This window comes from Streptomyces daliensis, assembly GCF_054782395.1.
The window spans coordinates 1-53091 of the sequence record NZ_BAAGSO010000001.1; the positions used below are offsets into that span (position 1 = coordinate 1).

The following is a 53091-nucleotide window of genomic DNA, read 5'->3' on the forward strand; positions in this document are numbered from 1 at the left end:
GAGGAGACACCCCGGCGCGGCACCGACCCCCACCACACAGCAACCCCACAACCACCGGCACAAGCCAAGAACCACGCGGCGCCAGCCGCATCGCACCGTCACCATACGCCGCGCCGTAGCCACCGGCCCGCACCCGAAAACGGCGCCCCGCCACACGCGCACCGCCCCCGTGACGCGGCACAAAAATCAGCGCGGGACCCTACGGTGCCCACTTGAGAGGCCGACCGTCCCGCGCAACACCCCCCGACAGGGGCCGGCGTCCACGGCCGCCTCCTCCTGGGAGGATAGGGGTGTGACTGGGACGCTCGTACTCGCAGGGACCCCCATCGGCGACGCCGAAGACGCACCGCCCCGCCTCGCAAGGGAACTCGCCGAGGCGGACATCGTCGCCGCCGAGGACACCCGCCGCCTGCGCAGGCTGACGCAGGCACTCGGCGTGCGCCCCGAGGGCAGGATCGTGTCGTACTTCGAGGGGAACGAGTCGGCCCGTACCCCCGAACTCGCCGAAGCGCTCGCCGGAGGCGCCCGCGTGCTGCTGGTCACCGACGCCGGGATGCCGTCGGTCTCGGACCCCGGCTACCGGCTGGTCGCCGCCGCCGTGGAGCGCGGCGTGCGGGTCACGGCCGTCCCGGGCCCCTCCGCCGTGCTGACGGCGCTGGCACTGTCCGGGCTGCCGGTCGACCGGTTCTGCTTCGAGGGGTTCCTGCCCCGCAAGCAGGGCGAGCGCCTGGCGCGGCTGCGCGAGGCCGCGGACGAGCGGCGCACCCTCGTCTATTTCGAGTCCCCGCACCGGCTGGAGGCCGCGCTCGCGGCGATGGCGGAGGTGCTGGGCGGGGAGCGGCGTGCCGCGGTGTGCCGTGAGATGACGAAGACGTACGAGGAGGTCAGGCGCGGCCCCCTCAAGGAGCTGGCCGCCTGGGCGGCGGAGGGGGTGCGGGGCGAGATCACCGTCGTCGTCGAGGGCGCCCCGGAGCCGGATCCGGGGGAGCTGGACGCGGCCGAGCTGGCGCGCAGGGTCGCCGTGCGCGAGGAGGCGGGGGAACGCCGTAAGGAGGCCATCGCGGCCGTCGCGCGGAATGCGGGGGTACCCAAGCGTGACGTATTCGATGCGGTGGTAGCGGTAAAGAACGCGCACGATTCCACGGGCGGAAAGCCGACCGGCGAGTAAAGGGCTACGGTTAAAGGCAAAGCCGGACCCGTGCCGTGGCCGCCTTCGCTATGTGAAGGCCAAATCTGCCCCAATAACGCGAAAGGCTGCTGCGCTTCCTCGGAAAGGGGAGTCCACTGGTAAGTGGGCCACCCGCTCGGAGAGAGGAGCTGCCATGAATCACACGGGCAACAGTGGCGGGGGCGAGGCGAGTGACGCGGTCCACGAGTCCTACTCGTTCGCCTGCATGCGCTGCGGGCACGGCTGGGAGCAGGATTACGAGATAGTGCATCTCGAATATGCCGACGGCCGCCCGCACATCGTCTACTACGCGGATGGCGCACGCGTCCCGTCCCCGCTCACTCACCCCACGTGCCTCAATTGCGAGGGACACCTGGTGAGGATCATGCGTTCGGGCCGGGTTTCCACGGCGGAGGCCGCATTGCCGCACCACAGGTCTCCCGTACAGCCGGTGATCCCGCGCACCGCGTGAAACCTCGCACCGCGTGAAAACCTCACGCCACAGGAAACTCTCGCACCACGTGAAACCCCCCACAGCATGATCCGGTGAATTGGCCGTGGCGGGCACGAATTATGATCGCGGGCATGCCGAAGACCGCACAGCCCGCACCGCCGCTGCCCGAACCGCTCCGTGTGCCGGTCGCCGACTCGCACACCCATCTCGACATGCAGGACTCCGGAGTCGAGGAGGCCCTCGCGGCGGCGGCCTCGGTCGGGGTCACCACGGTCGTCCAGGTCGGCTGCGATCTGGAGCGTTCGCGGTGGGCCGCCGAGACCGCCGCCGCTCACGCGTCGGTGCACGCGGCCGTCGCGCTGCACCCCAACGAGGCGCCCCGGGTGCCGGACCTCGACGCGGCGCTGGCGGGGATCGAGGAGCTGGCGGCGCTCCCTCAGGTGCTGGCCGTGGGCGAGACGGGGCTGGACTACTTCCGTACGGGCGAGGACGGCGTCGCCGCGCAGCAGCGCTCGTTCCGCGCGCACGTCGAGATCGCGAAGCGCCTGGACAAGGCCCTGGTCATCCACGACCGCGACGCGCACGAGGACGTGCTGCGCCTCCTCGACGAGGAGGGCGCGCCGGAGCGGACCGTCTTCCACTGCTACTCGGGCGACGCGGCCATGGCGGAGGTCTGCGCGGCCAAGGGCTACTTCATGTCCTTCGCGGGGAACGTCACCTTCAAGAACGCCCAGCCGCTGCGTGACGCGCTCGCCGTCGCGCCGCCCGAGCTGGTGCTGGTGGAGACGGACGCGCCGTTCCTGACCCCGGCACCGTACCGCGGACGGCCCAACGCGCCGTATCTCGTTCCGGTCACCCTGCGCGCGATGGCGGAGACGAAGGGGATGTCCGAGGACGTGCTGGCGGAGCACATCGCCAAGAACACGGCGCGCGCCTTCGGCTACTGAAGCCGCCTCCGGCCGCCGAAGCCGTCGGCACCCCCATATGGGCGACGCTGTGTAGTCGCGCCGCTTTGGAGAGTGACGCGCACTCCGCTACAGTCCCGGCCCGCCACACTGCCGGACGACCTTGGAGTGCCGTGAGTCAGCCGCACGCACCGTATGGCCCGCTGTACGAGACGCCGCAAGGCCCCTGGCACGCGTACGGGCAGGTCGGGAGGCACGGGGAGTACGGGGAGCCGGTTCGCGGGCAGGCGTACGCGCAGCCTTACGGGGCGCACTACGACTCCCCCGAGCCCTCCGACCCGTACGGGGAGTACGCGGGGTACGAGGGGTACGCGGCGGCCCAGGAGCCCGGACCCGAGCCCGAACCCGACGGCCCCGTACCCCCCGCCGCCCCACCCGTCGCCCCCAGCGGCGGACGCGCAGCGGCCCGCAAGGCGGCGGCAGGGTCACGGGGGCGCGGGAGACCGGGGCGCCTGGGGAGACCGGGGCGACCGGTCCCGCGCCCTGACGCGCTGCGGCGGCTGCTCCCGCAGGCGCTGGTCGTCGCGTTCCTCGCGGGCGGCACCTCCGCGTTCGTCGCGCACGACAAGGCGGTGCGGCTCAGCGTCGACGGCACCCCGCGCACCCTGCACACCTTCGCCGACGACGTCGGCGAACTGCTGGAGGACGAGGGCCTGAAGGTCGGCGCGCACGACATCGTCGCGCCGTCCCCGCACGAGCAGCTCGCCAACGGGGACGAGATCGCCGTGCGCTACGGCCGCCCCCTCTCCCTCGAACTCGACGGCAGCCAACGCCGGGTGTGGACCACGGCGCGGACCGTGGACGGCGCGCTCGACCAGTTGGGTGTGCGCGCCGAGGGCGCCTATCTGTCGGTGTCGCGCGGCGCGCGGATCGCGCGGCGGGGCCTGGACCTGTCCGTACGGACGGAGCGCGGCGTCACCTTCGTCGCCGACGGCCGCGAGCACACCGTGCGCACGAACGCGGCCACGGTCGAGGAGGCCCTGCACGAGGCGGGCATCGAGCTGACGGGCGACGACACCACGTCCGTAGCGCTCGACGGCTTCCCGCGCGACGGGCAGGTCATCAAGGTCATGCGCATCACGGGCGGCCAGAAGGTGGAGGAGGAGCGCATCCCGTACGACACCGTGCGCCGCGAGGACGCCTCGCTGAACAAGGGCACCGAGGTCGTGGAGCGGCAGGGGCGCCCTGGGCTGAGGCGGACCACGTACCGGCTGCGCACCGTGAACGGCGTCGAGGAGAAGCCGAAGCGCATCGGTACCGAGGTGGTGCGCCGCCCGCAGACCCGGATCGTCAAGGTGGGGACCAAGCCGATGCCGCGGTCCGTCGCGGGCGCCGACCATCTCAACTGGGGCGGTCTCGCGCAGTGCGAGTCGGGCGGCAGGCCGGACGCGGTGGACCCGTCGGGGACGTACGGCGGGCTGTACCAGTTCGACACCCAGACCTGGCGGCGCCTCGGCGGCAGCGGGAGGCCGCAGGACGCGTCGGGTGCCGAGCAGACGTTCCGCGCGAAGAAGCTCTACGTGGACAGGGGCGCGAGCCCGTGGCCGCACTGCGGGCGGCGACTCACGCGGTGAGCGCGCCCGTAAACTGACGCGGTGAGCGCAGCCCCCGACGACCCAGCCCCCGGCCCCTCCGACGGCCCGGCCCCCGGCCCCGACGCCGGGCACGCCGACCCCCTCCTCGGCGCCGCCGACATCCGCGAACTCGCCGACGCGCTGGGGGTGCGCCCCACCAAGCAGCGCGGCCAGAACTTCGTCATCGACGCCAACACCGTCCGCCGGATCGTGCGCACGGCCGGTGTACGCGCCGACGACGTGGTGGCCGAGATCGGCCCGGGGCTCGGCTCGCTGACGCTCGGGCTGCTGGAGACGGCGGAGCGGGTGACGGCCATCGAGATCGACGACGCGCTCGCCGCGGGGCTGCCAGCGACGGTAAGCGCGCGGCTGCCCGAGCGCGCCGGCCGCTTCGCGCTGGTGCACGCCGACGCGATGCGGGTGGGGCCCGCTGACCTGCCGGGCCCGCCGCCGACCGCGCTCGTCGCCAACCTGCCCTACAACGTCGCGGTGCCCGTGCTGCTGCACATGCTCGCGGTCTTCCCGACGATCGAGCGCACGCTCGTCATGGTCCAGTCCGAGGTCGCCGACCGGCTGGCCGCCGCGCCGGGTTCGAAGGTGTACGGGGTGCCGTCGGTCAAGGCCGCCTGGTACTGCGAGGTGAAGCGGGCCGGGGCGATCGGCCGCAACGTCTTCTGGCCCGCGCCCAACGTCGACTCGGGCCTGGTCTCGCTCGTACGCCGCGAGCCGCCGCGCACGAGCGCGGCCAGGGACGAGGTCTTCACGGTGGTCGACGCGGCGTTCGCGCAGCGCCGCAAGACGCTGCGCGCGGCGCTCGCGGGCTGGGCGGGCTCGGCGGCGGCTGCGGAGGAGGCGCTGCGCGCCGCCGGGGTGTCGCCCCAGGCGCGGGGCGAGGGGCTGACGGTCGAGGAGTTCGCCGCCATCGCCGAGCACGGGCCGCGCGGCGGCACGGGTTCCGGTTCCGGCGAAGGGGGACGGCGTACGTACGCACGCGAGGACGGCAGCGGGGACGGCGGCGGCACGGACGCCGCGCACGGCACAGGGCACGAGAACCACCACGAGAACAGCCACGAGGAGAACGGCCGCAGCGGCCGGAACGGAAAGCACAGGGGGAGCGCCGCGTGACCAGCACCGTCACCGTCCGGGTACCGGCCAAGGTCAACGTCCAGTTGGCGGTCGGCGGACGCCGCGCCGACGGCTTCCACGACCTGGCCAACGTCTTCCTGGCCGTCAGCCTCTTCGACTCGGTGAGCGCCACCCCAGCCGACGCGCTGCGGCTGACCGCCTCCGGGCCCGACGCGGGCGAGATCCCGCTCGACGGCACCAACCTCGCGGCCCGCGCGGCGAACGCGCTGGCCGCACGGCACGGCCTGGAGCCGCGCGTGCACCTGCACATCGCGAAGGACATCCCCGTCGCGGGCGGCATGGCGGGCGGCAGCGCCGACGCGGCGGGCGCGCTGCTCGCCTGCGACACGCTGTGGGGTACGAACACCTCGCGGGACGAGCTGCTCGCGCTCTGCGCCGAACTGGGCTCCGACGTGCCGTTCAGCCTGGTGGGCGGGGCCGCGCTGGGGCGGGGCAGGGGCGAGCTGCTGACGCCGCTGGAGACCGGCGGGTCGTTCCACTGGGTGTTCGCCGTCGCCGAGGGCGGGCTGTCCACACCGGCCGTCTACGGCGAGTGCGACCGGCTGCGCGAGAGCGCCGGTACGGGTGCGGGCGTCGCCGACGTCCCCGCGCCCGAGCCGTCGGACAGGCTGCTGGAGGCGCTGCGCACGGGCGACGCGGCGACGCTGGCCGGGGCGCTCTCCAACGACCTCCAGGCCGCTGCCGTCTCGCTGCGGCCCTCGCTCGCCGAGACGCTGGAGGCGGGCACGGCGGCCGGTGCGCTGGCCGCGCTGGTCTCGGGTTCCGGGCCGACGTGCGCGTTCCTCGCGAAGGACGCCGAGTCGGCGGCCTCCGTCGCCGAGTCCCTCCTCGCTTCCCGCACCTGCCGCACCGCCCGCCCCGCAACGGGCCCCGCCCCCGGAGCGCGGGTCCTCGCCTGATTCGTAAATAGATCGCGTCCAAGGTCGAGAAGCCCGATCCGCCTTCGATTTACAGGCCAACAGGGTGGGGCTCAGCCTCCGGACTACTGACCCTGGACGATGCAACGGCCGCCGCGCGGCCCTGCCCGTCCGGGCCCCGGGGCCGGCCGGTCGGCCCGACCGGCCGGTGAGCGGCTGGCCTCGGCGCCCCGCCCAGCATGCGTCTGCCGCAACCCGTGCGCCTGGGAGCCCAGCGCGCCGTGCGGCCCGCTCAGCCATGTCCAGCGCATCCGATGCCTCCGGTGTCGACGGCGTGGCCGACGCCCGGTCGGCCCGACCGACCGGTGAGCACCCGGGGGTCCCGGCACCCCGGCCCAGCACGCCGCCTGCCGCGGCCCCCGCTCCCGAGGACCCAGCACACCGCGCGGCCCGCTCACCTGCTCAACCCACCGGTCGGCCATGACCGGTGCATCCGGTGTCGGCGCGGACCGACGCCCGCTCGGCCGGTGAACAACCGGACCCCGGCACCCCGGCCCAGCACGCCGCCTGCCGCGGCCCCGCGCCCGGGGACCCAGCACACCGCGCGGCCCGCTCACCTGCTCAACCCACCGGTCGGCCATGACCGGTGCATCCGGTGTCGGCGCGGACCGACGCCCGCTCGGCCGGTGAACAACCGGACCCCGGCACCCCGGCCCAGCACGCCGCCTGCCGCGGCCCCGCGCCCGGGGCCCAGCGCCCATGTCCGGTGCACCCGACGCATCCGATGCCGACACGGACCGGTGCCCGATCGGCCGATGAGCGGCCGGGTCCCGCATGCCGTCTACTGCGGCCCCCTCCCCCGGGGAATCAGCGCACCGTGCCGCCCGCTGACCCGCTCAGCTCACCGCTCGGCCGTGACCAGTGCATCCCGTGCCAGCACGGACCGACGCCCGGCTGGCCCAGCGCAGCGGCTTGGCTCGTGAACAGCCCAGCGCAGCGCCCCCGCTCAGGCGCGGTCCTGGCCGCGCAGGGCGCGGCGGAGGCCGAGGTTGCTGAAGGTGAGGCCGCCGTCCACGGGGAGGGTGACGCCGGTGATCCAGGCGGCGTCGGACGAGGCGAGGAAGGCGGCGGCCGACGCGATGTCGCCGGGGTGCCCGACGCGGCCGAGCGGATACTCCGCGGCGGCGCGCTCCAGCGCCTCGCCCCTCCCCGCCCAGTTGGGCGTGTCGACCGTGCCGGGCGCGATGAGGTTGACGCGCACGCCGCGCGGGGCGCTCTGGCCCGCGAGCGTGCGGGTCAGGCTGGCCAGGCCCGCCTTCGCGGCGCTGTAGGCGTGGTTGCCGAAGTCCTGGCTGCCGTTGACGGAGCCGATGTTGACGATGGCACCCCGGCCCCCGGACGCCGCCAGATAGGGCATGGCGGCGCGGGAGCAGCGGAAGGCGCCGTTCAGGGTGATGTCCATGTCGCGCAGCCAACTGTCGTCCGACGCGTCCTCGAAGGAGTCGGCGTCGGGATGGCAGGAGTAGGCGTTGTTCACGAGGACGTCGAATCCGCCGAAGCGTTTCGCCACGAGCGCTGCCGTCTCCTCGACGGCGATCCTGTCCCCCACGTCGCAAGCGCGGCTCTCGGCCTCGCCGCCCGCCTCACGGATCCGTTCGGCGGCCTTCGCGGCCCGCGTCCCGTCGAGATCCGTCACCAGCACCTTCGCGCCCTCGTCCGCGAGCCGCCTGGCGATCGCCTCTCCGATCCCCCGCCCCGCGCCCGTCACCAGCGCCGCGTACCCCTCGAATCGCCGCATCGGGCGAGGCTAGCGCAGAACGCGCGCGCCGATCACCCGTACGAGACCCCTGAATCACGGCCCTGGCAGGGGCCGGGAATGCGCGGGGGCCCGGCGGGCGCTGATCATGGGAGGGCGCGGTCACCGGCCGGGACAGGCGAACCGAGCAAGCAGAGCAAGCAGAGCGAGACGGACGAGAAGTGGACAGCATCTGGCACGGCGAACAGCTCGACCTGGACGCCTACCTGGCCCGTATCGGCTACGGCGGGGAGCGCGCACCCACCTTCGACGCGCTGCGCGAGCTGCACCGCGCGCACGTGCTGGCGCTCCCGTTCGAGAACCTGGAGATCATCCTCGGCCGCGGCATCCCGCTGGACCTGGCCGCGCTCCAGGACAAGCTGGTGCACCGTCGGCACGGCACACGCGGCGCCTACTGCTTCGAGCACGTCACGCTCTTCGCCGCGGCCCTGGAGCGCTTCGGCTTCGGGCTGACGGGGCTGATGGGCCGGGTGCGGATGGGCTCGGACAAGGTCAAGCCGGAGACCCACGCGATGCTGCGCGTGGAGACGGCGGAGACGGCAGAGGGCCCGGAGACGGGGCGCGTGTGGCTGTGCGACGTCGGCTTCGGGTCCAGCCCGCTCACCCCGGTCGAGCTGGCCGACGGTGCGGAGGCGAGCGCCGACGACTGGCGCTACCGCCTGGAGTGGCGCACGGTGACGCCCGGCGCGCGGGGCTGGATGCTGTACGCGTGGGACGCGGCGGAAGGCCGCTGGTTCGACCGCCACGGCACGACGCCGGACCCGCGCTACCCCGTCGACTACGAGGTCGCGAACCACTTCGTCGCCACCCACCCTCGCTCCCCCTTCGTCACGCGTCCCTTCATCCAGCGGGTGCTGCCCGACCGGCTGCATGTGCTGGACGGGCTGACGCTGACGACCACCCGGCCGCTCGACGGCTCCCGCGAGGCGCGCGAGCTGGCGCCGGGCGAGGTACCCGAGGCGCTGGACGGTCTCTTCGGCATCCGGCTGGAGGCCGAGGACGCGCGGCGGCTGGTCGCCGGGCTGAACCCGTAGCGCTCCCTTCGTCGCCCGGCAGGCGCCGTCAGCCGCAGGCGCGCAGTGCCCGTACGAGGGCCTCGGCGCGCGGGTCCGAGGTGACCGAGCGCTGCATCGCGCGGGTGACGTAGGCGAATCCTGTCCCCGTCTCGGGGTCGGCGAAGGCCAGCGAGCCGCCGCGCCCCGGGTGCCCGAACGAGCCGGGGCCCAGCATCGGCGAGGCCGGGCCGTGCAGCATGAAGCCGAGGCCGAAGCGGGTGGAGACGACGAGCACCTGGTCGGGGCCCGAGGACTCCTCGGATCTGGCCTGGGTGAGCGTCGCCGGGGTGAACAGCCGCCGCCCGGCGCACGCGGCCTCCGGTTCCGGCTCCGCGCCCGGCGTCTCCGTCTCCGTCCCCGTCCCCGTCCCCGTCCCCGGCTCCGCGTGTACGGGGCCGATGAGCGCCGCGTAGAAGCGGGAGAGGGAGCGGGCCGTCGCGATGCCCGCTGAGCCGGGGAGTCCGGCGGCGCGGTAGGGGACGTCGTTCTCGTCGGGGTGCGGGTCGATGGAGCCGAAGGCGCGGCTGGTCAGCGAGGCCGGGTCCTCGTAGGCGTCGGTGACGGAGCGCTTGGGCCGCACGCGCAGCCCCTTGGCCGCCGGCGGGGGCGGCGTCTCGACGCGCTCACTGTGCGCGACCCGCCACTGCCCTGACGCGGGCAGCCCGAACCAGAGCGCGAGGTCGAGCGGGCGGGCGATCTCCTCGGCGAACCAGCGGCCGAGTGAGCGCCCCGTCGCCCTCCGCACGAGTTCGCCGAGCAGCCAGCTAAAAGTGTGCGGGTGGTAGCCGTGCGCGGTGCCGGGCTGCCAGGCAGGCGTCTGCGCGACGAGGGCGCGACGGCCGCTGACGCCGTCGATGGCCTCCTGCGGGGTGAGCGGCACATCGAGCGCGGGCACTCCGGCGCGATGCGAGAGCAGGTGCCGTACCAGCACGCGTTCCTTGCCGTTCGCCTTGAACTCGGGCCAGTAGGTGCCGACGGGCGCGTCCAGGTCGAGCTGTCCGCGCTGGTGCAGGATGTGCGGCACGGAGGCCGCTGGCCCCTTGCCCGCCGAGCGGACGACGACCGCCGTCCCCCGGGTCCACGGCTCCCCGTCGGGCCCCTTGGTGCCGCCCCACAGATCCACGACCTTGCGCCCGTGCCTGTGCACCGTCACGGCCGCGCCGGTGTCGCCGCGCTCGGCGAAGTTGCGTACGAAGGCGTCCCGGACCGGTTCAAAACCGTCCGCCACCGTGCCCTGGACGTCGACCACGTTTTCTTCGCTCCCGCCGCTTTCCGTCTGCTGTGCGACATCCATGGTGCAACGGGCCGCTGATGCGGTTACGCACCGGGACCGGCTTCGGGCCCCGGCCGGGCGGGCTCACGGCCCGCTCGCGCGGCCCCACGCGATCCACTCGCGCGGGTCGCCGAGGCCCACTCGTACGGGGCCCCGCGCGGGCTCGCGCTACCGGCCGCCCGGCACCGTGACCGACCTCGGGTCGAAGCCGAACGGCAGCTCCAGCCGGTGCGCGGCCATCAACTCGCCGTCGCACAACAGCTCCTGCGTGCCGCCGTCCGCCGCGATGACCCCGTCGCTGAGGACGACGGAGCGCGGGCACAGCTCCAGCGCGTACGGGAGGTCGTGCGTGACCATCAGCACGGTGACGTCCAGGGCGCGCAGGATGTCGGCGAGTTCGCGGCGCGAGGCCGGGTCGAGGTTGGAGGAGGGCTCGTCGAGGACGAGGATCTCGGGGCGCATCGCGAGCACGGTGGCCACGGCGACGCGGCGGCGCTGCCCGAACGAGAGGTGGTGCGGCGGGCGGTCCGCGTACGCCGCCATGCCGACCTGGGCCAGCGCGTCGTGCACCCGCGACTCCAGCTCGGCGCCGCACAGCCCGGCCGAGGCGGGCCCGAAGGCCACGTCCTCGCGGACGGTCGGCATGAAGAGCTGGTCGTCGGGGTCCTGGAAGACGATGCCGACGCGGCGGCGGATCTCGGCCAGGTCCCGCTTGCCGACGGGCAGCCCGGCGACGGTGACGGAGCCCGCGCCCGCCGTGAGGATGCCGTTGAGGTGGAGGACGAGGGTGGTCTTGCCCGCACCGTTGGGGCCGAGCAGCGCGACGCGCTCGCCCCGCTGGACGGTGAGGTCGACGCCGAACAGTGCCTGGTGGCCGTCGGGGTACGCGTAGGCCAGCCCGGAGACCTGGAGGGAGGGGGTCGGGGGCGACATGGGGTGCGAGTGGTGGTTCGGGCGGGGGTTCGGGCGGGGGTTCGGGTCGGTCACAGCAGCCATCCCAGCAGGCAGATCGCGAGGGCGGAGAGCGGGAGCGCGGCGGCGCGGCGCCACTGCGCGCCGGACGCGGTCACCTCGTCGATGACGGGCATCGAGCCGGTGTAGCCACGGCTGACCATGGCGAGGTGGACGCGTTCGCCGCGCTCGTAGGAGCGGATGAACAGGGCACCGGCGGACTTGGCGAGCACGCCCCACTGCCGTACGCCACGGGCCTCGAAGCCCCGGGAGAGGCGGGCGATGCGCATGCGGCGCATCTCGTCGGTGACGACGTCCCCGTAGCGGACCATGAACGAGGCGATCTGGACGAGCAGCGGGGGCAGCCGCAGCCGCTGGAGTCCGAGGAGGAGTTCCCGCAGTTCGGTCGTCGAGGCCAGCAGGACGGAGGCGGCGACGCCGAGGGTGCCCTTGGCGAGGACGTTCCACGCGCCCCACAGCCCCGGCACGGACAGCGACAGCGCCCCCAGCACAGGCACGTCCACCTCGGTGCGCTGCCCCTCGGCCACGAACGGCATCAGCACGGCGAAGGCGACGAACGGCACCTCGATCAGCATCCGCTTCAGCACCCGCGCGGGCGCCACGCGGGCCACGGCGGCGACGGCCGCGAGCAGCACCGCGTACAGCCCGAAGGCCCACATCGCCTCGCGCGGCGTGGAGACGACCACGACGACGAAGCAGAGGACGGCGGCGAGCTTGCAGTGCGGCGGCAGGGCGTGCACGGGCGAGTGCCCGTGCTGGTAGAGCAGATGCGCGTGTCCGGCGCCCATGTCAGACCTGACCGCCCTGGCCGGGTTCGCTTCCGGACCGGGAAGTTGAGGTGGCCGAGGGTGACGTTGATGCGGCGGCGGCCGTGCGGCGGCGTACGACGAGGAAGACGCCCGAGCCGACGGCGAGCGTCACCCCGACACCGATGACGCCCGCGAGGCCGCCCGAGAGGCGGGAGTCCGCGATGTCCTTGACGCCGTAGTCGGCCAGCGGGGAGTCCTCGGCGGCGTGGTCCTCCGCCTTCTTGTCGATGCCGTTGTCGGCGGCGACCTTCTCCAGCCCGTCGGGGCTGGCAGACGCGTAGAAGCTGACGACACCCGCGCAGACGAGGGCCGCGACGAGCCCGGCGAGCCAGATCCGCCACGTGGAGCGGCGGCCCGTGGCCGTCGCGCCGGGCTCCTCCGCGTCCGGGCCGGAAGCGGAAGTGGAAGCGGAAGCCGGAACGGAAGCCGGAACGGAAGCGGCAGGGGGCGTGCCCTGAGCGCCCGAGCCGGGGGCCGCGGGTGCCGCCGGGCTCACCACGCGCAGCGCGAGCGGCGAGGCCATCACGTCCCGCGCGCCGTGCACGAGGTCGGGGCGCACGGCGACGACGGCGCCGACGGTCAGCGCCGTGATCGCGGCCTCCCCGATGCCGATCAGCACATGGACCCCGACCATCGCGGCGAAGACCTTGCCGAGCGCGACGTCGGCCGTGCCGCCGAGCGCGTAGATGAGGGTGAAGGCGACGGCGGCGGCGGGCACGGATATCAGCGCGGCGACGAACGAGGCGGCCGTGACCGCGCCCTTGCGCGCAGGACCCGTGCCCTTGCCGCGCGTCAGGACGCGCAGCAGGCCGCGGAAGATCCCGTACGCGACGAGGACGGTGACCACGCCCATGTCCGTGATGTTGACGCCCAGCGCGGTGAGCCCGCCGTCGGCGAAGAGGATGCCCTGCATCAGCAGGACGACGGCCACGCAGAGCACACCCGTGTACGGGCCGACGAGTATCGCGGCCAGCGCACCGCCCAGCAGATGGCCGCTCGTACCGGCCGCGACGGGGAAGTTGAGCATCTGCACGGCGAAGATGAACGCCGCGACCAGCCCGGCCAGCGGTGCGGTCCGCTCGTCCAGCTCGCGGCGCGCACCGCGCAGCGAGACGGCGACGGCACCGGCGGCGACCACGCCCGTCGCGACGGATACGGGTGCGTTGATGAATCCGTCGGGGACATGCATGCGGCGCTCCGGTTCTCGACACTCCCAGCTCTGACGGCTGGCTGCGCAACCGTTTGATGATAGTCGCTACCTGCAAACCCTTTGCAAGAGTGCCTTGTGCGCGACTACGGAGCGGGGTGGGACGGGCCGGGACCGGACGGGGCGGGGCGGGACCGTCAGCGGTACTGGCACACGTAGACGGGGTGTGCGCCGACGCACGTCCCGTGCGGCGCGACGGCGGAGCCCGTCGTGGAAGCCGTCGCCGAGCCCGTCGTGGAGCCCGTGGGCGCGGTCGGCGTGGGGCTCTGCTCCGGTATGTGGCTCGGGCTGGGCGAGGGCGCGGGCGACGAGGGCTCTTCCGAGGGGGAACCGGAAGGAGATCCGGAAGGCGAGTCCGACGGGTCCCGCGAGGGATCAGGCGTCGGGCTGTCCGAGGGCCCGTCCGTCGCGGGGCTGTCCGAGGGGGAGTTCGACGGGGACTTCGACGGAGGGTCCGAAGGGGAGTCGGAGGGCTCGCGCGAGGCGGGCCCGCCGGAGGGTGCCGTCGAGTCCTCGGGCTCCGTGGACTCCGGGCGCTGCGCGGTCTCCTTGGACTCCTTGGACTCCTTGGACTCCGGGCGGGGGTAGCGCGTGTCCGGGTGGCCGTTCGTCTCCGTCGGGCCGGCGCTTCCGGGGCCGGGGGTGCGCTCCCCGGACCCGTCCTTACCCCCGTAAGAGGAGGACGGGGGCGCCGTCGACTCGCCGGAGCCCTGGGCACGCTCACCCGCAGGCTGCTCGTGCCCCGTGACGGCCAGCCCGGCCACGGCCACCGCGCCGACGGCCGCGAGGCCCACGACCCCCACCGTGGCCTGCGTCGGCAGCTTCCCGACCGTCTCCCTGGCGAACCGCAGGGGCCCGAGCACGACGCCCGAGACCCCGGACCCGCCGGAACCGGAAGCCGAACCGGACCCGGACCCGGAGGACCCGGAACCCGAGGCCGCGCCCGCCCCGGCCAGCGCCGCCCAGACCTTCGCGCCGCCACCCGCCAGGACCACCAACAGCGCCGGCCCGACCAGCGCGGGCAGCCTGTCGTTCGCGCGCATCAGCAGCGCCATCCGCTCCCGGCAGTCGGCGCACTCCCCCAGGTGCCGCTCCAGGTCACGGGTGGCACGGTCGGAGCCCATGCCCCGCACATGCGCGGGCAGCCGCTCCCAGTGCGCGGCGCAGGCGGCGTCCCTCGGGGTGCCGGGCTGCTGGCGCAGGAACCCCTGGCGCAGCCCTTCGCGGGCCCGGTGCAGCAGGACGGCCGTCGCGTTGCGGCTGGAGCCGAGCGTGCGGCCCACCGCCTCCAGCGGCTGGTCCTCCGCCTCGGCCAGCCACAGCGCCTTCACCTGCCGCTCGGGAAGCTGCTCCAGCACCCTGGCCAGCAGGTCCACGTAAGCGACCCGCTGCCCCGGGTCACCGCCGGGCCCGGCGCCCGGCCCGGACCCCGGGCCCAGCCCGCGCGGGGTCTCGCGGGCCTGCGCCGCACCGACCGTCAGGGCGAGGTTGCGCACGACGGTACGGAGGTAGGCGGGGACGTTCTCGACCTCGTACCCCGAGGAGATCCGCCGCCAGACCCGGAAGTGGGCCTCGGCGACCAGGTCCTCGGCCAGCCAGGGGTTGGCCGTCAGGGTGCGCGCGTAGGAGACGAGCCCGGGGTGCTCCTCCTCGTAGACGCGCGCGTACGCCTGCGCGTCGGAGACAGCACCGGTGCCGGTATCGGCGGCGGCCTCGGCTTCGGCCCCCTCGGCGCGGTGTCGGGGGTCGTTCATGGCAGGAAACTCCCTTGGCTGGTGCGACTTAAACCGTAAGTGCCATTTGACCCATTTAGAGGTGGCATAGGTCACATTCCGCCAGCCCTGTGGCACAGCTCACCCCGTTTTCCGGGTGACCCCCGTAATGCACCACGCGTCTCACAGGTCGAAGGGGCAACACGGAGCTGTGCGGCTCCGGCGCCCCCGACCCCCAGAGGAGCAGACGATGTCCGCAGTCATCGACCACATCGCACAGGCACGCCTGATCGCTCAGCCGCCCGCCGGGCGGACGCTGAGCGCTGCCCTCCGGTACGACGGTGGCGACCCGCTCGCCGTCCGGCTCGTCTTCCCCGCCGACGCGTCCCTCGACGGGGCCGAGGTGACCTGGGCCTTCGCCCGCGATCTGCTGATCGAGGGGCTGCGCGCCCCCTCGGGCGACGGCGACGTGCACGTCTGGCCCTGTGGACCCGACCGTACGGTGATCGAGCTGCGCTCGCCGGAGGGCGTCGCCCTGCTGGAGTTCCGCAGCGCGGATCTGCGGCACTTCCTGCTGCGCTCGTACGACGTCGTGGCCCCCGGCAAGGAACCCCTGCGGCTCGGGCTCGAACGCGGGCTCGCCGCACTGCTCAGGGGTGTGTAGCCATGGCCACCGGACACCTGACCCACGGCCGCCCCGGCGCCCCGCCGACGCCCCCGACACCGCCGACGCCGCCCCTGGCGACGGCACCCGCACCGGCGAACGCCCCCGGCACCCCTGGCGCCCCCGGCGTCGCCGCGGGCCGTGACGGCGGCGACCTGCACGCGACGGCCGACACCCCGTACGGGCTGCGGCTGCTGATCGGCGACGTACGCGGCAAGGGCCCGGAGGCGGCCGGGGGCGCGAACGCGCTGCTCGGCGCGTTCCGCACGGCCGCGCACCGCGCGCCCACGCTGCACACCCTCGTCGACATGCTGGAACAGGCCATGCTCCGGCACACCTCGCGCCGCGAGGGGCCGCTGGCCGACGAGCACTTCGCCTCCGTCGTGGCGGCCGAGCTGAGCCCCGTGACCGGCGTGCTGCGCCTGCTCAACCGGGGCCACCCCGCGCCCCTGCTGCTGCGCCCCGGGCTCCCTGGACACCCGTCCGGGCACGGCACCGTACGGGCGCTGAAGCCGGTGCGGCCCGGTCTGCCCCTCGGGCTGCGGGCGCTGGCCCCGGCGCGGGGTGCGGCCGGTACCGTCGCGCTGGCCTTCCCCGAGGATGCCACGCTCCTGCTGATGACGGACGGCACGACCGAGGCCCGCGACGCGCGGGGCGCCTTCTACGACCCCGTGCGGCGGCTGGCCCCGTACGCCGCGAGCACCCCCGCAGAGCTGGTCCGGCACCTGCGCCGCGACGTGCACGCGCACACGGACGGCCACGTCAGGGACGACATGGCCGTGCTGGCGATGCGCCCTTCGCGGGCGCGGGCCGCCGCCTCCCGCTGGGAGACGGCCACCACGCCGTAGCCGCCTGAGCCGGGCGGACGTACCGGCCGGGCGGCGCGAGGGACCCGGCGCATCGCACCGGGCCCCCCTCGGCCCCCGTCGGACAGGGGCCCGTCGGACCGGGGCCCGTCAGACCCCGCTCGACTCGTGGTCGCGCTGCCTCGGGATCCACGGCTTCGGTGCGGGCCCGCGGGACTCGCCGGACCCGTCACCGTCGGCCCCCTTGGGCGCTTCTGCCTCCAGCCGCCGGCGCAGCTTCTCGCCCTCCACGTCGACGTTCGGGAGGATGCGGTCGAGCCGGCCCGGCAGCCACCACGCCTTCTTGCCCAGCAGCGCGAGCACGGCCGGGACGATGGCCATCCGCACCACGAACGCGTCGAAGAGGATCGCGACGGCGAGGCCGAAGCCCATCATCTTGATCATCGCTTCCGAGGCCCCGATGAAGCCCGCGAAGACGCTGATCATGATCACCGCGGCCGCCGTGACGACGCGGGCACCCAGCTCGAACCCGGTGATGACGGCCTGCCCCGGCCCCTCCCCGTGCACATACGCCTCGCGCATGCGCGTCACCAGGAAGACCTCGTAGTCCATCGCCAGGCCGAAGATGACCCCGACCATGAAGATCGGCATCATGCTCATGATCGGCCCGGTCTGCTCGACGCCGATCAGCCCCGCCAGCCAGCCCCACTGGAAGACGGCCACCACGGCACCCAGCGCCGCCAGGACCGACAGCAGGAAGCCGAGCGCGGCCTTCAGCGGGACGAGCACGGAGCGGAAGACGAGCATCAGCAGCAGGAAGGCCAGCCCGACGACGAGCGCCAGGTAGGGCACGAGCGCGTCGTTCATCACCTGGGAGAAGTCGATGGTGACGGCCGTCGCGCCCGAGACCAGCACCTTCGCGCCCGTCGCGGACTCGATCTGACCCGCCTGGTCGCGGATGGCGTGGACGATGTCCTCGGTCTCCGTGCTGCTCGGCCCCGACTCCGGGATGGCGGTGAGGGTCGCGGTGTCGCCGGTCTTGTTGAAAACGGGCGGCGCGGCGGCCACGACGCCGTCGGTCTTCGCGACCCGCTCGCCGACCTCACGCGCCGCCGCCTTCGGATCGTCGCTCTGCCGGGTGTCGACGACCACCATCAGCGGCCCGTTGAAGCCGGGCCCGAAGCCGTCGGACAGCAGGTCGTACGCCTTGCGCTGCGTGGTGTCCGCGGGCTGGTTGCCCTCGTCGGGCAGGCCGAGCTGCATGCTCGCGGCCGGTACGGCGATGGCGCCGAGGCCCAGTACGGCCACGGCGAGCACCATCAGCGGACGGCGCAGCACGAAACCCGCCCAGCGCGCGCCCGCCGGGGGCCTGGCGCCCTCGGCGCGCCGGGCCGGTACCCCGGTCCCGGGGTTGGCCTTGCGCACCTTGCGCCCGTAGATGCGCTTGCCGACGAGGCCGAGCGCGGCGGGCACCAGCGTGATCGCCACGAGGACGGCGATGACGACGGTTCCCGCTGCGGCGAGGCCCATCTTGGTGAGGACCGGGATGTTGACGACGGCGAGTCCCGCGAGCGCGATGACCACCGTCAGCCCGGCGAACACGACGGCGGAGCCCGCCGTGCCCACGGCCCGGCCAGCGGCCTCCTCACGCTCCCGGCCCCCGACCAGTTCGGCGCGGTAGCGGGAGGCGATGAACAGGGCGTAGTCGATGCCGACCGCGAGGCCGATCATCATCGCCAGGGTGGTGGTGTTGGCCGACAGGCCGAGCGGCGAGCCCAGCACGGCGATGCCCGAGATGCCGATCATGACGCCGATCAGCGCCGTGATCAGCGGCAGCCCGGCCGCCACCAGCGAGCCGAAGGTGAGGACGAGGACGACGGCGGCGACGGCGATGCCGAAGATCTCGCCGTTGCCCATGTCGGGCTCGGTCAGCAGCGCGTCGCCGCCCGTCTCGACGGTCAGCCCCGCGTCGCGCCCGTGCTGGGCCGCGTCCTCGATGCCCTCGCGGGTGGCGTCGGTGAGGTCGGTGGTGGCGACCTTGTAGGTCACCGAGGCGTAGGCGGTGGTGCCGTCCTTGCTGACGGCGCCGCTCTTCGGCGCGAACGGGTCGGAGACGGCGGCGGCCTGCCCGCCGTCGCCCAGCTCCTTCACCGTCTCCTGGACGGCGGCCCTGTTGTCGGTGGCCGTGATCTTCTCGCCGTTCGGTGCGCGGAAGACCATGCGGGCCGTGGCGCCGTCGGCGTTGGCGTCGGGGAAGCGGTCCTCCAGGAGGTCGAAGGCTTTCTGGGCCTCCGTGCCGGGGAGCGCGAAGTCGTCGTCCGGTGGACTGGAAGCGGTGGAGGCGCCCACTCCGGCGGCGACGAGCAGCGCCACCCATATGAGGGCGACGAAGCGGCGCCGCCGGAAGGCGAGTCTGCCGAGCTTGTACAGGAACGTGGCCACGAGCGTGTCTCTCCGGTCTCGGATCGGTATGGACGGAAGACGAAAACGGAGGCTGACGTCCCGGGTGGGGGGCCACGGTCGTGCCACGGGTGTCAGCTCATGCCAAAAGACGCCGCCTCGCACGAGGAGGGTGAGCGCGGGCGCGTAATGAGGGGTACGTCACAGGGTGAGGGTGAACCGTACGAGTTGCCGGAGGGCGGTTCGCCGCGAAACATACCTTTCATGGCGCATCCAGCACGATGTCCGGCTTCTTCCTCGACGGGATACGCGATGGCATGTGGCCGTGGGGGAACCCGTGGCTGAGGGAACGCAGGGGGACGTCTATCTCCGGTACCCGCATCTGCACGGCGACCTCATCTGCTTCGTCGCCGAGGACGACCTCTGGGTCGCGCCCCTCGTCCCGGACCCCGACATGTCCAACACCGCGCCCCCGTCCTCCCCGTCGGCCACCGACCGCAAGGCGCGCCCCTGGCGGCTGACCGTGGACAGGACGCGCATCGGCACCCCGCGCTTCTCGCCCGACGGCACGCACATCGCGTACACCAACTGGCGCAGCCTCGACCCCGAGGTCTATCTCGCGCCCGTGGACGGCGGCCCCGCGCGGCGGCTCACCTACTGGGGAGCCCGCGACACCCGCGTGTGCGGGTGGACGCCCGAGGGGGACATCCTCGCCGTCGCGTCGCACGGGATGCCCTTCTCGTACTACACGTGGTCCTACCGCTTGCCCACCGACGGCAGCCCCGGCAGCCGCCTGCCGTGGGGGCCCGTCGCGGACATCGCCGTCGCCGAGCTGGACGGGGAGCGCAGGACGCTGCTGCTCACCGGCAAGCCCCCGCACGAACCGGCCGCCTGGAAGCGGTACCGGGGCGGGGCCATGGGGAAGCTGTGGCTGCACGGGGACGAGGTGCTGCCGGGGATCGGGGGGCATCTGGACTCGGTGATGTTCGTGGGGTCGCGGATCGCGTTCCTCTCGGACCACGAGGGCGTCGGCAACCTGTACTCCTGCCGCCCCGACGGCTCCGACCTGCGACGGCACACCGACCACGCGGACTTCTACGCCCGCCACGCGTCCACCGACGGACGCCGCGTCGTCTACCAGTGCGCGGGCGACCTCTGGCTCGTCGACGACTTCTCGCGCACCGGCACCCCGCGCCGCCTCGACGTCCGGCTGGGCGGACCGCGCGCGGGCCGCCGTACGTACCAGGTGCCTGCCGCCGCCAACGTCGACTCCCTCGCCGTGGACCCGACGGGGCGGGCCAGCGCCGTCTGCGTACGCGGCAGCCTCTACTGGCTCACCCACCGCGACGGCCCCGCGCGCACCATCGCCGACACTCCGGGCGTGCGGGTGCGGATGCCGGAGATGCTGGGGGACACGGGGCGGATCGCTTACGTGACGGACGCGGACGGCGAGGACGCCGTCGAGATCGCGGACCTGCCGCGCGCGATGCGTCCGCGCCCGCCGCGGAGGCTGGCCGCCGGGCTGCTCGGGAGGGTACGCGAGCTGGTCGCCTCGCCCGACGGCGAGACGCTCGCCGTCGCGTCGCACGACGGGCGGCTCCTGCTGGTGGATCTGCGCGAGCTGAGCGCGGAGGACGGCGCGGCGGGATCGACGGGCGGGGCGGGCGGGGCGGGCGCGGCGGGCGCGGCGGGCGCGGGCAAGGGCCCCGTGCTGCGCAGGGCGGACGTCGCGCCCGCGCCGGAACCCGAGCAGCCGGAGCGGCCGGAGCAGGCTGCGCAGCCGGAGCAGCCGGAGAAGGCCGCGCAGCCCGAGCAGCCCGAGCCGGATGATGCGACGGTGCCCCGCTTCACCGTCACCGAGCTGATCCGCTCCCTCAACGGCCCCGTGCACGACCTCGCCTTCTCCCCCGACTCGCGCTGGCTGGCCTGGGCGCATCCGGGCGTCGGGCGCTCGCTCAGCCAGATCAAGATCGCGAAGCTGGACGGGAAGGGCCCCGTCGGCGGCGCGGGCCCCGTCCTGGACGTGACGGACGGCCGGTTCGAGGACGAGCAGCCGGTGTTCACGCGCGACGGCCGCTACCTGGCGTTCCTCTCCTGGCGCGGCTTCGACCCCGTCTACGACGTGCACACCGGCGACCTCTCCTTCCCGCTCGGCTGCCGCCCGTACCTCGTCCCCCTGTCCTCCGCGACGCCCTCGCCCTTCGCGCTGTCCCCGGAGGGCCGCCCGGCGGCTGGCGGCCTGGACCCCATGGACAGCGGCGGCGGGTACGGGTCCGTGCTGGTGGAGGCGGAGGGGCTGGCGAGCAGGGTCACGCCGTTCCCGGTGACGGCGTCGAAGTACTCGGCGCTGCGCCCCGTCTCGGGCGGCGGCCTCATCTGGCTGCGGTTCCCGATCTCGGGCGCGCTGGGCGAGACGTTCGCCAACCCGGCGGACATGTCGGGGCGGCCCACCCTCGAACACTTCGACCTCGTCAAGGCCAAGCGCACCGAACTCACGGCGGACGTGGACTGGTTCGCGCTGAGCGGCGACGGTTCACGGCTGGTGCTCAACGCGGAGGGCGAGCTGCGCGCGGTGCCCTCGTTCGAGACGCCCGACGCCGACTCGACGACGTTCATCGACCTGCGCCGCATCCTCCACGACGTGGACCCGGCGGCCGAGTGGCGGCAGGCGTACGCGGAGGCGGGGCGGCTGATCCGCGCCTACTTCTGGGAGCCGGAGATGTGCGGCATCGACTGGGACGCGGTGCTGGAGCAGTACCGTCCGCTGGTCGAACGGGTCGCCTCCCCTGACGAGTTCGCCGATCTGCTGCGGGAGGTGATGGGCGAGCTGGGCACGTCGCACGCGTACGTGGCACCCGCGCGGCGCAACGAGGGCCCGCCCCACTACCAGCGCCCCATCGGGCTCCTGGGCGCCGACTTCGCGCGCACGCCCAGCGGCGAGTGGCGCGTGGCACGCATCCTGCCCGGCAACTCCTCGGACTCCAAGGCGCGCTCGCCCCTGGCGGGTTCGGGCATCAGGGAGGGCGCCGTCCTCACGCACATCGACGGTCGGCCCGTCGATCCGGTGACCGGTCCCGCGCCGCTGCTGGCTGCGGCAGGGGGGACGACGGTGGAGCTGTCCTTCGTCCCCGTGGACCCGGGCGCTCCGGCGCTCCCGGACGGGGCGGACGGGGCGGAAGAGGCCGAGGAGCCCCTGGCGAGGGTGCTGCCGCCGCGCCGTATCGCCGTCGTCCCCCTCGTCGACGAGCGCCCGCTGCGCTACCAGGACTGGGTGGCCAGGCGGCGCGAGGTCGTCCGCGAGCTGAGCGGCGGCAAGTGCGGCTACCTCCACATCCCCGACATGGGCGGCTCTGGCTGGGCCCAGTTCAACCGGGACCTGCGGATGGAGGTGGCCAGGCCCGCGCTGATCGTGGACGTACGCGGCAACGCGGGCGGGCACATCAGCGAGCTGGTGGTCGAGAAGCTGACCCGCACCATCCTCGGCTGGGACCTCGCCCGCGACGCACAGCCCGTCAGCTACGCCAGCAACGCGCCCCGGGGCCCGCTCGTCGCCCTCGCCGACGAGGGCACCTCCTCCGACGGCGACATGATCACCGCCGCCTTCCGCCTGCTGGGCCTGGGCCCGGTCGTCGGGGCACGCACCTGGGGCGGGGTCGTCGGCATGACGGGGCGGCACCGGCTGGTGGACGGCACGGTGATCACGGTGCCGATGAACGCGGCCTGGTTCGACGCGTACGGGTGGTCCGTCGAGAACCACGGGGTGGCCCCGGACATCGAGACGGTGCGCACGCCCCTGGACTGGGCCGAGGGCCGCTACACGATCCTGGACGAGGCCGTCCGCACAGCCCTCGACCTCCTCGCCGAACACCCCGCCGCCGAACCCCCCGACTACAGCGACACCCCCGACCGCCGCCGCCCGCCCCTGCCGCCACGCGGGATGGACGGGGACGGGGGCGGGGGCGGGGGTTCGTAGCAGCGGGTGACGTCGATGGTCCTGGTCCGGGCGACGACGTAGGCGTTCCCGTCCTCGAACTCCACGCGCTTACGGGCGGGGTACACCTCCCGCACGTCCCGGACGCGGTGCGGGATGCCGCCCACGGCGATCACGTCACCGGGCCGGAGGTCGCTGGCGAGGATGGTCAGGGTCCGTACGAGGGGAGAGAGCACGGGGATCTCCAAGGGGATTCAGGGGAGTTCACGGGCCAGGTGAGGGCCCTCGCCCAGGGTGAAGATGAGGCTCTTGCCGTGCGCGGTCGGCTCGGTGCGCCAGCCCGCGGCGAGCAGGTCCAACAGCTCCAGGCCCCGCCCATGCTCGTCCAGCCCGGCGGCACACCGGCGCACGGGCGCTCCGCGACCGCCGTCGTGCACCTCGATCTGCACGGTGCCGGAGGCGGGCGCGTGGCACAGGACATAGAAGTCGCCACCGGACGCCGCGTGCACCACGGCGTTCGTCGCGGCCTCCGACACCAGCAGCCCGACGGCGAACGCGTCCACCAATGGATACGCGGCATACGCCTCGGCCGCCCTCCGTCTGGCCCGCGCGACGGACCCGGGCACACAGGGAAAACACTCGACCGCCAACACGAACCCGCACATCATCAGGTCCTTCCATCGCACGGACTGCGACCGCGCAGGGCGCGACCGCCCGCACAGGGGGCAGGGGTACGCACCGCGACAGAGAGGTTGCAGTGCGTGCGCGAATGAGTCTGATGCATACGGAGATTAATATGCAAGCGGCTTCGGAAAGCCGATCATTACGGGCCTCCGGCCCCTGCTCGCGCGCTACGCTGACCGAGCAGGCGTGCCCAACTCCGAGGGGGAACTGACGTGTCGACAAGCGTCAACACCAACGCCCTCACGCTCCTGCGGAAGCTCGGTGAGGAACTGCGGCGCATCCGCCTGGAGGCCGGTTACCGGAAGCAGGTCGACGTCGCGGAGATCCTCGGCTGCTCACAGGGCAAGATCAGCTACGTGGAACGGGGCAAACGCTGGCCCGACACCGCGCTACTGAGAGGCATGTTCGAGGCGTACAAGGTCGACGAGGTGAAACGCGCGGAGATCGAAGCCACGGTCAGCGCGGGCAGGAGCATCCGTAACTGGTGGGATGAGCCGGAGTTCCGTGAACTGTTCTCCGGCGACGCCCGCAAGCTCTTCCCGCTGGAGGACTCGGCGGAGAAGATCTGGGTTCACAGCGGCACTTACGTCCCCGGACTGCTCCAGACGCGCGCCTACATCGAGGCTCTTGCCGAGTTCGGCCAGAAGGACGAGAGCGCGCTGCACCGAGAGCGCTTCGTGAAGGCCCGCGTGAAGCGGCAGGAGGTGCTCACGAGGCAGCGTCCGGTACTCCTGAACGCCCTCGTCCTTGAAGCAGCCCTTCGCACCGTCGTCGGCGGCCCAGAGGTAATGAAGCAGCAGCTTCAATACCTGCGGCAGATGACAGGGCACACACACGTCACCCTACGGGCCATCCCGTACTCGGCGGGTGCCGCAGCGGCAATCGGAACACCCTTCATGGTGTTCGACTTTCCAGGGTCGGAAGATCTCAGCGTCGCCAGCCGCGAGACAACCAACAACGATGATGTGACGGACGATCCATTCGTAGTCCGCCAGACACGGCGGAAGTTCGCCGACCTGGCTGGCCACGCGCTGAGTCCGACCGAGACCACCTCCCTCCTCGAAGAAATCGAAAAGGCACTGTGAATACCGAGAAGAGTGACCTCTACGCCGCCCCCTTGGACAACCAGTGGGTGAAGTCCAGCTACAGCGTCGGCAACGGCGCCGACTGCGTACGTCTCATGCCCATCGACGGCGGCATAGCCCTGGACGACTCCAAGCGCCCCGACCTCCCCCCGCTCCGCTACACCCCCACCGAAATGGCCGCCTTCATCAACGCAGCCAAAAACGGCGAGTTCGACCACCTCATCGAACCGTAACCGCAGCTCCTCGCTCGCTCACGGAGCGTCGCCCGCGTGACGTTCTGTCGGGCCGTCCCGGAGGGGAGAGCGGGGCGGCCCGACAGGAGTTCCCCTGCCTCACAGTCCTGAGCTGGCAGATCGTCGGCGCGGGGTCGCCGTCAACGGCTGGGGCTTTGGGAGCGGTGGGGTCGGTGGGAGCGGTGGGAGCTGTGGTGGCCGTGGCCGGTCGTCGGCTGGTGTGAGCTGCCTTGCGACTGCCCCGGCAGGGTCGCCATGGCCATCTGGGCCGTGGAACCCGGCCGGGGAACACCGCGGGAGTCCAGAAACCCCGACATCCTCTGCTCGTAGCTCAGCGCCTTGTTCAGGTACGACACCGTACCCGCGGCGTGGCTGCTGCGAGCCACCTCGAACCTGCGCTGGGCCCGGTCGAAGTCGGATGTGCGTACCCGGTGCCCCGCCGCTCGCTGCCGCTCCAGCTCGCCGAATGCTATGTCGTTCTCGTCGAGCTTCCTTCCCGTGACCTGGAAATACGCGTGCGCGCTCTCCGCATCGGCGTACATCTGCTTCGTCCCTGCGTCCGCGTACGCCAGGTAGTGGCGCTCGGGGTCCCGCTCGTGGTTCTCCGCCCGCAGGGCCTCGATCCGCTCCATCTGGTCGAACTGGTCCTGAGTGTAAAAACTGTCGTGGGGCATTGGCCAGCCTATCGTCATGTTGTCCACGGAATGGAGAAAATTCCGCTCATGCTCTTGTGAAGACCCCTCGACCCATTACCGCCGGAACGAACTCACGCCGTACGGACGGCGTGTGCATCTCACGGACCGAAGAACGCAAGGAAAACAGATCAGTCCGAGAACTGGCGAAGCGGGCACGATATGGGCATCCCGATTCTGGGCACACTCTGCTCCATCGACGGCGGCATAGCCCTGGACGACTCCAAGCGCCCCGACCTCCCCCGCTCCGCTACACCCCCACCGAAATGTCCGCCTTCCTCAAGGCAGCCAAAGAAGGCGAGTTCGACCACCTCATCGAACCGTAAAGCGAGGTACGCCGAGGCCGACGCGGCAGGACCGTCACGAGGTGACGCTCGCTGACGGCCCTGCCGCCATGTCAACCGCTCCGCGTCAGCGGCCCCGAGAGGAGCCCGCCCCCGCGTGGTGGGAGGAGTGGTGGGAGGTGTGGTGCCGGTGGCTGGAGGAGGACGAGTGGCCGTGACTGCGGGAGCTTTCGTGTGCCCGCGAGCCGCCGCCGTGGGAATGCGAGGGCTGGGTCGCCATCGCCATCTGCGCCATGGGATTCTGACCGGTCGCGTCGGCTCGGTCCATTATCTGCTTCAGCCTCTGCTGATAATTAATGCCTAGCTGAAGGAACGGCTCCACGCTCTCCACGTGGCTGCTGGAAGCAATCGCCCACCTGCGCTCGGTCCGCTCTTGCTCGGACCGGGATACGCGGTGCCCCTGCTGCATCCGCTGCTGCATGTTGGCGTACGCCTCCCAGTTCTCGTCGAGCTTGCGCCCCGTCGCGTTGAAGTACGAATGCGCGCTGTACGCGTCGGAGCCCAACCGCGCTGTCTGCGAGTCCAGGTTGGCCTCGTAGTGCTGCGAGCCTCGGTCGTAGTTGTCCGACTTCAGCTGCTCCAGCTGATGCATCCTGGAGATCTGGTCCTGGGTGTAGAAACTGTCGTCTGGCATTTGTTCTGCCTTTCTCCTCGGCGACTCGCGGGCTATGCGCCCTCTTACCGCCGACAACGTGGAGAAAGCAGATCAGTTCAGTCGGACCGGCGAAAACGGGCACGAGGCGGATACCGTGCGAATAGTGACGGGCATCCGACGCCGCTCAAACGGGCGTCGGATGCCCGTGTTCTCGGCTTCCTCAGCCGGACACCCACACGTATCGGAACCCGCTTCCCCACCCAACGGAGATACGGGACAAGACGCCCTAACGCCGCCCTAACGGCCGCCCTACCGGACCGCCCGCTCCTTCTCGTCCGCCGCGCCGCCCGCGCCGACCAGACCCGTCTGGGTCCCCTTCGTCGCCAGCCTGGGTTCAAACCGCCGCATCTCGCGCTGGCCGACGGTGCCGATGAGCATGGGCAGATAGCCGCGGATGCCCTGCATGCCGCGCAGCCACCACTGGGCGTAGACATGGCTGCCGCGGCGCTCGATGCCGTCGACGATGCGGTCGACGGCCGGGCCCAGCGGGTACGTCCTGTTCGTCGGCCAGGGCAGCCGCTTGCGCAGATCCCGCATCACGTCGTCCTGGTCCGCACCGCGCACCATGTCCGTGTCGGTCCAGGAGAGGTAGCCGACGCCGACCCGTACACCCTTGTAGCCGACCTCGGCACGCAGGCTGTGCGCGAATGCCTCCACGCCCGACTTGGACGCGCAGTACGCCGACATCATCGGCGCCGGGGTGATGGCGGCGAGGGAGGCGACCTGGAGGAAGTAGCCGCGGGACTCGACGAGTACGGGCAGGAAGGCCCGGCCCGTCACCGCGCCGCCGATGAGGTTGACCTCGATGACGCGGCGCCAGGCGACCGGGTCCGAGTCCATGAAGGGGCCGCCCGAGGCGACACCGGCGTTGGCCACGGCCACGTCGACCTTGCCGAACCGCTCCTTCACCTCCTGCGCCACCCGGGCCATCGCCTCGTGATCGGTGACATCGGCGTGCCAGTAGTCCGACTCCGTACGCAGCGACTCGGAGACCTGCTTCAGCTCGTCGGGCTCCAAGCCGACGAGCGCGAGCTTCGCACCTCTTGCCGCCAGCTTCCGCGCCAGCAGCTCGCCGACGCCCCGGGCCGCGCCGGTGACGACGACGACCTGCCCCTCAAGACTCCTGCGGCTCATGCGCGCGCCTCCCTGTCCTTCTTGGCCTTGGCATTGGCCTTCTTGGCGGTGGCTCCCTTGCCGTTGGCCCCGGCGCCCTCGGTCCCGGCGGCCCCGGCGGTTCCGTCAGCCCCGGCATCCTCGTCCGCGCCACCGACGAGGTGATCCCGTACCAGCCCGCTCAGCACGTCGCTCACCGCCTCCGGCGCCTCGGTCGGGGTCATGTGCCCCAGCCCGGTGAGCTCGTGCATCCCGACGCAGTCGGGCAGCGCGTCGCACAGCTCCCTGGCGTGCACGACCGGGGTCAGCCGGTCGGCGGTGCCGACGACGACCGCCGTCGGCGCGGCCAGGCCGGATATCTTCGCGGACAGGTCGAGATCGGCCAGCACGGCGCCCCACGCGGCCCGCACCCCGGAGGGGCAGGCGTGCACGATGCGCGCGACGACCTCGGTCTGCTCGGCCGAGGCACCGGGCCCCAGCGTCCCGTACTTCAGCGCCCGCTTGGTCAGCGGCGTGACGGGGCCGAGCGGCGCCCGCGAACCCAGCAGCAGCCGGTGTCCTACGGAGCGGGCGCGCAGGGAGCGGAAGGGGAGTATGCGCGACTCGCCGAGCAGCCGCGCCGAACCCGTGCTGCACAGCATCAGCGCCGCCGCACGCTCCGTGAGCTGCCGCCTGCCCGCCGCCGCCATGATCGTCATGCCGCCCATGGAGTGGCCGCCTATGACGGCCCGTTCGCCCGGCTCCAGGGCCGCGTCCAGCACGGCGCACAGGTCGTCGGCGAGGGAGGCGGGGCTGTACGCGTAGGTCGTCGCGGCCGGTGAACGGCCGTGCCCGCGCTGGTCGTAGACGACGACCCGGTGCCCGTCGGCGGTCAGCCGCCGTATGACGGGCGCCCAGAACAGCGTCGAGCAGGTCCAGCCGTGCGCGAGGACGACCGCCGGGTCGTCGGCGCGGCCGTGCACCTCCACGTGCAGCTTGGAGCCGTCCGGTGAGGTGACGGTCAGCTCGCGTGCGGGCGCGGGGTGCGCGTAGCGGCCCTCGGGCAGGCGCGCGGCCTGGGTCAGGCGTGCCATCAGCCCTCCTCCCCCGCGTGGAAAGCGGCGGTGGACGCGCCGCGTCCTGCGCTGCCGGGCAGCACGGCCCTCGCGGAGGCGCCCGCACCCGCGCCCGCGCCCCCGCCCGTCGAGGCGGCTCCGTCGGCCGGGGCCCGTACGACGTTGTACTCCTCCAGCCTGACCTCCTGCGTCACCTTGCGGAACTCCGCTGTGGTGCCGGGCCAGACGGTGGTGTTGCGGCCGTTCGCGTCGAGGTACCAGCTGTCGCAGCCGGTGTTCCACACGGTGCGCTTCATGCGGTCCTGCATGTGGTCGTTCCAGGCGTCGACCGCCTCGGGGCGCGGGTCGAGCGCGACCTTGCCGCCCAGGGTGTCGAGCTTCCTGACGTAGTCGACCATGTAGTTGAGCTGGGCCTCGATCATGAGGATCATCGAGCTGTTCCCGAGGCCCGTGTTGGGGCCGATGATCGTCATGAAGTTGGGGAAGCCGTCGGCCGTGCAGCCCCGCAGCCCCTTCATGCCGTCCCGCCAGTGCTCCATCAGCGTCGTGCCGTCGGCGCCCTTGACGCGGTGCCCGATCGGCATGTCGGTGACGTGGAAGCCGGTGCCGAAGACGATCGCGTCGACCTCGGTCTCCGTGCCGTCGGAGGCGACGAGGGTGTTGCCGCGCACCTCCTTGAGGCCGGCGGCGACGACGTCCACATTGGGCTGCGCGAGCGCCGGGTAGTAGCTGTTGGACAGCAGGATGCGCTTGCAGCCGATGCGGTAGTCGGGGCTGAGCTTGCGGCGCAGCTCAGGATCCTTGACCGCACGCTTCATATGGGCCGAGGCCAGCTTCTCGACGAGACCGAGCTGATTGGGGTGTTTGGTGAACGCGCCCACCTGAAGCTCGCGGATGGTCCAGAGGATCTGGCGGCGCAGCGCGCGACTCGCCGGCACCTTTGTGTGCAGCCAGCGTTCCAAACCCGTGATCTTGCGGTCGGCGCGCGGCATCACCCACGCGGGGGTGCGCTGGAAGAGCGTCAGATGGCCGACCTCGGGCTGGATCGCGGGCACGACCTGGATCGAGGAGGCGCCCGTGCCGACGACGGCGACGCGCTTGCCGCGCAGGTCGTAGTCGTGGTCCCACTGCGCGGTGTGGAAGACCTTGCCCTCGAAACCGTCGAGCCCGGGGATGTCGGGCAGCTTCGGGTCGGAGAGCGGGCCCGTCGCGGAGACCACGAAGTCGGCGCTGAGGCGCTTGCCCTGGGCGGTCTCGATGTTCCAGTGCAGCTCCTCGGGGTCCCAGCTCATGAGCTGGACCTCGGAGTTGAACCGGAGGTGCTGCCGCAGCCCGAAGGTGTCGGCCACCCGCTCCAGGTAGCGCCGGATGTGCTCCTGCCCGGAGAAGTTCCGGGGCCACTCGGGGTTTGGCGCGAAGGAGAAGGAATAGAGGTGCGAGGGGACGTCGCACGCACAGCCGGGATAGGTGTTGTCGTGCCAGGTCCCGCCGACCGCCTCCCGGCGTTCGAGGACCACGAAGTCCGTGATTCCGGCGCGACGCAGCCGTACGGCAGCCCCCAGGCCGCCGAATCCGGATCCGATCACCGCCACCCGTACGTGCTCATGCTCGCGCTCGGCCGCCATGCCGCCGCCTCCCGAGGGTCTGTTCGCCGCCTACGTACCGTGCCAGTGATTACTGGCACGATTGGGAGAGTAAGGCAGACGCATACTCATGGGTAGGGGTCTCGCACGGGAAAGTTACCGGCGGTTCGCCCACACGCCCTCCCGTAGTCCAGCGCGCACCCTCCGCCACCAGGAAGGGAGCGGGGAGACGACGGACGGGAGCATGTGGGGCGCCCCGGAATCCCGCTCACGCGGGGTTGACGGTGCGCGGGGCGGCGGGGGGACGCGGGCCGCCGCTTAGGCTGGGCGGCGTGGGGATCGCAGACGAGCAGCAGCGACGGCAGCGACAGCGGGCGGGGCAGCGGGCGGACGGGCCGGGAGCGGACGAGCCAGGCGTGGACGCACCAGACGCACCAGGGGCGGACGGGGCGGAGCGGCCTGGGGCGCAGCCCGAGCAGTCGGCACAGCCCGAGGCGTCGACGCAACCCGGGCAGCTCGCGCAGCGCGAGTACCGTACGGCCGAGCTGGCGCGGGAGGCGGGCATCACCACCCGCACACTGCGGTTCTACAGGGAGCGCAAACTGCTGCCGCCGCCGCGCCGCGAGGGCCGCATCGCCTGGTACGACGAGCACCACCTCGCCCGCCTGCGCACCATCACAGGGCTCCTGTCGCGCGGCCACACGCTCGGCGGGATCGCCGACCTCCTGGGCGCCTTCGAGAGCGGCCGGGACTCACGCGGCACGGCCGAACTCCTGGGCCTGGAGTCCGCGCTGACGACCCCGTTCTCCGAGGAGACACAGGTCCGCCTCACCCCCGAGGAACTGGCCGACTACTTCCAGGGCGAGGTCACCCCGGAAAACCTCGCGACCTCACTGGACATCGGCTACGTAGCCGTCGACGGCGACGAGTTCGTCCACGTCAGCACCCGGCTGCTGAACGCGTCGGCCGAACTGGTCAGGAAGGGCGTGCCGCTCTCGGCCGTGCTGGCGGCGGGACGCGACCTGCGCGAGCGCACGGACTCCATCGCCGACATCTTCGCGGACATATTCCGCACGCATCTGCTCCCGAAGGAAGTCTCCGACGCCCCGACCCGCACCGACGCGGACAACATCAACGACCTCCTGGAACGGCTCCAGCCCATCGCGAAGGAGATCGTGATGGCCGAACTGGGCATGTCCCTGGATCGCCGCGTCCGCGCCGAGCTGGAGGACTGGCTCGCCGCGCAGGGGACGGGGACGGAGACGGCGGAGGGCGAACAAGAAGGCTGAGGGGATCATGTTCGATCGGAAACGAGCATGATCCGAAGCTCTCACCGGTTTCTGCGACCACTTCTTAGCATCTCCCTCGCCAGCTCTAGATCGCGGAGCGGTCCCGTCTGTAACGTCACCCCCTCGCGTGTCAACACCGCGAGCCCGACACTCCCCCGTACGGACTCCAGGAGTACCGCTCGTGAACCGCAAGTTCATCCTCGCCGCGATATTCGGCTACGCCGTCCTCATCGTGGCGTTCACGGCCTCCTATGTGGCCTCGTTCGCCAACGCGGCGAACACCGCAAATGCAGACTGGATCATGCAAACCGTGCACGTCATCTGCGCCACGCTCATGCGGATGATGTGGTGACCGGCACCGGTACAGGGCGGTACAGGCTTCAGGACCCCGTCTCCCCCAGCCCCCTCATGAGGCCCGTGAGGGCCCCCGCTTCCGCCTCCGCGCCCAGGTCGCGGTAGAGCGTCAGCGCCTGTTCGCCGTAGGACCTCGCCTCCTCGATGCTGTGCGCCGACAGCGAGGTCCTCGCGAGCCCCGCCAGCGCGTGCGCCGAGCCGAGCGGGAAGCCGATCTCGCTGGCCACCCGTCGCGCCTCTTCGTAGATCTCCATCGCGGTGGTGAACCTGCCCGACTCCCGCTGCACACCGCCGACGCCGATGAGCGCGCGCTGCCGCTCGTAGGCGTTCCCGGTGCGCCGGGCCACCTCTTCCGCCATGTTGAAGTGCAGCAGTGCCTCACCCTTGCGGTTCATGTCCGCGTAGGCGGTGCCCAGGCTGATCAGCGTGTCGGCCTCGCCGCTGGTGTCGCAGCTCGCCCGGTAGCTGGCGAGGGCGCGGTGGAAGCAGGCGAGCGCCCGTTCCGTGTCGCCCGTCGCCCGGTGGACACCGCCGAGGTTGGTGTCGAGGATGGCGAGTTCCTGACGTCCGCCGAAGTCGCGCACCAGCGTCAGGGAGCGCTCGTAGTATTCGCGGGCCCGCTCGTAGTGGCCCTCCAGCCACTGGATCTCGCCCAGGTTGTTCAGGGCCTGTGCCTGGCCGTGCGGGTCCTGGAGCGCCTCGCAGATGGCGAGCATGGCGAGGAAGCACTCGACGGCCGCCTCGTAGTCGCCCCCGTAGTGCAGCGCCACTCCCCGTACGTTGAGTGTCTCGGCCTCCCCATGGCGTGCCCCGATGTCGCGATAGAGGGCCAGGGCCTGGTCGAGGTCCCGTAACGCCGCCGTGCCCTGGCCGGCGGCCAGCCGGGCGCGGCCGGTCTGCAACAGCGCGTCGGCCCGGCCGCGCGGGTCCCCGAGGGCGTCGAAGAGCGCCAGGGCCTCGCGGGCGCAGCGCAGCGCCTCTTCGTGATGCCCCTGGGCGAGCACGTCGGCGCGCTCCACCAGGGTCTGCGCGAGCGCGCGGCGGTCGCCGCTCTCCCGTAAGGCGGCGACGGCGGCGCCGTGCAGCTCCGCCGCGACGTCCCAGGCACCCCACAGCTTGAGCACCTGGGCCAGCACATGCGGGAAGAGCGCGGCGTAGGCGGGGGCCTGGGCCGCTGCCGTACGGGCCACGGCCAGCAGGTTGGCGCGTTCCACCGCGAGCCAGACCAGTGCCTCGTCGCGGTCGGCGAACCCGGTGACGTACGCGGACTCCCGCTCGGCGCCTACGGGCAGTCTGCGGCGCTGTGGATGGGCGAGGCGGTCCGCGCGGTCGGCGGCCGTGAGGAAGAGCGACAGCAGCCGCTGGAGGGCGTCACGGCAGCCCTCAGCGGGCTCGTCGCCCCGGCAGGCGCGGCGTCCGAAGGCGCGGGCGAGGTCGTGCAGCCGGTAGCGCCCTCGTACGGGCTCCTCCAGCAGGTGGCGGTCGAGTAGTTCCTCCACCTCGCGCCGGGTCCTGGCGGTGTCCGCGCCCGCGAGCGCCGCGGCGCCGTCGAGGGTGAGATCGGGGCCCGGGTGCAGCGCGAGACGGCGGAACAGCCGCCGGGTGGACGTGTCGAGTCCGGCGTAGGAGAGCTGGAAGGCCGAGGCGACACCGTCGTCGAACTCGTCGAGGGTGTCGGGGGCCTGGTCGAGGAGGTCCACGAGGTGCTGGAGGTCCCAGGACTCGCGGTGCCGGAACCGGCCCGCCAGGAGCTGGAGCGCCAGCGGGTGGCAGCCGCACGCCTCCACCAGCCTGCGCAGCGCGACGGTGTCGGAAGCGCGGGAGGCGCCCGCGACACGGGTGAAGAGCGTCGCCGCCTCGGACGCGGAGAGCACGTCCAGGTACAGCCAGGAAGCGCCGTCCAGCCCGGCGAGCCGGTTGCGGCTGGTCACGATCGCGCGGCAGGCGGCGGCCCCCGGGAGCAGCGGGGTCACCTGTTCGGCGTCGCGCGCGTTGTCGAGGATCAGCAGCACCCGGCGGCGTGCGGTCCACTCCCGCCAGCGGGAGGTCAGTTCGTCCAGCGAGTCGGGGAGTTCGTCGCCGCTCTGTCCGGCTCCGGCTGCGCGGAGCAGCGCTGCGAGGGCCTCGGCCGGTTCGTAGCGTGGCTGGGGGCTGTAGCCGCGCAGGTCGACGTAGAACTGCCCGTCCGGGTAGCGCGCGCTGAGCCGGTGCGCCGCGCGCAGGGCGAGGGCGGTCTTCCCGACGCCAGGCATGCCGTGGACGACGGTGAGCGGGAGCGCGGTGGCGTTGCCTACGGGGGCAGCGGTTCGGGCCGGGGTGACGGTTGCTGCGGGAGCAACGGTTCGGGCGGAGTCGACAGTTGCTGCGGGAGCAGCGGATCCGGCTGGACCGACAGTTGCTGCGGGAGCAACGGTTCCGGCCGGGTCCGGTCCTCGGGAGGCGGGCGGTACGGGGGTGCCGTCGGCGCCGTCGGCGCCGTCCAGGTCCGCGATGTCGCCGCCCTGGGCCGCGTCGGACTCGGCGAGGAGCGTGGCCAGTTCGTCGAGGCGGCCTGTGAAGTGGCGGGTGTCGCGCGGAAGCGTGCTGGGGGCGGGGGCAGGCTCGGTCCGCCCCTCTTCGGCGGTGGCGACGGGGGTGCCCGTCACCGTCCCCGGGGCCCCGTCGCCCTGGCCGCTCCCCAGCAGCACGGGGTCCTGCTCCAGGATGCGGCAGTGCATCTCCCGTAACTCCGGGCCCGGTTCGATGCCCAGCTCCCTGCGCAGGCGCCGGTACGTGTTCTGGTACAGGGCGAGTGCCTCGACGTGTCGGCCCGACCGGTAGAGGGCCAGCATCAGGGCCGCCGTGATCTGCTGGGCGAGGGGGTTCTCGGCGGCCAGTTCGTGGAGTTCGCCGATGAGGTCGGCGTGCCGCCCCATCTCCAGCTCCAGCCTGATCCGCGCCTCCCTGACCCGCAGGTGGTCCTCGTTCAGCCGGGCGCGCGCCGAGTCGGCCCAGCCGCCGGTGAACTCGGCGAACGGCTGGCCCCTCCACAGCGCCTCGGCCGTCGTCAGCAGCCCCACGGCCAGCTCCCTGTCGCCCCGTCCCGCCGCCGACTGGGCGTCGTTGCGCAGCCGCTGGAAGCGCAGCAGGTCCACGTCGTCCGGGTTGTCGACCCGCAGCTGGTAGAGGCGCGACGAGGGGTGCTCCACCCACGCGAGGCCGCCGACAGCCTGCCGCAGATGGCCTCGCAGCCGGGACAGGTAGCTGTGCAGCGTCTCCACGGCCGTGCGCGGCATCTCGTCGTCCCACACGCGCGCCATGAGGGCGTCCACGCTGACCGGTTCGCCCCGGGCGTGCAGCAGCACCGCCAGGACGCGGCGTTCCTTCACCGAGCCCAGCTCGTACTGCCGTCCCTCATGCCACAGCTCAAGAGGCCCTAGCGCAAGAAGTTCCACCATTCCCCCCGGTGGTCCCGCGTCATCCCACCGCCTCGGTGGCGACCGCCGCACACCTGTGCGGCCGTCATCCCACTGTTGCCGCGCCCTTCGGGGGGCGGACAGCGGCGCACGGGCGCAAGGGGGGCGCAGGGTGCCGACGCAGGCTGAGTGCAAGCTTCCTGCAATCCGGCCATCCAATCCCCTGGGCAATCCTCGGCTCATCGGCCCGTCGACGCGTCCGGCGCGACGTACGACGCGTGACGCACGACGCGGTGCGGCGGACAGCAGACAGCAGACAGCGGACGACGGGCCCCGAGCACACACATGAACGGACCGACAAGTCAGATCAGATCCGGGGGAGTTCCATGAGCGTGACAGTGCCCGACGCCGCCTGGCGTCACGTGCCGCTGCGGCTGGACGTCGAACGGTGGGCCACCCGCCAAGTGCGCCGAAGGGTCCTCGCCGTCGTGCACACGGTGACGTCGGGGCAGCGGCTGCTCGAAGCAGTGCGGCTGCTGGAGGGGGAGACCAGGGTGCAGGTCGTCTTCACGGCCGCGCCCGACGTGTTCAGCCACGGCGTGGACGACTTCCTCGCCAGGATGAGGGCCCTGGTGCTGCCCTGGAGCCAGGCCGTGCAGACGGAGTTCGACCTGGCACTGGCCGCCAGCCATGGCGCGCTCCACGAACTGCACGCCCCCGTAGTCGTGCTGTCCCACGGCGCGGGCCACAACAAGTTCGTCCCGGCCCGCGCCCAGCACACCGCGAGGAAGCACACCCCCAGGAAACACGCCGCCAAGAAGGACGCGGCCACCAAGAAGCGCACGGCGACAAAACACGCCTCTACGGGGACGCGCGTTCCCGAGGGGGCACCGGCGCGCGATGTGTACGGGCTCAGCCGTCAGCGCCTGGTCAGGGACGGTGCCGTCATCCCCGAGGCCATCGTCCTGTCCCACCAGGAGGAACTGGCCCGCCTGGGACGCGAGTGCCCCGAGGCGCTGCCCGCGGCCGAGGTCGTCGGCGACCCCTGCTACGACCGGATCGCCGCCAGCCTGCCCTCCCGTGCCCTGTACCGGGAAGCACTCGACGTCGCACCGGGGCAGCAGCTCGTCCTCTTCTGCTCCACCTGGGGGCCCAGGTCGCTGCTGGGCCAGGACTGGGAACTCCTGGAGCGGCTGACGTCGGAGCTGCCGCGCGAGGAGTACCGCGTCGCCGCCCTCCTCCACCCCAACGTCTGGAACACGCACGGCGAATGGCAGATCCGTAGCTGGCTGGCCGAGCTGTGCAGGGCCGGGCTCGCCGTCGTCAGCCAGTACGCGGACTGGCGCGGTGCGCTCGTCGCGGGCGACTACATCGTGGGCGACCACGGGTCCCTCTCGCTCTACGGCACGATGACGAGCGCCCCGGTCCTGATGACCGGCCACCCCGAGGCCGACGTGGACCCCGACTCACCCCTGGCCGAGCTGTGCTCGTTCGCCTACCGCCTGCTGCCTGACCGGCCGCTGCGCAGGCAGCTCAACCGCAGCGCGGCGACGTACCGGCCGCGTCAGTACGAGCGCGTCGCCGCCCGGATCACCTCCGAGCCCGGGCGGTTCGCCCGCAAGATGCGGCAGCTCATCTACCGGAAGCTGCGCCTGCGCGCCCCGTCCGCACGGCTGCGCACGGAACCCGCGCGGCTGCCGCACACCCTGCCGTACGAGGGTTCCGGGGCGCTGTCGCCATGACGGGCGTGACGGGGACGCGGGTGTCCGTGCGGATGACGAGGTGGGGCCGGGGGCCGGGGCCCACGTTCCCCGGGTGCGCGTCCTGGGCGGCTGGCGCGGGGGAGCCGCCCGTGGCGCTGGTCTTCGAGATGTCCTCGACGGCCGCCGCTGCGGGCGCCCCCGGTGGGCGCCGGGTGAGCGGAACGGCACGGCACGTCCAGGTGGACGTCCACGCGGAGGTGCGCGGGGAGGCCCGTCAGGGATGCGCGCCTCTCCGGGATCTGCACCTGCGCGCCGACACGACGGTACCGGGGCCGCCGTTGCCCCTGGCCGACGTCCTGGTGCGACGAGGAGGGAGCGCCCGGGAAGCGGCCGTGCTCCGCACCCGCCACCCGGGCGCCCTTGTCGTGGCGGTGTCCAGCGCGCAGCGCTGCTGGCTCCGGCTCGCCCCCGGTGTCGGCTGCGGACACGAGCACGAGCGCGGCCGTGAACGCGCGGCCGAGGGCATCACGCTGGAACTGCGCGCGTGCCCCGTACCGGGGCTCTCCTGGGCGGCCTGGGCGTCTCTGGCCCACGCCTGGCTGGTGGCGGGCCTGCCCGCCGAAGGGCTGCGCACGGCTACTGGGCGCATCGTGCCGCCGCCCCGTCCCACGCCACGCGAAAACGCCCCGGCACCGGGCGTCACTCCGCCCCGGGAGCCTTCTCCCGGTCTTCCTGGACCTCCCGGGGAGGCTCCATGGAACCGGCCCTCTAGGGAGCCCCGGAATCGGCGTCGCCGCCCAGCTCCCTGAGCCGCTGCCCCACCGCCGACGCCGCTTCCGGACGGCCCGCCGTCGTGTACAGGGACTGCGCCTCCCTGTAGTGGTCCAAGGCGTGGACGGGACGGCCGCGTGCCTCGTCGAGTTCGGCGAGGGCCTGGTGGGAGCGGGCCGTCTCGTAGTCGGCCCGCATCTCCCGCAGCGCGGCCAGCCCGTCCGACAGCCACCGCTCCGCCTCGTCCGTCTCCCCTCGCGCGAGGCAGGAGCGGCCGAGGAGTGTGGCGGCGCGCGCCGCGTTGTAGCGGTCGCCCTCCTCCGCCAGCGCGGCACGGGCGCGGCCCGCCTCGTCCCGCGCGCGGTCGGCCTCCCCTGCGCCGAGCGCGACGTCGGCCAGGTTCAGCCTGGCGAGGCCCGCGGCGCGGGCGTCGCCGAGCCGGGCCAGTCCCGCAGCCGCGCGCTCGAAGAGCTCCGCCGCCCGGCCGGGACGGCCCAGGCGCTGGTGCGCCAGACCCCGGTAGTTGAGCGTACGGACGTGGCCCAGCGGGTCGCCGCTGTCCTCGAAGAGCCGCGAGGCACGGTCGAACATCTCCAGCGCGCGCTCGTGCGCCCCCGAACCCAGTTCGCCGAGCCCCCCGGAGGTGAGCATGCGGCACTGGGCCACGGTGTCGCCCAGTTCCTCCGCCGCGGCAAGCCCTTCCTGGTGGGCCGTACGCCACTGCTCGTAGTGCTTGCGCCGCACGAACAGCGGCCACATGGCGTCGACGAGCTGCCAGCACACGGTGGGAAGCCCCAGGCACCGGGCCCTGCGCACCAGGGCCATCAGGTTGGGGAGTTCGCGCTCCAGCCAGTCCAGGGCGTCCTCGGGCTCGGGTCCGGGGTCGGCGGCGAGAACCGGGCCCTCTCCGTAGTCGCGCGCCAGGGTGCGGTGCTGCGGGTCGACGGTCTCCTCGGCGCGGGTCGCCGTCGCCAGGTAGTGGTCGGCGAGGCGGCGTTGCGCTGCGGCGCGCTGCTGCCGTGTCTCGTCCTCCTCGGCCTTCGCGTAGGCGTGCAGCCGTACGAGGTCGTGGAAGCGGTACCGCTCGTCCCCTGCGTCCACGAGGAGGTTCGCGTCGTGCAGGACGTCGAGCAGCCGCGCCGTACGCGTCCTCGCGCGCCGCTCGCTCCCGCCGGGCTCGGCCAGCAGCGCGGCGGCGACTCCGGCGCCGAACTCGGGCCCCGGATGCAGCCCCAGCAACCGGTACAGGCGGGCGGCGTCCGCGGGTAAGCCCTGGTACGAGAGGTCGAGTGCGGCGAGCACGTTGTGGTCGCCCTCGATCGCCAGCCCCTCCAGGCGGTCACGTTCCTCTGACAGCGCCTGGACCATCGTCGTGATGCGCCGCAGCGGCCGAGCCGCCAGCCGGGCACCCGCCACCCGTACAGCCAGCGGCAGCCCCGCGCACAGGTCCACCAGCGCGCGGGCCTCGTCCATCTGCGCGGCGACCCGGCCGTCGGCCAGCGTGTCCGCCAGCAGCTCCACGGCGGCCTCCGTGGGCATCGGCTCCAGGTGCAGCGGATGGCTGCCGTCCACCGTCAGCCCGGACAGCCGCCACCGGCTGGTGACCACCACCACGTTCCCGCCACCGGGCAGCAGCGGCCGGACCTGGGCAGCGGTCGCCGCGTCGTCCAGGAGGACCACCAGCCGACGGTCCATGGTCAGCGAGCGGAACAGCGCCGAGCGCTCGGCGAAGTCCACCGGCACCCGCGGACCCGGCACTCCGAGCCCCCGCAGGAAGTGCCCCAGCACCTCGGCGGGGTCGGCCGTGCCCGCGCCGCCCGCCGCCTGGGCGCCGAGGTCCGCGTAGAGCTGCCCACCGGGGAAGCGGGGGCGCAAAGTGTGTAACCAGGAGAGCGCCACGGCCGTCTTGCCGACGCCGCCCAGACCGCTGACCGTGGCCAGCACGGGGTGCCCCTCCCGCGCGGCGCGGGCACGGTGCCGCTCCAGGGCCCGTAACTCGTCCGACCTGTCCGTCAGATGCACGGTGGGCGGCAACTGCCACGGCACGTGCTCCCGCGGGTCCTGAGCCGACCACACGTGGACGCCGCCGTGTACGGTCCCCGCCTGGACGCTGGGGCCGTACACGACGCCGCTCAGCTCGTTGGACCCGCTTGTCACGCCGGACCCGCCCCGTCCGTCGGGCCCACTCAGCCCGTCGGACCCGCTTGGCTCGCGTTCCCGCACCCGTCCCCCTCCGAAGGCGAGAGAAAGCACCAGTCTTCGGTGCCATCCTTTCCGCCCCGCCCTGGGCTACCCGCCTTCGGGGCGTGACGTGCCTCTCCAGCGGCGCCACCCGAGGGCCGTCGCATGTGACGAACATGTCAAATCTTCGCCACACGCGGGGGCCTGCACGCCTCATCGCCATGCCCGACTGACCGTCTTCAGCAGGCGCCCGATGACCGAAACGGTCGAGCCGGGCTCCCTGCCGGGCGCCCGCTCCTCGCGCGCGGACGCCTCGCCGAAGCGGACGAGGCAGACGAGGCGGAAAGGGGAAACGCCCAAACCCCGGTGCCCGCGCCTCAGCCAATCCAGTCAGTTTCGGCCCGGTTCAATCCCCTTCCGCCGCAGGCCGCGTCGAGCTTCCAGGGAACCGGCATCGTTGACAGAAGGGCAGTGGCAGTTGAACTCTTAGTGGAGTAAATCTGTCGTGGAGTGGCGGGAGATCTCCTGCCGGGGCTTTCCTGGGAGGCCGAGACATACGAATCGCGCAGCCCAGGCCGAGTCCGGCTCGCTGGTCACCAGCGCGGCACCACAACGGATGACAGCCCATTGAAGCTTTCGGGCAGCGTTCACATACAGGACTCACTTGATCCGTACGGAACCCATGGGTGCGCAGACCACTTGCAGCGCGGCAAGTGCTATCCCCACGCTTTCCAGGATCAAAGCGGAAGGCGCTCACATGGCTGACTCGATCAATCGATCGCATGGGGAAACTCAGGCCCAGGAAAGAAATGGGATCGATCTGGAGAGGGGGTCTGCGGCGCCCGTCACTAGTGACGAGGCACAACCCGATGCGAGCGCGGACAAGAGCAGCCGCTGGGACGTGCCCAAGAAGATCACCCTGACCGGCACCATGACCTCGGTGTCCTACGGCTATGCGCGGGACAAACGCATTTGGAAAGCGATCGGCTTCGGCCTGCTCTCCGCCCACAGCGCGGAAAAAGCGGCGGAAAACTGGCCCAAGGATCCCGAGTCAGCCGCGGCAAGCGTGGTCAATACACTCGGTACCGCTGTGTGGTCGGCCGGGATCGGGACCGGCAGCCGGATCGCGCAGACCGTGGGCCCGGCCATCAATTTCACCGCGAATATCACCTCTGCGGCGCTTCGCTACCACCAGGGCAAGGAAGGATGGGGTAGAGAGCTGATCGATGCTGCCGAGATGGCCGCATTCACGGGCGCAGGTTACACGGAGCATCCTGTGGCTCGCACGCTCGCATTCGGAAGTGCTTCGGCTGGGTTCTTTGTCGACGCCACGAAGGACAAGGCTCTCGTGGCGCATGGAATCGGCGCAGGCGCGTGGGCTGTCGGAGCCGCGCTGAAAAGCGACACGGTCCAAGCCGTTGGGGCGGGAGTAGTGGCGGCTGCGGAAGCCGCGCGGCTCGCCTACCCCCTGTACGAGAAATACGTGCAGAAGCCCGCGCCCGAAGCAGCTCAGCAACAGCCTGGTGTCGAGCTGGCCCCTGTACAGAATTCCGCTGTACAGAATTCCGCCCCCGCCCCCGAGCCCCCGGTCCGGGCAGCCGCTTACCTCCCGACCCCTCCGGTCGCGGCAGCGTCCAACTCGGTCGCCCCGTCAGCACCCAACCCGGTGACGTCCGTGGTGCCGAGCCCCGCCACGTCGGCGGCCTCCACCCCGTTCGTATCGGCGCAATCCACCCCCATCCCGTCAAGGGCACCCAGCCCGGTCGCGCCCGAAGCACCCAGCCCCACCGTGTCGACGGCCTCCACCCCCTTCGTATCGGCGCAGTCCACCCCGATCCCGTCAAGGGCGCCAAGCCCGGTCGCGTCCGAAGCGCGCAGCTCGATCGCGTCCCGGTATGCGCCGCCCACCCCCGAGTCCAGGCCACAGTCGGTGCCTGGGGGCAGTTCCTCCCGGCCCAGCACTCCTCAGCAAGCCTGGACGCCGGTTCCCGCACAGGCTGCTGCACGCACGCACAGCAGGTGACCTCGCGGCGAGGCGACTCCCGCGAAACGCGGGGGCGGCAGGGCGGCTAGGACGGCATCTCGGACTCGCCAAGGGCACGCAGCGGCAGGGACTTCACCCCGTTGATGAAGTTCGAGACGAGCCGACGAGGAGGCGCGGCCAGCGTGTAAGGAGGCAGTACACGCAGCGCCTCCTCGTGCAGCACCCTCAGTTGAAGGCGTGCGAAATGGGAGCCCAGGCAGACGTGCGGACCTTCGCCGAAGGAGAGATGGGGGTTCGGGTCGCGCGTCAGGTCGAGGCTGCCCGGGTCGTCGAAGACGCGCTCGTCGAAGTTGGCCGAGGCGTGGAAGACGACGACCTTGTCACCGGCCCGTATCCGCTGCCCACCCAGCTCACCGTCCCTCGTGGCCGTGCGCCGGAAGCTCAGCACCGGCGGATGCCAGCGCAGCAGCTCTTCGACGGCCCGCGCCACGAACCCGGCCTCGCGCGGGCCGTGTTCGCGCAGCCGACGCTGCTCACCAGGGTGCTCGGCCAGCGCGAGGAAGGCGCCGGGCGCCGCGCTGCGGACCGTGTCGTTCCCTGCGACCGTCAGCAGGAAGAAGAACATCTCCAGCTCGGGTCCGGTGAGTTCGTGCGCCAGGGAGGTCATCACGTCGTCGGCCGGATGCGCGCGCTTGTACGCGGCCAGCTCCCGCGCGTACGCGAACATCTCCCGCAGCATCGCGGGCGAGCGGGGGTTGGCCGGCCTACCGTCGGGACCGAGCACCGCCACCGCCTGCTCGGGGTCCTGGTAGCCGATGACGCGTTCGGTCCACTCCAGGAGGAGGCCCCGGTCGCCCGGCGGGACGCCCAGCAGGTCGGCGAGGTTGAGCAGTGCGAAGTCGTCCGTCACGGCGTCGACGAGATCGCACTCCCAGCCGGAGCCGTGGGCGTCGCGGACGTCAAGGGAGTCGCGGGAGCCAGGGGAACCGGAGGTGCCGGATCCGGCATCCTCAGGGCCACCCTGTGACGTGTCCCCTCGCGCGAGCGCGGCCGTCAGGAGCGAGCGTGCCCTCGTCCGTACGTCGGCCTCGAACCGTTCCACGCGCCTCGGTGTGAAGGCGCGGCTCACCAGGGTGCGCAGCCGCCCGTGCTGGGGCGGGTCCTGGTTGAGCATCATCCGCCGGATGAACGGCAGGTCCTCCGGGTCCGGGTCGCGGATCTGCGTGGCACCGAGCGACGAGGAGTACACGTCGGCCGAGCGCAGCACGCGCACGGTGTCGGCGTGCCGCGTCACGGCCCAGAAACCGGGCCCCTCTGGCCAGCCGAGCACCTCGTACTCCTTCTGCCAGGCCACCGGCAGCCCGTCGCGCAGGGCGCGGAAGGTGCGGTGGGGGATGCCGGAGGCGTAGCGGCGCGGGTCGAAGACGTCGCACGAGGCGAGGTCGCCCGGGCCGTCGGACCCGTCGGGCTCGGCGGGCTCCTCGACGGGCTCAACGGCCCCGTGAGGCGCCGCAGGCGCGGCTGGCACAACGGACGCGGCAGACCCGGCAGACGCGGCGGCAGGCGCCGTCCTGGCGGCCGGAGCGGGACGCCCTGACAAGGCCCCGGTCCCTTCAGTCGCCCCGGCGTCCCCGGGGCTCGCGGAAGCAGCCTCGTTCACCGCGACGCCCTTCCCCCGCCCTCCACATCGGCCCCGTCCGTCTCATCGTCGGCCCGGAGGAAGTCCTCGATCGCGCGGACGAGTTCGAGCGGGGTCTCGTCCACGGGGTAGTGCCCAGCGGAGGGCAGCTCGACCAGTTCGGCCGCGCGGTACCAGCGCAGCCACGTCGCCCGCATCACCTCGGCCGAGAGCGCCGGATCGTGCCCGCCCACCACCAGGCGCACCGGCAGGGAGGCGCCCTCCACGTCCTCGTGGAAGTCCTCCAGCGCCCAGGAGTCCAGCCACGCCCGGAACGCCGTGGGATCGCTGCGTTCGAGGGAGACGCGGACCATGTTGTCCAGCCACGTGTCCGGATGCCGCCCGCCCGTGGTGAAGTCGATGATGGCGCGCCGGTTCTCGGGCCGCTCGGCCGCCCCGGCGAACAGTTCCCACTGCTCGCCCTCCATGGGCACCCCGCCCGCCGGCACCGGGGTCACCCCGACCAGCCGCCGCACGCGCTCCGGCGCGGCCACCAGCACGCGCTGCGCGACCGCGGCGCCCATCGAGTGGCCGACGAGCGAGAACCGCTCCCAGCCGAGCCGGTCGGCGAGGGCGAGCACGTCACCGGCGGCCTCGGCCGTGGTGTGCGCGCCGGGCACGTCGCGCGCCTCCCCGTAGCCGCGCAGGTCGGGGAAGGCGTAGCGGAAACGCTGCCCGTCCAGCGAGGGCAGCATCCCCGCGTAGGCGCTGCGGTCGGCGAACCACCCGTGCACGGCGATCACACGGTGCGGTCCCTCCCCCGTCAGCGTGTGCGGCAGTACGACGGCAGAGCTTCCTTCGGCTGCACCCATGACGCGACCTCCACCCGTGCGCGGCCCACGCCGGGCCCCGTACCCGCGTACACCCGCGTGCCCGTGTACCGCGTACCCGCCCGGCGCGTGGAGCACCGTCGCCCCACGCGCGCTCCACAGTGCCGACGACCGGGTGCCCCGGCAAGACCGCGCGCCGCGCACCCCGGGGGCTACGGAATCACGGGATCACGGGAGCACGGGCCCGCCCCGTCGTCCTGCCTACCGGTCGGTGAAGTCCACGGTCACCGGCGCGTGGTCGCTCCAGCGCAGATCGTGGCTGGGCGCCCGCTCGACGACCGCCTTGACGGCGCGCGCGGCCAGGCCGGGCGTCGCCACCGCGTAGTCGATGCGCCAGCCCGTGTCGTTGTCGAAGGCCCGGCCGCGGTAGGACCACCACGAGTAGGGCCCCTCGACGTCCGGGTGGAGCGCGCGGACGACGTCCGCGTAGCCGCCGTCCGAGGCGTCGAAGACCCGCGACAGCCAGTCCCGCTCCTCGGGGAGGAAGCCGGAGGACTTGCGGTTGGCGCGCCAGTTCTTGAGGTCGGCCTCCTGGTGGGCGATGTTCCAGTCTCCGCAGACCAGCACCTCGCGCCCCTCGGCGGCCGAGCGCTCACGCAGGTCCTTGAGGTACGGGAGGAAGGCCGCCATGAAGCGCTCCTTCTCGTCCTGCCGCTCGGTGCCCACCTCGCCCGAGGGCAGGTAGAGGCTGGCGACGGTCAGCCCGGGGAGGTCGGCCTCTACGTAGCGGCCCGATTCCTCGAACTCCGCCGTGCCGAAGCCCACCCGTACCCGCTCCGGCGCGCGCCGCGTCAGCAGCGCGACGCCCGCGCGGCCCTTGGCGGAGGAGGGGGCGTAGACGGTGTGCCAGCCCTCGGGCTCGCGTACCTCGTCTGCGAGCTGATGGCCCTCGGCCCGCACCTCCTGGAGGCAGATCACATCGGCCTCCGTGTCCGCCAGCCACTCGACATAGCCCTTGCGGGCAGCGGCCCGCAGGCCGTTCACGTTGACCGTTGTCACCTTGAGCAAGACACGCTCCTCGCAGCCGCGCGGGAAGTCGCGGACGTCACGTTCGCCGTCATCACCTTGAGCATTTCTGCAACCTTACGATGCGGGCATGCAGATCCTTCCCGTGCGCTTCGACCACCCTGACGCGCGCAAACTCAACGATGCCGTGCAACTGGAGTACGCGGAGCGCTACGGCGATGAGGGCGATGTCACACCCCTTGAGCCGGAGATGTTCGACCCGCCGCGAGGGGTTTATCTCGTGGCCTACGACGAAGAGGGCCGCCCCGTCGCGACCGGCGGCTGGCGCGCGCAGGACCTCAACGACGAGGGGTACTCGGACGGCGACGCCGAGATAAAGCGCATGTTCGTCGTCCGCGAGGTCCGCGGCCAGGGCCTCGCCCGCCGCATACTCGCCGCCTTGGAGGACGACGCCCGTGCGGCGGGACGCACGCGCATGGTGCTGGAGACCGGCACGGAGCAGCCTGAGGCGATATCCCTCTACACCTCCTCCGGCTACGAGCCGACGAAGAAGTTCGGGCACTACCGCTTCGAGGCCAAGAGCCGCTGCTACGCCAAACCGCTCTGACCGGGACTCCCCGGAGACGCGGGACGCACGGGCTGCACCGGGGCGCTCAGGAGGCGCGGTGCCTCTGGGAGAGCGGTTCCCCGAGCACCAGGACCCCTGGAGGGACGGGTTCCCCGGGGGGAACGGGGCTGCCCGGGGGGGCTCCCCGTAGAGGCGGAGGTGCCCGCAGCAACGGGTTGCCAGGGCACCAGGACTCCCCGGAGGGACGGGGTTTCCCCGAGGGACGGGGTTTCCCCGAGGGCCGCGGTTCCCCAGGGGACAGGGATCCGCGGAAGAACGGGGCCCCACGGGGAAACGGGGCTCCCCAGGGAGACGGGGTTGCCAGAGCACCGGGGCCGTGAGGGCTACCGGGGGTTGTCCGGCGCACCGGTGTGATGAGGGGCGCCAGGGCCGGCCGTGGCACCGGGGCCGTCGGGGCCACCCGGAACACCGGGGACGCCGGGTGCGTCGACCGGGCGGTCCGGGCTCGCGCCGCCCGCCACCCCCGTACCGCCCCAGCCGGCCGGAATGGGCCCGTCGGGCCCCCAGTCCTCCTCGGTCATCCCCTCGCCCGCGCCTGACGGGTCCGCGATACCGGCCACGGCACGCGCCAGCTCGCCCGCCTCCGCGATCCCCCACTCCTCCACGGAGACCGCCCGTATCCCGGGCGCCCCACCGGCCAGCCGCTCGCTCAGGGCCCGCCCAGGCGGCATCTCGACGCAGCAGTCGACGCCCTCGGCGGCCATCGCCGCGACGGACTCGTCCCAGCGCGGCGGCCCCACCGCACACCGCGCCATGTCGTCGAAGACGGCGTTGGCGTCCTCGCGCAGCACGCGCCCGTAGAAGCCGCTCAGGTAGGGCACCGTCTGCGGACGGCGCCTGACGGTGGCCAGGTGCTGGGCGAGCCGGATCGGGAGGATGCCACCGGGCTCCTCACCGCGTTCGAGGAGTTCGCCGCGCAGCCGTACGGCCCTGAGCGCCTCCTCGAAGGTGAGCACCCCGCACGTCACCCCGGCCGCGAACGCGCCGACGCCGTGTCCGACGACGAGGCCGGGCGGCACGCCCTCGTCCTCCGTCATGGCCCGCGCCCCCGCCACACCGGCGATCAACAGCGCGAGGTGGAGCGCGACGGGCGACTTCTCCAGCGCCTCGGCCGTGTCCAGCTCGGCAATGCCCCCGGAGAGGTCCAGTACGGGACCGTCCCCGGAACCGGAACCTCCACCCGCGCCCGAACCCCTCCCCGTAGCCGCACCCGGGCCAGTCGCTGTCCCCGCACCCGGGCCGACGCCCGCGTTCCGCAGGGCCAGGTCGGCCTCGGCAAGGACGGTCGCGGACGCGGTGGTGTCCGGCAGGCGGTGCAGCATGCCTCGGCGCTGGGAGCCGTGACCGGGGAAGAGGAACGCGATGCTCATGGAGCTACCCTCACCCGCACCGAGGCGACGGCGCCAGTGCGACGCCCCTCCCCCGCCCCTGCTCGCACCCCTGCTCACCCCGCCTCAGCCCCGCTCCTGCCCCCGGCGCCCCTGGCCTCGCTGCGGCTGTGGCTGCGGCTGGGCCTGTGCCTGCCGCTGCCGCAGGTGCAGCCACAGCCGCAGACCCGTCACCAGCTCGACGATGCCCAGCGCGAGCAGCCAGGCCCCTGTGACCACGGTCAAGGCCGTGACCGAGGGGAACGGGGCCACGATCAGCACGACGCCTCCCAGCACGCTCACCGCGCCCAGGAACATCTGCCAGGCCCGCGCGGGCGCCTGCGCGTCCCCCGCCGCGCCCGCGAGCTGTGTGATGCCGCGCAGGACCCAGCTCACGCCGATCCACAGCGCGAGCAGCAGCGCCGACTGGAGCTCCCCACGGAAGCAGAAGAGCCCCGCCAGCACCGAGACCGCGCCGCTGACCACCCCGATCACACGGGTCGCCGTCGTCAGCCGCGTACCGAAGGCGGAGACCACCTGCACGACCCCGCTGACCACCAGATACGCGCCGAAGACGACCCCCGCGACCACGACCGTGACCTCTGGCCACACCAGCGCCAGCACTCCGAGGACACACGCGACGATCCCGGCGACGACGAGCGCGTGCGCGCTCTTGCCCGCCGCCATCCGTACGAGCGGCGAGTCGGGGAGCCCGCCAAGAGCGTCACCGCCCGTCTCACGAATCTCGCGAGCGTCACGGGCATCACGGGAGTACGGGGGATCCGCGTGCGAACGGCCCGGCTGCCGGGACTCCGAGGACCCCGGAGACTCCGGGCGGCGCTGCCCACCACCAGGGGGTGCAAACTGAGACATAACACCATTCTCGCCCCACTCCCGGTGCTGCCGCTCGCGCCCCGCCCACGACGCGTGGGCATAGTGGGCCCATGGACGAGAACATGCTGTTCCTTGACCTCACCGACCGCAGCGCCGACGAAGCACGCGGGACACTCGACGCGCTGCGACGGGCCCACTCCGACGGTGACATCAGGCTGCACGAGGCCACGCTCATCTCCCGGGCCGAGGACGGCACCCTCGACATCCCCGAGACCGTCGACCACACCCACGCCACAGGCTTCGCCGTCGGCGGCCTGGTGGGCGGTCTCGTCGGGCTGCTGGGCGGGCCGGTCGGAGCCATGATCGGCTTCAGCGCCGGGGGCCTCATCGGCGGCGGTCGCGACGCACGCAGGGCGACCGAGACGAACGCGGCGCTGGAGACCCTGGCCGACGCCGTGCCGCCCGGTCGCACGGTGCTCGCCGCCGAGGTCTCCGAGGACTCGACGGACGCCGTCGACCGCGCGCTGGGCCCCGACGTCGTCCGCTACCCATCGGCCACCTTCCGCGAGCACCTGGAGTCGGCCCTGTCCGGCGACGGCCACGACTGAGCCATCGGCCCCCGTGCGGCTCCCCAGGCCGGGCCTCCATGGCGGAGAAACATCGCGCACCACGCCTGCCGGAACCGGACCGCTTGACACGGACGTGGGACGCGTCGAAAAGGATGTGAGTCTCCCCAGGGAGCGCGACTAGGGTCTGGGGGATGCGACACGCGCGGTGGGAGCCGGTGACGGCGGACAACTACGAAGCCGTCATCGAGCTGGAAGTCAGGGAGGAGCAGCGCGACTTCGTCGCCCCGAACGTGCGCTCCCTCGCCGACGCGTGGGCCCATCCCACGGCCCGCCCCCTGGCGCTGCTGGCCGAGGAGGAACTCGCGGGCTTCGCGCTGCTGGCCCCCGTCCCGTCACAGCCGCGGACCATCGCCCTGATCCGCTTCATGATCGACCGCCGCTTCCAGCACCGAGGCCTCGGCCGCGCGGGCATCACGGCCCTCATCGAGGCGGCCAGGGCCGACGGTTACACCACGATGCGCCTCAGCGTCGTCCCCTCCAACCACGCGGCCCGTGCCCTCTACGCCACCTCGGGCTTCCGGGAAACCGGCGCCTACGAAGACGGCGAAATCGTCCTCCAGCGCCCCCTCGCCCTCCCCGCCACCGCCGCCTCCCGGACGGCCCCTGAACGCGCCAAAGCCCCTGCCGAATCCCTCCGGCAGGGGCCCTGACATGCGTGGGGCCGGGGGCTGACCCCACATCATTCCGCCGCGGGTCGCGGCGGCCGATGCCCTCGCTCTTCGACGGCGAGAACACCGGAACTCAGTGCGGCAGGCCCGTCGGGCCCGACGGAAATACGCGGTCACGCATTTCCCGTACGGCCGAACCGAACCTGCGAAAAGGAGCGTTAACCGCTCCCTTGCTCTGTACCCAGATAACCACGCTCACCCGGGCCAATTCCACTCCCCAGGGCCTCTGTTACACATCCATGACGCCCCGAGCGCATTCATGGCATAACCATTTCCGGCACCTTCGAATTCAATGAAAAGGCACCGGGGCACGTCTTTGTGAGACACCACCAAAAAGTGACGCCCGCAGAAAACAATTCCACCGGTCAGCTCCTGCCGACCGCCCCTCCAGAAATCCCCTCACCCCCGTGCCACCACCCCGCGGACTCCCCGGGCCGACGGCCGGCCGGCCCGCCCACGGGCCCTGACACTGCGTTCGATGCAGGGCGGCGCGAAAAAGTTCACGGCGGACGGTACGCACGTCACCGCCCCCGGGAACGTGTCCGTACAGCAGGCCGACGCCTTGCGTCGCCGGGCCCCCGCCCGCGCCACGAGGTGACGAGCGGCGAACGGCGAACAGGCCCCAGGGCGCGGTTGATGGAAAGCAGAAGCACTGGTGGCCGCGGCCGGACCCAGCAGGTGAACGAACTCATCAAGGTCACACACGGCCGGCCACGGCCACGGATGGCGATCCTCGGCGATTTCAACGCCGAGCCGCGATACCCGGTAATCGACTCGACGCGGTCGGCCAACTTCGGCGAAGCGACCGGGATTGCCGAGGCGAGGAGAACTACCCGCCCTGCGCGCCCACTGCCCCGGCAGCTCTCCGCCCGAAGAAGTCCGACCACATCTGACTCCGCGGAATCACGGCACCCACTCCGGCCACAACCTGGCGCTCACCAGTTTCCGGACCGATTGACGGCCCTACGGACGCGTACCGCCAAAACCCCCGGAGCGGGGGCCCAACGGCTCTCGCCCCGGGGGCGCGCCCATGACCGCCAGGAAGCCCCTCGCCTCCCGGGGGCCGGCCCTACGCGCCGTCGCGAAGGCCGTCCACGTCCGTCCTGGCGTACCGCCCGAGCCTGCCCGCCCGTACGCCGCCGCGTTCCGCCGTGACCTCGAACGTGCCGAGGGGCCAGCCCAGATACGCCGCGGCCTCCTTGCCCGTCATGCTGGCGGCAAGCCAGTCCTCACGCTCCTTCACCGTGGCACCGACCTCTTCCGCGGGAAGGCCGTCCAAGTCGTCCAGGGAGTACATGGGGTGCTCCTTGAAGGTCCCCACGGGCTCCAACAGGCCCCGCCCGGCCAGAGCTTGCACGTCGACGCGATCGACTTCCAGCCCGGTACGGCTCGCCAGATGCTCGGCTGCCTTGACCGAGCCGACCCCGGGGTGGTCGCCGACCGTGGCGCGTATCTCCTCGACGCGACCCGCGAGCATGTCGGCCACCGCCTCCGACCAACGCTTGCCGTCGACGTCCGGCGGCGGGACCACGCCCTTCTGCTGGCCACGCCCGATCTGCCAGTTCTCCAGCCCCAGCCTTCCGGCCAGTTGGTAGGGCCCGAAGCTGCGCCCCTTCGCGGCACCGGCCCGGCGCGGCTCCTTCGGGGCCGACCCCGTGCTCCGCGACGCGGCGTCCCCGTCGCCAAACGCCGCGGTGATCTCTGCGAGCCGGTCCGGGATCGTCTTCGCCAGCCCAAGCGACCACCGCTCGTCGTCAATGTCCGGTGGCGGTATGAGCCCTCGCGCCTGGGCCCGACGTACCGTCCTGGGCTCAAGCCCCAGCCAGTCAGCAAGCTGGACAGGCCCGAAGTCCCGTTCCCTGGCCACGATTCCCTCCCGGTGATGTCCCTCATCGCGGTCGCGCAGGTGGTGCGTGAGTCCGTTCGATTCGCTGGTTTCACCCTACGTGCCGGGTCTGACACACACTGGCCCCAAAGCCAAAGGCCCCGCTGCCGCCTCACCGCCGGCCCCATACGCGCCCCGCCCCTCACGGCCACACGGAAACAGAAAGAGCCCCTGCCGGAGCTCTGCGACAGGGGCTCTGACGTGCTGTGGTCTGTTCACGAGTGGCTCTGACCCGCTTCGACGACCTGTGTTCAAGATCCTTCCCCAGGCACCGAGTGATCGTTCTCCACGATGACTGGGGCACCCGGTCCAGCGCCGGGTTGGGATCGTATGCGTCCGGTCCGGATCGGGAGGGGCTTGAGATGAACCTTGAGGAACTGCGCCAGCAGGCGGTACGTATCCATGATCTCTACGACGAAATGAACCGGCACGAGCGTGGCCGGGTATGGACGCGGGAGGAGTTCATGCTCGGCTTTGCAGGCTATGGCCGAGCTCGACGCGGCGATCAGCGCTCGCCTCCCGAAGGCCGGGGAGCCGTCATGACGGCGGGTCCGACCAGTCTCGCCGACGTGCTTGAGGAGGGGTGAGCGGGTGGAACGGCAAGCGATGGACCTCAGCACCTACACAGCCCGGGCGCAGAACGGGCCATGCTTCGTCTGCGCGTACGTGGCCGGGGATCCCGACTATCGTCACGAGGCGGTCTACGAGGACGATGCCCATGTCGCATTCTTGGACCGCTGGCCCACTGTGCCGGGCAAGGTGCTGGTGGCCCCGAAGGAGCACATCGAGCACGCAGTCAGGGACTTGGACGAGACCGCGTTCACCCGGCTGATGCTCGTGGTGCGCAAGGTGTCGTTGGCGGTGGAGGCGGTTTTCGCCCCTGAGCGCATCTACCTGCTCTCGCTGGGAAGCCAGCAGGGCAACGCTCATCCGCATTGGCACATCGCCGGGCTGCCTCCTGGGGTCCCCTACGAGCGCCAGCAGTTTCACGCCCTGATGACCGAGAACGGGGTACTTGTCCCCACTCCTCATCAAAGCGTGGACATGGCGAATCGGCTGCGCAAGGCGGTCAGAAGCGTCTCCCGAGGCGAGTCCTGACTCCGATCTCTCGACGCTACGGTGACCGGGCTTGTGGGGAGTTTCGCGCTCATCGCCCCCCGCAGCAGCGGTTCGGTGGAGCAGCAACGAAGGGATCCACGGCCGACCACGAGGACCGTCGCCACCTTCCGCCCCGAGCAGGTTCGAACGAACCCCGGAAACGACGAAGATCCCGGTGATCGTGATGATCACCGGGATCTCGTCAATCGTTCTCAAGCTCACTCAAGAACAACTGTGCTGTGGGGTGTTCACGGGTGCCGTTGCGCAGGTGCGATCCCTTCTACTCGAAGATCGCTTCCCAGCGCCGGAGTGATCGTTTCCCGGGTTACAACAACAGTTTCAGGTTTCCCAGGATCACGTGGTGGTGGGGCGTATGGATACCTGCGGAGGAGACTGCCAGGGCAGGCGCGCAAGCGCGGCAGGCGGACGTCAGGATTCCCTTTCACTTGCCGGTGACCCCTGATCGGCAGTTGCCAGAGCGCGGGTGGGCTGATGACTTACTGAGGTTTTCGGGTTGGTGTCGGATGGTGACGTGCGGTGATCCCTGCGGTAGGCCGGAAGCATGCGGTATGCGCAGG

At 72.3% G+C, this 53091-nt stretch carries 43 protein-coding genes; 21 read left to right on the forward strand and 22 right to left on the reverse strand.

Annotation, left to right across the window (positions count from 1 at the left end; translation table 11 throughout):
- Window positions 1-292 precede the first annotated feature (292 nt).
- From rsmI to ACYVOO_RS00030, 6 genes are all read left to right on the forward strand, one after another.
- Entirely contained in the window at window positions 293-1168 is an 876-nt protein-coding gene (gene rsmI, locus ACYVOO_RS00005) for a 16S rRNA (cytidine(1402)-2'-O)-methyltransferase (protein ID WP_461013580.1), read from the forward strand.
- 154 nt (window positions 1169-1322) lie between these two features.
- Window positions 1323-1640 (forward strand): hypothetical protein, encoded by a 318-nt coding sequence (locus ACYVOO_RS00010; protein ID WP_461013581.1) that lies wholly within the window; start codon window positions 1323-1325, stop codon window positions 1638-1640.
- A 113-nt stretch (window positions 1641-1753) separates the two neighbouring features.
- Window positions 1754-2569: a TatD family hydrolase gene (locus ACYVOO_RS00015; RefSeq protein WP_461013582.1), complete on the forward strand. Its 816-nt coding sequence runs from the start codon at window positions 1754-1756 to the stop codon at window positions 2567-2569.
- Between the two features lie 131 nt (window positions 2570-2700).
- Complete coding sequence (locus ACYVOO_RS00020; protein WP_461013583.1) at window positions 2701-4161, forward strand: ubiquitin-like domain-containing protein; 1461 nt, start codon at window positions 2701-2703, stop codon at window positions 4159-4161.
- A 120-nt stretch (window positions 4162-4281) separates the two neighbouring features.
- Window positions 4282-5286 (forward strand): 16S rRNA (adenine(1518)-N(6)/adenine(1519)-N(6))-dimethyltransferase RsmA, encoded by a 1005-nt coding sequence (gene rsmA / locus ACYVOO_RS00025; protein ID WP_461013616.1) that lies wholly within the window; start codon window positions 4282-4284, stop codon window positions 5284-5286.
- Window positions 5283-6206, forward strand: coding sequence for a 4-(cytidine 5'-diphospho)-2-C-methyl-D-erythritol kinase (locus tag ACYVOO_RS00030; RefSeq protein ID WP_461013584.1), 924 nt, complete (start codon window positions 5283-5285; stop codon window positions 6204-6206). Before rsmA ends, ACYVOO_RS00030 begins: the two co-directional genes overlap by 4 nt.
- A gap of 964 nt (window positions 6207-7170) precedes the next feature.
- Here ACYVOO_RS00030 and ACYVOO_RS00035 read toward each other — a convergent pair.
- Window positions 7171-7962 (reverse strand): SDR family NAD(P)-dependent oxidoreductase, encoded by a 792-nt coding sequence (locus ACYVOO_RS00035; RefSeq protein WP_453346248.1) that lies wholly within the window; start codon window positions 7960-7962, stop codon window positions 7171-7173.
- A gap of 188 nt (window positions 7963-8150) precedes the next feature.
- On the opposite strand from ACYVOO_RS00035, the gene ACYVOO_RS00040 reads away from it, so the two are divergent.
- Entirely contained in the window at window positions 8151-9014 is an 864-nt protein-coding gene (locus ACYVOO_RS00040) for an arylamine N-acetyltransferase family protein (protein WP_461013617.1), read from the forward strand.
- A gap of 28 nt (window positions 9015-9042) precedes the next feature.
- Here ACYVOO_RS00040 and ACYVOO_RS00045 read toward each other — a convergent pair whose 3' ends face one another.
- The 5 genes from ACYVOO_RS00045 to ACYVOO_RS00065 form a co-directional block, all read right to left on the reverse strand.
- On the reverse strand, window positions 9043-10329 hold the full coding sequence (locus tag ACYVOO_RS00045) for a serine hydrolase domain-containing protein (protein ID WP_461013585.1): 1287 nt from the start codon (window positions 10327-10329) through the stop codon (window positions 9043-9045).
- 147 nt (window positions 10330-10476) lie between these two features.
- The gene (locus tag ACYVOO_RS00050) at window positions 10477-11241 is read right to left on the reverse strand and encodes an energy-coupling factor ABC transporter ATP-binding protein (RefSeq protein WP_461013618.1); all 765 of its coding nucleotides are present in this window, start codon (window positions 11239-11241) and stop codon (window positions 10477-10479) included.
- A 50-nt stretch (window positions 11242-11291) separates the two neighbouring features.
- Window positions 11292-12068, reverse strand: coding sequence for a cobalt ECF transporter T component CbiQ (cbiQ, locus tag ACYVOO_RS00055; protein ID WP_453346245.1), 777 nt, complete (start codon window positions 12066-12068; stop codon window positions 11292-11294).
- A gap of 1 nt (window position 12069) precedes the next feature.
- Complete coding sequence (locus ACYVOO_RS00060; protein WP_461013586.1) at window positions 12070-13278, reverse strand: energy-coupling factor ABC transporter permease; 1209 nt, start codon at window positions 13276-13278, stop codon at window positions 12070-12072.
- A gap of 155 nt (window positions 13279-13433) precedes the next feature.
- Window positions 13434-15050, reverse strand: coding sequence for a sigma factor (locus ACYVOO_RS00065; RefSeq protein ID WP_461013587.1), 1617 nt, complete (start codon window positions 15048-15050; stop codon window positions 13434-13436).
- A 208-nt stretch (window positions 15051-15258) separates the two neighbouring features.
- Between ACYVOO_RS00065 and ACYVOO_RS00070 the strand changes: the two genes are divergently transcribed.
- A complete protein-coding gene (locus tag ACYVOO_RS00070) occupies window positions 15259-15672 on the forward strand; it encodes an SsgA family sporulation/cell division regulator (protein ID WP_461013588.1) in 414 nt (137 codons plus the stop codon).
- A 2-nt stretch (window positions 15673-15674) separates the two neighbouring features.
- The gene (locus ACYVOO_RS00075) at window positions 15675-16520 is read left to right on the forward strand and encodes a PP2C family protein-serine/threonine phosphatase (protein WP_461013589.1); all 846 of its coding nucleotides are present in this window, start codon (window positions 15675-15677) and stop codon (window positions 16518-16520) included.
- A gap of 108 nt (window positions 16521-16628) precedes the next feature.
- Here the strand turns inward: ACYVOO_RS00075 and ACYVOO_RS00080 are convergent, their stop codons facing one another.
- Complete coding sequence (locus ACYVOO_RS00080) at window positions 16629-18920, reverse strand: MMPL family transporter (RefSeq protein WP_461013590.1); 2292 nt, start codon at window positions 18918-18920, stop codon at window positions 16629-16631.
- A gap of 295 nt (window positions 18921-19215) precedes the next feature.
- On the opposite strand from ACYVOO_RS00080, the gene ACYVOO_RS00085 reads away from it, so the two are divergent.
- Complete coding sequence (locus ACYVOO_RS00085) at window positions 19216-22851, forward strand: S41 family peptidase (RefSeq protein ID WP_461013591.1); 3636 nt, start codon at window positions 19216-19218, stop codon at window positions 22849-22851.
- Here ACYVOO_RS00085 and ACYVOO_RS00090 read toward each other — a convergent pair.
- Window positions 22767-23045 carry a hypothetical protein gene (locus tag ACYVOO_RS00090; RefSeq protein WP_461013592.1) on the reverse strand — a complete coding sequence of 93 codons (279 nt, stop codon included), beginning with the start codon at window positions 23043-23045 and terminating at the stop codon, window positions 22767-22769. The two genes, ACYVOO_RS00085 and ACYVOO_RS00090, sit on opposite strands and share 85 nt — an antisense overlap.
- 18 nt (window positions 23046-23063) lie before the next feature.
- On the reverse strand, window positions 23064-23435 hold the full coding sequence (locus tag ACYVOO_RS00095) for an ATP-binding protein (protein WP_461013593.1): 372 nt from the start codon (window positions 23433-23435) through the stop codon (window positions 23064-23066).
- Window positions 23436-23705: 270 nt separating this feature from the next.
- Here ACYVOO_RS00095 and ACYVOO_RS00100 point away from each other — a divergent pair, with 270 nt between their 5' ends.
- Both ACYVOO_RS00100 and ACYVOO_RS00105 read left to right on the forward strand, forming a co-directional pair.
- A complete protein-coding gene (locus tag ACYVOO_RS00100; RefSeq protein ID WP_461013594.1) occupies window positions 23706-24578 on the forward strand; it encodes a helix-turn-helix domain-containing protein in 873 nt (290 codons plus the stop codon).
- The gene (locus ACYVOO_RS00105; protein WP_461013595.1) at window positions 24575-24811 is read left to right on the forward strand and encodes a DUF397 domain-containing protein; all 237 of its coding nucleotides are present in this window, start codon (window positions 24575-24577) and stop codon (window positions 24809-24811) included. The genes ACYVOO_RS00100 and ACYVOO_RS00105 overlap by 4 nt, the downstream gene beginning before the upstream one ends.
- 140 nt (window positions 24812-24951) lie before the next feature.
- On the opposite strand, the gene ACYVOO_RS00110 is transcribed toward ACYVOO_RS00105, so the two are convergent.
- From ACYVOO_RS00110 to ACYVOO_RS00130, 5 genes are all read right to left on the reverse strand, one after another.
- Window positions 24952-25503: a hypothetical protein gene (locus tag ACYVOO_RS00110; protein WP_461013596.1), complete on the reverse strand. Its 552-nt coding sequence runs from the start codon at window positions 25501-25503 to the stop codon at window positions 24952-24954.
- Window positions 25504-25914: 411 nt separating this feature from the next.
- Entirely contained in the window at window positions 25915-26481 is a 567-nt protein-coding gene (locus ACYVOO_RS00115; protein ID WP_461013597.1) for a hypothetical protein, read from the reverse strand.
- Window positions 26482-26751: 270 nt separating this feature from the next.
- Complete coding sequence (locus ACYVOO_RS00120) at window positions 26752-27636, reverse strand: SDR family oxidoreductase (RefSeq protein ID WP_461013598.1); 885 nt, start codon at window positions 27634-27636, stop codon at window positions 26752-26754.
- Window positions 27633-28688, reverse strand: coding sequence for an alpha/beta fold hydrolase (locus ACYVOO_RS00125; protein ID WP_461013599.1), 1056 nt, complete (start codon window positions 28686-28688; stop codon window positions 27633-27635). The genes ACYVOO_RS00120 and ACYVOO_RS00125 overlap by 4 nt, the downstream gene beginning before the upstream one ends.
- Window positions 28688-30295: a flavin-containing monooxygenase gene (locus ACYVOO_RS00130; RefSeq protein ID WP_461013600.1), complete on the reverse strand. Its 1608-nt coding sequence runs from the start codon at window positions 30293-30295 to the stop codon at window positions 28688-28690. The genes ACYVOO_RS00125 and ACYVOO_RS00130 overlap by 1 nt, the downstream gene beginning before the upstream one ends.
- Before the next feature lie 503 nt (window positions 30296-30798).
- Between ACYVOO_RS00130 and ACYVOO_RS00135 the strand changes: the two genes are divergently transcribed.
- Window positions 30799-31542 carry a MerR family transcriptional regulator gene (locus tag ACYVOO_RS00135; protein WP_461013619.1) on the forward strand — a complete coding sequence of 248 codons (744 nt, stop codon included), beginning with the start codon at window positions 30799-30801 and terminating at the stop codon, window positions 31540-31542.
- 181 nt (window positions 31543-31723) lie between these two features.
- Window positions 31724-31894, forward strand: coding sequence for a hypothetical protein (locus ACYVOO_RS00140; protein WP_461013601.1), 171 nt, complete (start codon window positions 31724-31726; stop codon window positions 31892-31894).
- A gap of 28 nt (window positions 31895-31922) precedes the next feature.
- Here the strand turns inward: ACYVOO_RS00140 and ACYVOO_RS00145 are convergent, their stop codons facing one another.
- Window positions 31923-35333 (reverse strand): AfsR/SARP family transcriptional regulator, encoded by a 3411-nt coding sequence (locus tag ACYVOO_RS00145; protein WP_461013602.1) that lies wholly within the window; start codon window positions 35331-35333, stop codon window positions 31923-31925.
- Between the two features lie 344 nt (window positions 35334-35677).
- Here ACYVOO_RS00145 and ACYVOO_RS00150 point away from each other — a divergent pair, with 344 nt between their 5' ends.
- Window positions 35678-37033: a hypothetical protein gene (locus ACYVOO_RS00150; protein WP_461013603.1), complete on the forward strand. Its 1356-nt coding sequence runs from the start codon at window positions 35678-35680 to the stop codon at window positions 37031-37033.
- Window positions 37034-37762: 729 nt separating this feature from the next.
- Here the strand turns inward: ACYVOO_RS00150 and ACYVOO_RS00155 are convergent.
- Entirely contained in the window at window positions 37763-39922 is a 2160-nt protein-coding gene (locus tag ACYVOO_RS00155) for an NB-ARC domain-containing protein (RefSeq protein ID WP_461013604.1), read from the reverse strand.
- A 781-nt stretch (window positions 39923-40703) separates the two neighbouring features.
- Here ACYVOO_RS00155 and ACYVOO_RS00160 point away from each other — a divergent pair.
- Window positions 40704-41969, forward strand: a complete 1266-nt coding sequence (locus ACYVOO_RS00160; protein ID WP_461013605.1) for a hypothetical protein — start codon at window positions 40704-40706, stop codon at window positions 41967-41969.
- A gap of 46 nt (window positions 41970-42015) precedes the next feature.
- Here ACYVOO_RS00160 and ACYVOO_RS00165 read toward each other — a convergent pair whose 3' ends face one another.
- The 3 genes from ACYVOO_RS00165 to ACYVOO_RS00175 all read right to left on the reverse strand — a co-directional run bounded on the left by ACYVOO_RS00165 (window position 42016) and on the right by ACYVOO_RS00175 (window position 45446).
- Window positions 42016-43326, reverse strand: coding sequence for a cytochrome P450 (locus tag ACYVOO_RS00165; protein WP_461013620.1), 1311 nt, complete (start codon window positions 43324-43326; stop codon window positions 42016-42018).
- Window positions 43327-43586: 260 nt separating this feature from the next.
- Window positions 43587-44420 (reverse strand): alpha/beta fold hydrolase, encoded by an 834-nt coding sequence (locus ACYVOO_RS00170; protein WP_461013606.1) that lies wholly within the window; start codon window positions 44418-44420, stop codon window positions 43587-43589.
- Between the two features lie 219 nt (window positions 44421-44639).
- Complete coding sequence (locus ACYVOO_RS00175; RefSeq protein ID WP_461013607.1) at window positions 44640-45446, reverse strand: exodeoxyribonuclease III; 807 nt, start codon at window positions 45444-45446, stop codon at window positions 44640-44642.
- Window positions 45447-45534: 88 nt separating this feature from the next.
- On the opposite strand from ACYVOO_RS00175, the gene ACYVOO_RS00180 reads away from it, so the two are divergent.
- Complete coding sequence (locus ACYVOO_RS00180; protein WP_461013608.1) at window positions 45535-46011, forward strand: GNAT family N-acetyltransferase; 477 nt, start codon at window positions 45535-45537, stop codon at window positions 46009-46011.
- Window positions 46012-46355: 344 nt separating this feature from the next.
- Here ACYVOO_RS00180 and ACYVOO_RS00185 read toward each other — a convergent pair whose 3' ends face one another.
- Entirely contained in the window at window positions 46356-47402 is a 1047-nt protein-coding gene (locus ACYVOO_RS00185) for an ACP S-malonyltransferase (protein ID WP_461013609.1), read from the reverse strand.
- Between the two features lie 84 nt (window positions 47403-47486).
- Window positions 47487-48272 carry an HdeD family acid-resistance protein gene (locus tag ACYVOO_RS00190; RefSeq protein ID WP_461013610.1) on the reverse strand — a complete coding sequence of 262 codons (786 nt, stop codon included), beginning with the start codon at window positions 48270-48272 and terminating at the stop codon, window positions 47487-47489.
- Between the two features lie 71 nt (window positions 48273-48343).
- Between ACYVOO_RS00190 and ACYVOO_RS00195 the strand changes: the two genes are divergently transcribed.
- Together ACYVOO_RS00195 and ACYVOO_RS00200 are read left to right on the forward strand one after the other, a co-directional pair.
- Entirely contained in the window at window positions 48344-48841 is a 498-nt protein-coding gene (locus ACYVOO_RS00195) for a DUF1269 domain-containing protein (protein WP_461013611.1), read from the forward strand.
- A gap of 152 nt (window positions 48842-48993) precedes the next feature.
- Entirely contained in the window at window positions 48994-49512 is a 519-nt protein-coding gene (locus ACYVOO_RS00200) for a GNAT family N-acetyltransferase (RefSeq protein ID WP_461013612.1), read from the forward strand.
- Between the two features lie 1087 nt (window positions 49513-50599).
- Here ACYVOO_RS00200 and ACYVOO_RS00205 read toward each other — a convergent pair.
- Entirely contained in the window at window positions 50600-51397 is a 798-nt protein-coding gene (locus ACYVOO_RS00205) for a hypothetical protein (RefSeq protein WP_461013613.1), read from the reverse strand.
- 380 nt (window positions 51398-51777) lie between these two features.
- On the opposite strand from ACYVOO_RS00205, the gene ACYVOO_RS00210 reads away from it, so the two are divergent.
- Both ACYVOO_RS00210 and ACYVOO_RS00215 read left to right on the forward strand, forming a co-directional pair.
- The gene (locus ACYVOO_RS00210) at window positions 51778-52002 is read left to right on the forward strand and encodes a nucleoside triphosphate pyrophosphohydrolase family protein (protein WP_461013614.1); all 225 of its coding nucleotides are present in this window, start codon (window positions 51778-51780) and stop codon (window positions 52000-52002) included.
- 19 nt (window positions 52003-52021) lie between these two features.
- Entirely contained in the window at window positions 52022-52513 is a 492-nt protein-coding gene (locus tag ACYVOO_RS00215; RefSeq protein WP_461013615.1) for an HIT family protein, read from the forward strand.
- Window positions 52514-53091: the final 578 nt, after the last annotated feature.

Coding starts and splice junctions, on each gene's coding strand:
- ACYVOO_RS00010 (WP_461013581.1), top strand. CDS start 1,323: ATGAATCACACGGGCAACAGTGGCGGGGGCGAGGCGAGTGACGCGGTC.
- ACYVOO_RS00015 (WP_461013582.1), top strand. CDS start 1,754: ATGCCGAAGACCGCACAGCCCGCACCGCCGCTGCCCGAACCGCTCCGT.
- ACYVOO_RS00035 (WP_453346248.1), bottom strand. CDS start 7,962: ATGCGGCGATTCGAGGGGTACGCGGCGCTGGTGACGGGCGCGGGGCGG.
- ACYVOO_RS00045 (WP_461013585.1), bottom strand. CDS start 10,329: ATGGATGTCGCACAGCAGACGGAAAGCGGCGGGAGCGAAGAAAACGTG.
- ACYVOO_RS00050 (WP_461013618.1), bottom strand. CDS start 11,241: ATGTCGCCCCCGACCCCCTCCCTCCAGGTCTCCGGGCTGGCCTACGCG.
- cbiQ (WP_453346245.1), bottom strand. CDS start 12,068: ATGGGCGCCGGACACGCGCATCTGCTCTACCAGCACGGGCACTCGCCC.
- ACYVOO_RS00060 (WP_461013586.1), bottom strand. CDS start 13,278: ATGCATGTCCCCGACGGATTCATCAACGCACCCGTATCCGTCGCGACG.
- ACYVOO_RS00065 (WP_461013587.1), bottom strand. CDS start 15,050: ATGAACGACCCCCGACACCGCGCCGAGGGGGCCGAAGCCGAGGCCGCC.
- ACYVOO_RS00070 (WP_461013588.1), top strand. CDS start 15,259: ATGTCCGCAGTCATCGACCACATCGCACAGGCACGCCTGATCGCTCAG.
- ACYVOO_RS00075 (WP_461013589.1), top strand. CDS start 15,675: ATGGCCACCGGACACCTGACCCACGGCCGCCCCGGCGCCCCGCCGACG.
- ACYVOO_RS00110 (WP_461013596.1), bottom strand. CDS start 25,503: ATGACGATAGGCTGGCCAATGCCCCACGACAGTTTTTACACTCAGGAC.
- ACYVOO_RS00115 (WP_461013597.1), bottom strand. CDS start 26,481: ATGCCAGACGACAGTTTCTACACCCAGGACCAGATCTCCAGGATGCAT.
- ACYVOO_RS00120 (WP_461013598.1), bottom strand. CDS start 27,636: ATGAGCCGCAGGAGTCTTGAGGGGCAGGTCGTCGTCGTCACCGGCGCG.
- ACYVOO_RS00125 (WP_461013599.1), bottom strand. CDS start 28,688: ATGGCACGCCTGACCCAGGCCGCGCGCCTGCCCGAGGGCCGCTACGCG.
- ACYVOO_RS00130 (WP_461013600.1), bottom strand. CDS start 30,295: ATGGCGGCCGAGCGCGAGCATGAGCACGTACGGGTGGCGGTGATCGGA.
- ACYVOO_RS00145 (WP_461013602.1), bottom strand. CDS start 35,333: ATGGTGGAACTTCTTGCGCTAGGGCCTCTTGAGCTGTGGCATGAGGGA.
- ACYVOO_RS00150 (WP_461013603.1), top strand. CDS start 35,678: ATGAGCGTGACAGTGCCCGACGCCGCCTGGCGTCACGTGCCGCTGCGG.
- ACYVOO_RS00160 (WP_461013605.1), top strand. CDS start 40,704: ATGGCTGACTCGATCAATCGATCGCATGGGGAAACTCAGGCCCAGGAA.
- ACYVOO_RS00170 (WP_461013606.1), bottom strand. CDS start 44,420: ATGGGTGCAGCCGAAGGAAGCTCTGCCGTCGTACTGCCGCACACGCTG.
- ACYVOO_RS00180 (WP_461013608.1), top strand. CDS start 45,535: ATGCAGATCCTTCCCGTGCGCTTCGACCACCCTGACGCGCGCAAACTC.
- ACYVOO_RS00185 (WP_461013609.1), bottom strand. CDS start 47,402: ATGAGCATCGCGTTCCTCTTCCCCGGTCACGGCTCCCAGCGCCGAGGC.
- ACYVOO_RS00190 (WP_461013610.1), bottom strand. CDS start 48,272: ATGTCTCAGTTTGCACCCCCTGGTGGTGGGCAGCGCCGCCCGGAGTCT.
- ACYVOO_RS00195 (WP_461013611.1), top strand. CDS start 48,344: ATGGACGAGAACATGCTGTTCCTTGACCTCACCGACCGCAGCGCCGAC.
- ACYVOO_RS00200 (WP_461013612.1), top strand. CDS start 48,994: ATGCGACACGCGCGGTGGGAGCCGGTGACGGCGGACAACTACGAAGCC.
- ACYVOO_RS00210 (WP_461013614.1), top strand. CDS start 51,778: ATGAACCTTGAGGAACTGCGCCAGCAGGCGGTACGTATCCATGATCTC.
- ACYVOO_RS00215 (WP_461013615.1), top strand. CDS start 52,022: ATGGACCTCAGCACCTACACAGCCCGGGCGCAGAACGGGCCATGCTTC.